Origin of the sequence: Clostridium prolinivorans, assembly GCF_004011155.1 — a bacterium.
Taxonomy (GTDB): domain Bacteria; phylum Bacillota; class Clostridia; order Clostridiales; family Clostridiaceae; genus Clostridium_AT; species Clostridium_AT prolinivorans.
This window is the reverse complement of the sequence record NZ_RJWG01000005.1, coordinates 1-57,671: the sequence shown is the minus strand read 5'-3', so window position 1 is coordinate 57,671 and position 57,671 is coordinate 1. Positions and strand designations below refer to the sequence as shown.

Here is a 57,671-nt window from a genome sequence, read left to right as displayed (position 1 = left end):
CCAATTCCGCCCAGTGTATTATCTTTTTCAGATTTTTTATCAAGAGCTTGTTTAATATTATTAAGTTCATCAGCACTAAGACCTTTTCCGTTATCTTCAAATGTAATTATTATAATATTATCTTTATCTAAATGGGATATGGAAATATTTAAACAGCCAGATTCTCCAAGTCCATGTTGTATAGCATTTTCTGCAATAGGCTGTAAAATCATCCGTGCTGTAGGTGTGTCAAGATAATCTCCTTCTTCTATGTTTACTTTTACTTGAAAGTCGTATCGCATTTTTTGTAATTTAAGATAAGATTTAAGTATTTTAATTTCTGTCCTTATAGTAGCTTGTTTATCTACTTTGTTTAGACTATAAGCTAAAATATAATTTAACTCTTTTGTAAAAATCTCAATTTCAGTTTGGCTTTGCATTTTTGCAAGCCAGTGAATAGAGTGAAGTGTATTCATTAAAAAATGTGGATTAATCTGATGATAAATTTTTTCAATTTCTAGTTGATGTTTTTCTTGTGCTACTTTTTCTACATCTAATAAGAGATTCTGTATTCTGTGTTTCATAATATCAAATTGCTTAAAAAGTTCATCATATTCCATTACACCAGTAGAAATAGAAACAGCTTTTAAATCACCTTTGCCCAATTTTTTCATTTCTTTTGAAAATATAAATAGTGGTGTATAAATAAGACGATATAAAGCAATAAATGAAAAACCAAATAAGAATAAGGATATAAATAATATTCCTATAACATTCCTAATCCATATATAAAATTCGTGATTGTAGTCTTTAGCAGGCAATAATAATACATTTGTATATCCAGTATTAGAAGGAACCCTTACACCTACATATTTTTCATATTTACCGAAGTAACCGTTTCCTATTTTGCTTTCATTATTTAATTGAAAAACTTTACCTAAAGTAAAATCGTTTGTACTGGAAAATTTTATTTTGTTATTATAATCTAATTGCAAAAGAATATAATTCATATTCTGTGATTTTGAAAGTGCATCTATAATTTCTTTTGATTCTATTTTAGATTCTATATAAATTATAAGTTCTTTTCCGTTAGACATATTAATTTTACGGGATATTGAAAGAACATCCCATGTAGAAAGTCCCATAGCAATAGATTTATGTATAGAATGATAATAAATGCTGCCATTTTGTTTTAAAACATTAATATTTTGAGGTAAAAAATTATCCTTAGAAGCAAAATTATAAAAATAAGTACAGTTATTTGATGGATCAAAATACGCTCTATAAACGATATCACTATTGGCAAAAGTAATTTTAACTAAACTATCTAAAATTTGCTGACTTATTAAGTATTTATCAAAAGTTGAGTCTTCTTGAAAATAATTTTCAAGTAATGAACCAACAGTACCTTCAGGAGACATTTGCTGTGAAATTTGTATCATATTAAGATAGCTTTCAGTCATTGTATAAGTAATTTGTTCTAAATCAGATACCATTGAAGATTTTAGTTTATTTTTTTCAATAGAATGAATTGTATAATAAGATGCTAAAGACAGTAATAATAAAATTATAGAAGTTTCAATAACTAAAATAAAAATCAGCCTTTGATGTAGGGTCTTAAACTTAAAATAATTAAAGGAAGATTTTATATTATAAAATTTCACGATATTTCCTCCATGTAATTTAAATATTATAAAAATAATATTATAGTATTATTAACTCACAATAAGCTTTAAATTAATTTCTACTATACAATTTATAGTGTTTTTAAATTTCTATTATATTATATATAATGGTCAATATTTAATAAAAGACATTTTGTGAGATAATCATATTATTTGATAAAATTAAGATAAACTATATATACATAAGATTAGTAAAACAAATTAAATAAGGTTAAAAATTAACCTTATTCAATTTGTTTTAAAAGTGTTTTCATAACTTTGCTTAATTTTGTTTTACCTAATTCTTCATGAGATATAGCAATAACTAATTTTATATCGTTATCTGATTTATCCCATTTGTAAGATTTAATATCTAATATAGCGTCTTTTGGTATAAATTCTTCTATATCTGAGGCTAATTCTTCTGCTAAATTAAGATATTCTAAAAAAAGGTCATCTTCGCTGATTTTGTCTTTAGAATTGTTTAATATATTCATATTTTCTGATATTATGCTATTTAATTTATCTATACTTATGCTAAGATTAAAAGCAAGCACATCGTCTCTCTTTGATCCTTTGCTCATATCTTTAATTACTTTAAATTCTGAGTTTTTTTCTATAATTTCTTTCATTTCTTTACTGTCAATAATTTGATTACCAAATAATACGTACATTTTTGTTTACCCCTTTTATAGAATTAAAATTAATAGAGTTTATATAAATTATTATAAATTATTATCTAGCATTATAAAACACTTTTCAAGAAGAAAGAATAAGTGATTTACTTTTTACTAATTTAAGTGGTTATGGATATGGAGATATAGGCAGAGATATTTTATATAACATAAAAAAGCACAGCAGATAAATATCTATTGTGCCTTTGCACTAAAAGTTAATTTTAATATAATTATAATATAGGTAGTCTGCCTAATTCTTTAGTACCCCATATATATTTAGAATATTCTCTAATAGTATTGTCGCTTGAAAAAATTCCAGAATGAGCTATATTAGTTATAGACATTTCCAGCCATTTAGATTTTTGAGTATATAATTCATTTGCTTTTTCGTGGGCTTTTGAATATGCATCAAAATCTTTAAGAACAAAGTATTCATCATTAAACATTAAAAGTGATTCATATATGTTTTTAAATTCAGAACGAGAAGGAGCCAAAGTGCCATCTATAAGTTGATTTAAAAGTTTATTTATTCTCATATCGTTGTTGTAAACATCCCAGGAAGAATATCCTCCGTATTTATTATAGCTTAATACTTCATTTGCTTTAAGCCCGAAAATTATAATATTATCTTCTCCTACAGCTTCTTTTATTTCGATGTTTGCTCCATCTAAGGTAGCAACGGTTATAGCTCCGTTCATCATAAATTTCATATTTCCTGTTCCTGAAGCTTCCTTTGTAGCTGTTGATATTTGTTCACTTATATCAGCACAAGGAATTATTTTTTCAGCTAAAGAAACACTATAATTTTCAAGAAATATTACTTTTAACTTTCCATTTATACTTGGGTCGTTATTAATTTTATCTGCTACACTGTTTATAAGTTTTATTGTTTGCTTTGCAAGATGATAGCTAGGAGAAGCTTTTGCTCCAAAGAAAAATGTTCTTGGAAATATATCTAAATTAGGATTTTCTTTAAGAGTATTATAAAGATACATTATATGAAGTATATTCAAAAGCTGCCTTTTATAAGCATGAAGTCTTTTTACCTGTACATCAAATATAGAGTTTGGATCTAAAATTATTCCATATTTATTTTTTACCATATTTGAAAAATCAATTTTATTATTTCTTTTAATGTCATCAATTTTGTCTTTAAAAGAACTATCATATTTAAAAGAATCTAGATGAATAAGCTCTTTAGGAGATTTAATCCAATTTGTTCCTATTGTTTCATTGATAAGGGAAGCAAGCCTTGGATTAGCTTTTAAAAGCCATCTTCTATGAGTTATTCCGTTAGTTTTATTGTTAAACTTTTCAGGATAAAAGTCATAAAAATTTGATAATTCTCTATGCTTTAATATTTCAGTGTGAAGTTTAGCAACACCATTGACAGAATGACTGCCTACTATAGCAAGATATGCCATATTAATAACTCCATTATTAATAATAGACATACTGTTTATTTTATTCCACTGATTAGGATATTTATAAGCTAATTCTTCACAAAATCTTCTATTTATTTCTTCTATAATCATATAAATTCTTGGCAGAAGTTCTCTAAACATATCTACAGGCCATTTTTCAAGTGCTTCTGCTAAAATAGTATGGTTAGTATAGGCCATAGTATTAGTTGTAATATACCAAGCATCTTCCCAAGATAAAAGTTCTTCATCTACCAGAATTCTCATAAGTTCGGCTACAGCCACAGAAGGATGAGTATCATTTATGTGAATTGCTATATATTTATGAAAGTCTTTTATTGGAAGCTTGCATTTTTTGTATCTTCTAACTATGCTCTGAAGCCCTGCACTTACAAAAAAGTATTCTTGTTTAAGTCTTAAAAGTCTTCCTTCTTTGTTACTGTCATCAGGGTATAAAACCTGAGATATAGATTCTACTGAGGCTCTATAAGCTTGTGCCCTTACATAATCACCTTGACTAAAAGTTGAAAAATCAAAATCTTGTTCTACTGGCTCTGCACTCCAAAGTCTTAAAGTATTTATAGTGTTATTATCGTAACCTATAATAGGAGTATCATATGGAATTGCACGTACTGTTTCATAATCTTTATGAATAAATGTAAGTCTTTGATTTTCATAAGTTGTTATAATTTTACCATAAAATTTAACATCTACAGCTTTATCTTCTTTTCTTATTTCCCAAACGTTACCTTCTCTAAGCCAATTATCTGGTATTTCAACTTGATATCCATTGACTATCTTTTGCTGAAAAAGACCATATTTATATCTAATTCCACATCCATGACCAGGTATTGAAAGAGAGGCCATAGAGTCTAAAAAACAGGCAGCAAGCCTTCCAAGACCTCCATTTCCAAGTCCTGCATCATTTTCTACTTCTTCAAGCTCAGATAAATCTATACCAAGTTCTTTAAGACCTTCAGCACATACATCTCTAATTCCAAGATTTAAAAGATTGCTTCCAAGAAGTCTTCCAATTAAAAATTCCATGGAAAAGTAATAAACTTGTTTTTCTTTATTTTCTTTATAGCATTTATTTGTATTTAGCCAATTTTTTGATACATAATCTCTTACTAAGCCGCCAAGTGCAAAATATTTATGAAGTTTTGAGGCATCATCTATTTCTTCTGCAAATGTATTTAATAGCTTTTCTTTATAGTCTGATTTAAATTTTTCTTTGCTTAAATTCATGCAAATTTACCTCCTCAAATATACAGTAGACAGCAAGGAAACTGCTGTCTACTTACAAATTTATAACATGGAAGAATAAAGTTTTTTATATTCTATGGCGGATTTTTTCCAGCTATTATCTTCTAACATAGCTTTTTTCACTAAATTATTCCAAGTTTTTTTATCATTATAAAAGCTTAATGCTCTTTTTATAGTATATAGCATGTCATGTGCGTTATAATTTTTAAATGAAAAACCATTACCTTCTTTAGTATATTCATCATAAGCTTTAACTGTGTCTTTTAGACCTCCAGTTTCACGAACTATAGGAATACTTCCATATCTTAAAGCTAAAAGCTGACCTATGCCGCAAGGCTCAAATAAAGATGGCATAAGGAACATATCTGAAGAAGCATAAATCTTTTTAGCTAATGTATTACTAAATGTTATGTTAGCAGATAATTTTGAAGGATAAATTCCAGAATAATATCTAAACATTTCTTCATATTTTCTGTCTCCAGTACCTAATACTACAAGCTGTAGATTTAAATTTAAAATCTCTTCAATAACATGAGATACAAGATCTAATCCCTTTTGAGAAGTAAGTCTTGTAACCATACCAATCATTGGTATAGACTCATCCTTTGAAATATTAAGTTCTTCTTGAAGCTTAACTTTATTTTTCAATTTAAGAGATATATTATTATAATCATAGTTATAGAAAAGTTCTTTATCTTTTTCAGGGTTAAATATTTCAGTATCAATTCCGTTTACTATACCACTTAAATCCTTACTCCTAATTTGCAGGAGACCATGAAGACCTTCGCCATAAAATGAAGTTTTTATTTCTTCGGCATAACTTTTACTTACAGTTGTTATTTTGTCTGAAAAATTTAAGCCCCCTTTCATAAATGAAACTCCATCATAGTATTTGAGCATATCTTCTCTAAAATAATCATCATCAAAACTTAATAAATCCCCTAAAATATCTTTTGAAAAAATACCCTGATATTTTAAATTATGGACAGTATATACGATTTTTATATCATTAAATCTAGGTTTATTTTTAAAATGTTCTCTCATAATAGGTGCAATCATTCCAGTATGCCAATCATTAAGATGAATTATATCAGGAGTAAAATCTATCATATAATTTACGGATTCTAAAACAGCTCTGTCAAAGAAGGCAAATCTTTCACTGTCATCATCATAACCATAAGGATTATCTCTTTTAAAATAATATTCATTGTCTATAAAATAAAATGGTATGCCGTCATATTCTAAGTATTGAAGACCACCATATTGATTTCTCCAACCTACAGGTACATTAAATGTAGCTAAAGTAAGCATGTTATTTTTTAATTCTTCTTTTATACCTAAATATTTAGGTATAATAACTCTTACATCTAATCCTAATTTTCTAAGAGCCTTTGGAAGAGCATAAGCAACATCCCCAAGTCCTCCTGTTTTTATAAAAGGATCTGCTTCTGAAGCAACAAATAATATTTTCATTACAATTGTCCTCCTTCTAAATTTTAATCAAATATTCCTTTTTTTTCTATAACAAGAGGAAAATCTAAATCACCTTTTAGTTCTTTGCCTTCCTCAATAATACAATTTTTATCAATTATAACATTAATTAATTTAGCTCCAGATTTAATTTCACAGTTTTGCATTATAATGCAGTTCTTTATTTCAGCATCTTTGTGTATTTTAACTCTTCTAAATATTATGCTGTTTTCTATATTTCCTTCGATAATGCATCCATTTGCAATTAAACAATTAGATACTTTTGAACCTTCAATATATTTTGTAGGAGGTTCATCCTGAGTTTTAGTATAAATAAGACCATTTCTAAAAAATAATTCACTGCTTATATTTAAGTCTAAAAGATTCATATTTGCGTTATAGTAAGAATTTATACAATTAATACAATCAAGATGACCTGTAAATTCATAGGCATTTACTTGTAAAAAATCAAGTTTTCTATATATAGCTTCTTTAAGGGAAGCATAATAACCAGTTTTTATACATTCAATGATTAAATTAATAAGTGTTTTCTTTTTCGTTATAAACATTTCCATAGATATGTTACATTCATTTTCAATACCTATATTTTTACCAACACTTAATACACTGTTATTTTTATCTATGTTAAGAGTGCTGCAATCAATAAAATTGACTCTTCCATCATTAATTTTCTTATATATTACAGTTATATCAGCATCAGAAGCTTCATGATATGCAGCAGCAGCTTTATAGTCTATATTACAAATCATATTAGAAGATGCTAAGATAGCATAATCTTCTTTACTTTTATAAAAATATTCTATATTGTTTTTTAATGTTTCTATTTCACTCATATGATTTTTTTGTTCAAAATTAAAAACAAACATTCCATTTAGTTTTCTATCTAGATCCCATGGCTTGCCAGAACCAAGATGATCCATAAGAGAACGGGTTTTTCCATCTGTAAATATTCCTATATTTGTAATTCCTGAATTTACCATATTAGATAATACGAAATCTATTATTCTATATCTTCCACCAAAAGGTATCGAGGCTAAAGGCCTATTTTTAGCAAGTCTGTGTATTCTTTTTTCATCTTCATTAAGCATTAATATTCCCATATAATTTTTAAGCATAGTACCCCTCCTTAATCAACTATTTGTCCTTCGCCAACAACTGTAATATTTGTGCCGTCACCAAGATTTATATTGTCTCCTATTATTACATCGCTTCCTATAATAGCTTTATTGATAGTAGAATTAGATTTAATTTTAGTATTTGACATTACAACAGAATCAACTATTTTACTTCCTTCTGAAACATGAACTCCAGGGAATAATATAGAATTTATAACATCTCCATAAACTTCGCAGCCATCAGATATGAGAGAGTTAATAACTTTCGAATTTTTACCAATATGCTGTGGAGGAAGAGTAGGACTTACAGTATATATCTTCCATGATTTATCATGAATATTAAGCTCATTGTTTTCATTTAATAAATCCATGTTTGCTTCCCATAGACTTTCTATTGTACCTACATCTTTCCAATATCCTTTAAAAGGATAGGCAAACATTCTTTTTCCTGCTTCAAGCATACTTGGAATTACATTTTTACCAAAGTCATTTTTAGAATTTTTATCATTTTCATCTTTTATAAGAAATTGTCTTAATACATCCCAATTAAATATATAAATTCCCATTGATGCAAGAGTGCTTTTTGGATTTTTAGGTTTTTCTTCAAATTCGTATATCTCATAGTTTTCTTTTGCATTCATTATTCCAAATCTGCTAGCTTCTTTTAAAGAAACATTAAGAACTGCTATTGTTGCATCTGCATTTTTTTCTTTATGAAATTCTAACATCTTTGAATAATCCATTTTATATATATGATCACCAGATAATATTAATACATATTCAGGATTGTATCTGTCTATATAGTTCATGTTTTGATATATGGCGTTTGCAGTACCTTTATACCAATCTGCGCCATTATCTCTCATATAAGGAGGTAATATACTTACTCCTCCTGTGTGCCTATCTAAATCCCAAGGAGTACCTATGCCAATATGGGTGTTTAAAATAAAAGGCTGATATTGTGTAAGAACCCCTACAGTATCTATACCTGAATTTGAGCAATTGCTAAGTGGAAAATCAATAATTCTATACTTCCCGCCAAAAGGTACAGCAGGTTTAGCTATTCCTTTTGTGAGTATCCCAAGTCTGGTGCCTTGTCCTCCCGCTAGTATCATTGCAATCATTTCTTTCTTTTGAATACTCATTTTTATCCCCCTTAAAGTTATAATTTTATTAAATCAAAATGCTATTTAATTTTAATAGCTTTTGATGGAAGCTTTATTTTATATTTATAATGTGGTTTTATAAAAATTGTAGCTAAAGGTGGTATAGTGATTTCTATATGATAAGGCTGATTGTGCCAATTTTCTATATGAGGTTTTATAACATCTTTATTTAAAACATTAGAACCACCAAAAGCTTCATTGTCACTATTAAATATTTCTTTATAATGAACAAAACTTGGTACACCTATTTTATAATTATGATATACAACTGGTGTAAAATTACAAATAACTATAATAAAATCTTTTTTTTCTTTACCTATACGCATAAAAGATATTATGCTTTGCTCAAAATTTTGATGATCTATCCATTGGAAACCTTCATAACTGTGATCTACTTCCCATAAAGCTTTTTCTTTTTTATAAAGAGAATTTATCTCTTTAAAATATAAATTAAGAGATTTATGCATTGGATAATCTAAAAGTGTCCAATCTAAGCTATGAGTATAACGCCATTCTAAAAATTGCCCTATTTCTGCTCCCATAAATAAAAGTTTTTTACCAGGATGAGACATCATATATCCATAGAAAAGTCTTAAATTTGCAAATTTCTGCCAATAATCTCCAGGCATTTTATCTAAAAGAGATTTTTTACCATGTACAACTTCATCATGAGAAAGAGGAAGTATAAAATTCTCTGAAAATGCATACATAAGCGAAAAAGTTATTAAATTATGGTGATATTTTCTGTAAATTGGATCCATTTGCATATATTTAAGCATGTCATTCATCCAACCCATATTCCATTTATAGTTAAAACCTACACCATTTAAATAAGTAGGTGCTGTTATGTATGGGAAACAACTGGAATCTTCAGCTATCATAAGTACATTAGGGAAATATCTAAATACAGTTTTATTTAATGTTTTTAGGAAATCAATAGCATCTAAATTTTCATTTCCACCAAATTTATTTTTTATAGACATTCCTTCTTTTTTACCATAGTTTAAGTAAAGCATATTAGCTACTGCATCTACTCTTATGCCGTCTATATGATATACATCAAACCAAAATAGAGCATTATTTATTAGAAAATGACGTACCTCTTTTTTGCTTAAATCAAAGTTAGCAGTTCCCCAATCAAAATTTTCAGCTAAAATAGGATTATCGTATTCATAAAGAGGTGTACCATCAAATCTATATAAACCATGAGAATCTTTACAAAAATGTCCAGGAACCCAGTCTATCAAAACACCTATATTGTTTTGATGAAATTTGTCTACAAAATACATAAAATCTTCTGGTGTACCGTATCTGCTTGTAACTGAATAATATCCTGTGCTTTGATATCCCCAGGAAGCATCAAGAGGATGTTCTGTAACAGGTAGTATTTCTATGTGTGTATAACCCATATCTATAACATATTCTACTAATTCGTCAGCTATGTCTTTATAATTTTTAAAATTATCTTCATCATCTTTATTTTCATCTCTTTTCCAAGAACCTAAATGCACCTCATATATATTTAAAGCTTTGTCATAAAGAGGGGTTGTACTTCTTTTAAATATAAATTCTTCGTCGTGCCAGGTATATTTATCAAGAGATACTATTTTTGAGGCTGTGTTTGGCCTAAGTTCAGAATAAAAAGCATAAGGGTCTGATTTTAAAAATTTTTTATTATCTAAAGTTATGATTTCGTATTTATATATGTCACCGCATTTTAAATTAGGTATAAATAAAGTCCAAATTCCAGAACTTTTTATTTTTTTCATTTTGTGTAACGAGCCTGTCCAATTATTAAAATCACCAACAACGCTTACATATTTTGCATTAGGAGCCCAAAGGGTAAATCTAACTCCAGAAATACCATTTATTGTTTTTAAATGGCTTCCAAAAATATTATAGGTTCTAAATTTTTTTATTTTATTTGAATTTAATATAACTTTTTTTGCATATTTAGGCTTATTCATAAGTTCACCCTTTCTTTATAATTATAAACAGAATAAAAATAGTAAATTTAAATAAAATTGTAAAAACATTACAATTTTATTCGTTTTAGTAAGCATTTGTCAAGTGTATTATAAAAAATTAAACCATTACAAAAATTTTAATATAGTGTTTTTTACTAAAAAAGGCAGAACAATAATTGTTCTGCCTAATTCAGCTGTCAAATAACCTAAGTCAAAACTCTATGGTTTTTTATTCCTTAACAACATATTACAGTTTTTTTTGTAAAACGTCAACAATATAATGCTTAATTAGCATATAATTTTAAATATTTGAAATTATTTTAATTATATCATTTACATACTATTATTAAAAATATTATAAATTAAAACTTTAATATAATCTGTATTTTTGCAATTTATTTATTAATTTTATTTATCATAAATATTTTTATTGAAATCCAATTAATAACTATAATTATCTCACCAAAAGTTTTTTGTTAAATATTGACCGCTATATATAGATATAATAGAAATTTAAAAGCACTATAAATTGTATAGTGCAAATTAATTTACAGCTTATTGTGGCTAAATTATAATTGATATTAAAACATTTAATTTTACTAATAATTTTACTAAAAAAGAATAAAATAATTTAGTGCAAGGTAAAATAATATCTATGATACAATAATTTAACAATTATATTTTAACTAGCTATTTACACTTTGGAAAGATATTGATAAAATATAATTAGTATTAATTGATATTAAATGTTAGGGAGGAAAAAATTATGAAAAAATATGTTTGTATAGCTTGTGGATATATATATGACCCAGAGCTAGGAGATCCAGATAATGGTGTAAATCCTGGAACTGCTTGGGAAGATGTACCAGAAGATTGGGTTTGTCCACTTTGTGGAGTTGGAAAAGATCAATTCGAAGAAGCTGAATAATATTAAAAATAATATATAAAATTTAAACAGGCAAGAGAATTTAGATAAGAGAATTAATGCATCCCCATTAAATAAACTTCAAAATATCTAGCTGATGAGTAGTTATATGTACTCATCAGCTAGTGTTTTTACTGCCAATTCCTATTTTTTTTATTAAAAGGAGCATTATTATTAGGGATTTTTTCTCTAATAATATTTTTATTATCAAGAATTCTTGCTCTTTGATGTTTAACTATTGTTCTATCTGTTAATATTCCAAGACCAAAACAAATAATACATATAAGTACGAATAGAACTGTTTTTTTTAACTTAGGGTTAATACTTTTTATTTTATTTTTTAAAGCAGTGTGTATTTTGGGTTTACTTTTGCTTGGCGAAGAAGCATTTGAAAAATTATTATTAATTTTACCTGGGTTTTTAGAAGATTCATTAAAATCTTTTGGTGCATCTATATTTAAAGAATTTGTATCATTAGTAAGAATAATATTTTTATCATCAGTATTTTCAAAAGTATTCTCAAACTGTTGTTTTTCATTTTCAAAATTCATATTTTATCATCTCCTAACTTTAAATATTTATTTTAGTTATATAGTAAACCTGTTATATTGCAGTAGCTTGGCAATATTATGAATAATTAATTAATAAATTAATGTTTAAATAAATTTATAACTTAGATTGGAAAATTTTTTAATTTCCATATTAGGTTAGACTTTATAATTTATATGATTATATAAACCATAAATTTTTATATATGAAAGAAGGTTTAAATATGAAGGCAGAAATATTAGCTGTTGGAACAGAAATATTGCTTGGAGATATAGTAAATACTAATACTCAGTATATAGCAAAAAGACTGTCAGATTTAGGTATAAATGTATATCATCAATCAGTAGTTGGGGACAATGAAGAAAGACTTTCAAAAGCTTATGAATTAGCTTTTGAAAGAGCAGATATGGTGATTACCACAGGGGGACTTGGACCAACTAAAGATGATTTGACAAAAGAAATAGGTGCTAAATATTTTGGTAAAGAATTAATTTTGCATGAAAAATCATTAAATCATATTAAAGAATTTTTAAGTAAATCAGGGAAAACTATGGTGCAAAATAATATAAAGCAAGCATATATACCAAAAGATTCAATAGTTCTACCTAATCCTAATGGAACTGCTCCAGGATGTATTATAGAGGAAAATAATAAAATACTTATAATGCTTCCTGGACCACCAAAAGAAATGATACCTATGTTTGAAAATTATGTAGTACCATATTTACAAAAATTTTCGGAGGGAGTTTTGCTCTCAAAGGTACTTAGAGTAGCGGGACTTGGTGAAAGTGCTATGGCAGAGATGGTAGATGATATAATAGAGAAAAGTAAAAATCCTACAGTAGCCCCATATGCAAAGGATTTTGAAGCAATACTTAGGATAACAGCAAAGGCAAAAACAGAAGAAGAAGCTTATGAATTAATAGCTCCTGTTGAAAAAGAGATAAGAGAAAGATTAAAAGATAATATATATGGTGAAGGTGAAACAACTTTAGAAAATGTTGTTGGGAAGATGCTTATTGAGAAAAACTTAACTATAGCTACAGCAGAATCTTGTACAGGAGGACTTTTGGCAGGAACTTTAATAAATTATCCAGGTATTTCTTCGGTATTTATAGAAGGAGCAATAACTTATAGTAATGAAGCTAAAATGAAAAGACTTAAAGTAAAAGAAGAAACTCTTGAAAAATATGGCGCAGTAAGTGAAGAAACAGCAAGGGAGATGGCTGAAGGGATAGCAAAAGCTGCAGGAACAAATATAGGGGTCTCTGTAACGGGTATAGCAGGTCCATCAGGAGGAACAGCAGAAAAGCCAGTAGGACTTGTGTATGTTGGTCTATATATCAATGGAAATATAAAAACAAAAAAATTAAACTTATCAGGAGATAGACAAAAGATAAGAAATAGCACAGTTATAAACACACTTGACTGGATAAGAAGAGAACTTTTAAATTAGAATAGCTTATAGTTTATATATTTATTTATAATTTAGTCTATATAATTATATATATATTTTTTACAAATCAATACAAAAAATTTCTGCCATTCTAGCTTGAGTATAGTTATTTATAAACTAAAAATTGAGTTATAATTTAAATTGTTATAAATAAAGAAAAATTTGATTAAAAATTCAACAGGATTACAGTATATATATGCAAATTTAGAAAAGATAGTGAAATGTTTCAATTTTTAGAAGGGAGGTGATTTTTATGCCATTTATTCAATTTGATGGGCCAGAGCTTACTAAAGACAAAAAAGCTGAACTTGTAGCTAAACTTACTAAAACTTCTTCAGAAGTATTAGGAATTCCAGAACAAGCATTTCAAATCTTAATAAGAGAAAATAGTATGGATAACATAGGAGCAGGAGGCAAATTGTTATCTGAAAGACATAAATAAATTTATAAATATAAACTAAAATAAAGCAATGTTTTTGTAATTTAAAAAAAGTCATGAATAAATAAGGAAAATCCTTATTTATTCATGACTTTTTTAATTTTATAACAAATTTTAATTTTAATTTTTTTATTATTTTAATTTTTTTATTTTTGTATACTATGTTGAATATTTTAAAATCCATATTAACATATGTCAAAACAAATCTACAAAAACAAAACAAAAATTTCACAAAAACAAATAAAAAGAGTTTTTGATAAAATAGATGAATTATAAAGAAAAACAGTTCTAATTTTAAAATTTAATCTATTTTAATGTTTGAAAATGATTACTAAAAGGATATATAATAAATATAACAAAAATAAAATACAAAAATATATATAAATTTTTCGGAATAACAATATTGAATTGGGGGCGAAAATATGGACTTGCTATGGGAAATAGTTCAAGATAAATATAATTCAAGAGAAAATAGAAAATATGAAACATTATTTACTTTAGCTAATGGATATAAAGGACTAAGAGGAGCATTGGAATTTTCTAAATTAGGAGAAAGAGGAAATTTTATTGCGGGAATATTTGATAAAAATACTGCTCAAGTTACTGAAATAGTAAATTGTCAAGACATATTAGGATTTAATTTATATATTGAAGAAGAACTTGTAGATTTAGATATATGTGAAATATTAAATTTTACAAGAAAACTTAATATGAAAGAAGGTATATTAAGTTTTCAATTTGAAATAAAAACTCCAAAGGGAAAAATAATAAAGGTAGCATCAGAAAGATTTGTAAGTAGAAATAATGTACATAGATGGGCAGCAAAATATTTAATTACACCAATTAATTTTAATGGGAAAATTTTGATTGAAAATATTATAGATGGGACAATTACAAATAATACATTAGATCCTATTAATACTACTAAACATTTTAATGTAGAAGAGTTAATAGATTTAAAACCAGGAATAGCTCTTATTACATCTACTATTGATAAAAAAATTAAAATCATGGAAGGTACTTCACTTATTGGGCTAAATGAAGAAGGGAATTTTTTAAAAGAGAGAAAATTCAATAAATTTGGAGAAAAGGTAAGGGAACTTTATCAAATTTTTGCTGTAAAGGATAATGAATATACGATTTATAAGCTTGGAGCTACTTATACTTCTAGAGATATAAATTGTTCTATAAAAGAAGCCTTTGAAAAAGAACTTAAAGATTTTATATATGATGGTTACGAAAAAGAAAAAGATGCACATATAAAAATTTGGGAAAAAATATGGACTAATATTGATATAAAAATTAAAGGTGATGATTTAGCACAACAGGGAATAAGATTTAACCTTTTTCATTTATCTTCATCAGCTTATGAAGGAGATGACAAAATAAGCATAGCTGCAAAAGGACTTCATGGAGAAGGATATAAAGGACATGTTTTCTGGGATACAGAAACTTTTATGCTTCCATTTTTTATATATACAAGTCCTGAAACAGCAAAAGCACTTTTAATGTATAGATACAATACTTTAGAAGGAGCTAGAAAGAATGCTATGCTTAATGGCTTTAAAGGAGCACAATTCCCTTGGGAATCAGCAGATGAAGGTGTTGAGGTTACTCCAAAGTGGGGAATAGATTATTTAGGGAATCCAGTTAGAATATGGACTGGAGATGAAGAATTTCATATAAATTCAGATATAACTTTTGCTATTTGGGAATATTATAGAGCTACCAATGATGAAGATTTTTTAAAAAATTATGGGCTTGAAATATTTCTAGACACTGCAAAATTTTGGCAAAGCAGAGTAGAATATAATAAACTTAAAGATAGATATGAAATAAACAATGTTATAGGCCCTGATGAATTTCATGAACATGTGAATAATAATGTTTATACAAATTATCTTGCTAAATGGAGTATTAAAAAATCTCTTGAATTAGTTGAATGGATAAAGAATAAAGATATGTCATTTTTTAATAATATTTGTATTAAACTTGGATTAAATAATGAAGATTTTAAAATATGGCAAGATATTCAAGAGAAAATGTATATTCCTAAAAGCAAGGATGGAAGAATTATAGAGCAGTTTGAAGGATATTTTGATTTGAAATATATAAAAATAACTGAATATGATGAAAATGGTATGCCAGTATGGCCTAAAGATGTAGAGTTAGATAAACTTGGAGAAACACAGCTTATAAAACAGCCAGATGTAATTATGCTTATGCTTATGCTCAGAGAAGAATTTGATGAAGATGTTAGAAGAGAAAATTATAAATACTACGAAGAAAGAACTATGCATAAGTCATCTCTAAGTCCATCTATGTATTCTATTATGGGACTTTCTGTAGGAGATAGCAATAATGCTTATAGATATTTTATTAAAGCTATTATGACAGATTTAAATGATAACCAAGGTAATACAGAACTTGGAATTCATGCGGCAAATACTGGAGGAGCTTGGCAAAGTGTAGTATTTGGATTTGGTGGATTAAGTGTAGATAAAGATCAAAGACTTAATTTTAATCCATGGATACCAAAACAGTGGAATGAGCTTTCATTTAATATAAATTGGAGAAAAAATATAATTAAAGTAACTATAAAAGAAGATGAAGTGTTATTTGAAGCATCAGAGCCTGTAGAAATATTGGTATATAATAAGTGCTGCAAATTAGAAAAAGATAAAGTACTTTCAGTAAAAAGATAATTGATATTTTATTAATTTGTGCTTATAGATATAATTAATTTAATTAGTTATATAAATTGGGGGTATTCATATGGAAAATAAGCAAGTTACAATAAGAGATGTTGCGAAAAAAGCTGGAGTATCTGTAGGCACAGTTTCAAGAGCTTTTAATAATTACAGCGACATTAGTGAAAAGACAAGAAAAAATATTTTAGAAATAGCAGAGCAGTTAGGATACAAGCCTAATGTAATAAATAAAACTCAAAATAATGGGAAAAATTACAGGCTTGGTATGCTTATAGAAGATTATGATAATGATGCTATTTTAAATCCAATAGTTTTTGAAACTTTAATGGCTTTTAAAAATTCTGCTTCAAAGCAGGGATATGAAACTATTATACTTTCAACTACAACAGATATGCAGAAAAATAAAAATTTATCTACTCTTTTTAATGAAAAAAATTTAGATGGTGCATTTATAATGGGAATTAAACTAAGCGATGATTATTACAAAGAGCTTACTAATATAGAATATCCATGTGTAATGTTTGATGTAAGCATAAAAAATCCTAAAACAACTTGTGTAGGAGTTGATAGTACTAAAGGGGCTTTTATGGCGGTAGAACATCTTATAAATCTTGGACATAAAAAAATAGCTTTTATAAATGGACACAAAGATGCTTTTGTAAGCTTTGAAAGATTAGATGGTTATTATTTAGCATTAAATAGATATAGTATTCCTATAGATGAAGATTTAATAGTATATTCAGACTTTACAAGTAAAGGAGGAGGTTTGGCTGCAGAAAAACTTATAAACTCTAATAAAGAATTTACAGCTGTATTTTGTGCTAGTGATCTTATGGCAGTTGGAGCTATTGAAATGTTTGATAATTTTGGACTAAAAGTTCCAGAAGATATATCTATAGTTGGCTTTGATGATATTACAATAGCCCAATATATGAGTCCTAAACTTACAACTATAAGGCAGGATAGATACAAAATAGGAGAAAGTGCGGCAACAGCTCTTATAAATCTTATAAATGGTCAAAGCTTTGATAGAATAGTGGTGATGCCAGAACTTGTAATAAGAGAATCTACTAAAGAATTGATTTAAAAACTACAATTGATAAACAATTTTCATAATATAAGGCTTTATAAAAGATGCAGATTTTTTTATAAAGTCAATGATTAATAAAGAAAACGTTTATCAAATTGTAGGTTTAAATAAATATCCAATATTATTATAATACAGGGGGAATGAAAATGAAAAGAAAAAAATTATCAGCTTTATTATTAAGTGCTTTAATTAGTACAAGTATATTTGCAGGATGTACAAAAAATAATACTAACTCAACTAACCAAAATTCAGATGATAAAGATGTAAAAATTGTAAGGTTAGGATGTTGGGGATCAAATGATGCAGAAACTAAGATGTTAGACGATCAAATTCAAGCTTTTCAAAATAAATATCCAAATATAGTAATTAAAAAAGAAGTTATAACTGGTGATTATTTACAAGCTATTCAAAGTAAAATAGCCTCAAAAACAGCTCCGGATATATATTATCTTGATGTATCTCTTGCTTCAAAGTTTATGAAAGAAGGAATTATAGATCCAATTGATGAATATTTAGATAAAGAAGATATGAAAGACTTCTTTCCTAACCTTTTAGAAGGTTATCAAATGAATGGAAAAACATACGGTATACCAAAAGATTACAATCCTTTAGTTCTTTATTATAATAAAGACATGTTTGAAAAAGCAGGAATTAATCCACCTACAACATGGGAAGAATTAAAAATTGCTGCAGAAAAAACAACTAAAGATGGAGTTTACGGTTTATGTATTGAAAATGACCCTCAAAGATTTGGAGCATTTATACTTCAAAATGGAGGAAAAATTAACGATGGGGATAAACCTGCTTTTAATAGTAAAGAAGCAGTAGAAGCATTAGATTTTTATTATTCTTTCATAAAAAATAAGACAGGTGCTACATTCAAAGATATGGGAACTGACTGGGCAGGTGCAGCTTTTGCACAAAAGAAAACAGCTATGATTATGGCTGGAGGATGGGTAATACCTTATATGGCTCAAAATGCTCCAGATGTTAAATATGGCATGGTTACGCTTCCTAAAGGAAAGCAAAATGGGAATTTAATGTTTACAGTTGCTTATGTTCTTAATAAAGACTCAAAAGTTAAAAAAGAAGCTATGGAAGCTGCTAAATTTTTAACAGGCAAAGAAGGATTAAAAATAGTTGCAGAAAGCGGTCTTGCAATACCTTCAAGAAAATCTATGGCAGATGTTTATATTTCTAAATTCCCAGAAAGAAAAGCCCTAATAGATGCTACTGAAGGAGCAACGGTTGCAAATTATGGATTAAATGGAAGCAAAATTTTAGATGCTTTATCTAAAGCAGGTGAAAAAATTCAGTTTGGTAAAGCAGATGCTGCAACAGCTTTAAAAGAAGCAGAAGAAGCAGTTAAATAATTATAATTACAGGGGGCCTTCACGCCCCTTTTAAAAAATAGGGGATGGAGGGACTTTTATGGAATCTAATGTGAAAGATAGCGTAATTTTAAAAAATAGAAAAACTAATAAAAAAAGCAGTATGAAAACTTTAGCTAAAAAAGAGAAAATAGAAGGACTGCTTTTTATGGCTCCTTTTATTATATTAGTATCTATATTTTTTATAGGTCCACTTTTTGTAGCTTTTATGTTAAGTTTTAAGGAGTATTCATTTTTAGATGCTAATTCTATGTTTCAAGCAAAATGGGTAGGACTAAATAATTATATTTCAGTATTAAAAAATGAAACATTTTTAAAAGCTTTAAAAAACACAACAAAATATACTCTTGGTGTAGTTCCTATCCAGCTTATTATAGCACTTTTACTTGCTATTGTAGTTAATGGTAAAATAAAAGGCAAATCTTTTTTTAGAACTGTTTATTATATACCAACTCAAACTTCTGCTGTAGCTGTATCAGTAATATTTTTATTTCTTTTTAAACAAGATGGTGTTATAAATAAAATTACATCAATATTTGGAATAAAGTCATATAATTTTTTATCTGAACCTAAATTTGCACTACCAGTTATTATGGCTATGGCAGTTTGGTCTTCAGTTGGGCTTTATATGGTAATATTTTTAGCAGGGCTTCAAGACATACCAGATTCTTTATATGAAGCTGCTGATATGGATGGTGCTAATAGCTGGCAGTTATTTAGATATATAACTTTACCTATGCTTAAGCCAACTGTATTTTTTAACTTAGTAGTTTCAATGATAGGATGTTTTCAGGTATATGACCAAGCATATGTTGTATCACAAGGGACAGGAGGCCCTTTGGATTCTACTATGACCGTAGTACTTTATTTAACAAGAACAGGTTTTAGAGAATTTAAAATGGGAGAGGCTTGTGCTGTTGCTTTTATATTATTTTTAATTATTTTTGCACTAACAGTTATACAAAGAAAACTGTTTGGTGAAGAAACATCAATGTAAGGAGGATATAGTATATGGAAAATACAAAAAAAATTAAAAAAATTTCAATAGTTAAAATTATATTTTATGCCATTGCTATATTCTATGCTTTTATTTGCTTAGCACCTTTTATATGGACTTTAATAACATCTTTTAAACCAGCTTCAGAAACAGCCAAAATGAGCGTAGATTTTTCTAAACTTACATTTGAAAATTATACCTATATATGGTCTAAGTTTCCTTTTTTAAGATGGTTTTTAAATAGTGTTATAGTTGCTTTTATTGTTACAGCAGGTAATATGATAATAAATTCTATGGCAGGATATGCTCTTGCCAGGATGGAGTTCCCAGGTAAAAAAATTATTTTCTATGTAATTTTGGCTATGATGATGGTTCCAGGTCAGGTAGTAATGGTACCTACTTATATGCTTTTGTCAAAACTTGGATGGGTAGATTCTTATCAAGGGTTAACTATACCATTTTTATATAGTCTTTTTAATATATTTTTAATGAGACAGTTTTTTCTTAATATACCTAAATCTCTTGAAGAAGCAGCATTAATAGATGGAATGGGAAGATTTAAAATATTTTGGAAAATAGCTATGCCTCTTGCTAAACCAGCTTTGTCAACACAATTTATATTAACTTTTGCAGGAAACTGGAATAGTTTTATGTGGCCTAGCCTTTTAGCTTCAACTTCAGAACATTATACTCTCCCTGTAGGGCTTAATTCTTTCTATGGACAGTATTATTCTTTATGGAATCAGGTAACAGCTGGAGTTATGATACTTACTATACCAACAATAATATTTTTCTTAATATTTCAGAAAAATTTTGTAAAAGGAATTGCTACTTCAGGAATGAAAGAATAGAAGAATATTTAGAAAATATTTATTAAAGCACAAAAATTAGTGTTGATTTCTTTTTAAGATAAAATTAAAAAACACTTAATTTTGTGCTTATTTATTGTTTATTCATTTTAGATAAAAATTTGTTCATACATTGTTAATTGTTTATTTTTGGAAATTATTATTGACAATCATTTACTTTTTCTATATACTTTGACTGTCAAAGTATTTATTTTGATAGTCAAACATTTTAATATTGAAATTAGGGGTTGATAAAAAGCACAATTATATGAAAGTGCCTTAAATAAATGGAGAGTGTGTATTTTATGGACAAGACAATAAATGTTTTAAATGAACTTTTAGTAGATATTTTTAATAATATTTTAATAATTGAACAAAGAGCTTTAAGTGGAGAAGAATTTAAGGATTTATCAATTACAGAAATACATACAATAGAAGCAATTGGAATTAATGAAGCAAGAACAATGTCTGAAGTTGCTAAAGATTTAAAAATAACTGTAGGAACTTTAACTACAGCTATAAGTAATCTTGTAAAAAAAGGTTATGTTGAAAGAAAGAGATTAGAGGAAGATAAAAGAGTTGTTTTAATACAACTAACTAAAAAAGGTAAATTAGTTTATAGGATACATGATAAATTTCATAAAGATATGATTAAAGCAATTATAAAAGGATTAAGTCAAGAACAGGAACAAATTTTAGTATATTCATTAAAAAATCTAAATGATTTTTTTAAATCTAAATACAATATTGAAATTAATGGAAAAAATCGACTAAATTTAAAATTAAAAGTGTAAATAATACTTAATAAATGATATACTTGTTTATGTGCAAGTATTATAATAAAATTTATAAATAAATTTAAATTTAATCTGTTTAGTTTGAAAGGATGAATATAATGAAAGAAGTTAAAATTACTGGAGTGGGTAAATACGTTCCAGATCATATTATGACTAATGATGATTTATCAAAATTTGTAGATACAAGTGATGAGTGGATAAGTACAAGAACAGGAATTAAAGAAAGAAGACTTTCTTCTGGAGAAAACACATCTGATTTAGCATCTAAAGCAGCATTAAAAGCGTTAGATAATGCTAAAATTTCACCAGAAGAAATAGACTTAATTGTAGTTGCTACTTCTTCCCCTGATGCTTTAAGTCCATCTACGGCAGTTTTTGTTCAAAAGAATATTGGAGCTTTTAATGCTGCTTGCTTTGATATATCTGCAGCTTGTTCAGGTTTTATATATGCCTTAAATATAGGTTCACAATTTATAAAGACAGGACAAAGTAAGAAAGCACTTATTATAGGTGCAGAAGTACTTTCCAAAGTTACTGATTGGGAAGATAGAAATACTTGTGTGCTTTTTGGTGATGGATCAGGAGCAGTAGTTCTTGAGCCAAGTGAAGAAAAAGGAATTTCATCAATTTTTTGTGGTGCTGATGGAAGAAAAAGTGAATTTTTAGGTATAGGAGAAGGAGCCATTCCAGTAAAAAATCCTTTAGTTAATTCCAAAGAAAGTATTAAAGATATAAAAATAACTATGGATGGCAGAGAAGTATTTAAATTTGCTACAAACATAATTTTAGAAGCAGTGGATAAAGTGCTTAAAGATTCAGGCAATAGCTTAGATGATATTAAATATATAGTTCCTCATCAGGCTAATTATAGAATAATAGAACTTGCAGCTAAAAAACTTGGAGTTTCAAAGGATAAATTCTTTTTAAATTTACAGCATTATGGTAACACTTCAGCTGCAAGTATACCTATAGCATTAGAAGAAATGGCTGAAAAAGAGCTTATTAAAAAAGGTGATAAATTAATTTTAGTAGCTTTTGGAGCAGGATTTACATGGGCAGCTTGTTTAATAGAGTGGTAAAATTGTATATGTAGTCAAATTAGTAAGACTTATAAATAGTATAAGTTAAATGTTCTAAAGAAAAAATAAAAGATAAATTTATTTAAATTTTAAATTAGGAGGAATATTATGTTTAAGTCTGCTTTATGCGATATGATAGGGATAAAATATCCAATTATTCAAGGTGGTATGGCTTGGATAGCTGACAGTTCTTTAGCTTCAGCTGTTTCTAATGCAGGAGGATTAGGCCTTATTGCGGGAGCTAATGCACCAGTTGATTATATAAGACAAGAAATAAGAAAAACAAAGGAACTTACTGATAAACCTTTTGGCGTAAATATAATGCTTATGAGCGAAAATGCAGAAGCTTTAGCAAAGCTTGTATGTGAAGAAGGAGTAAAAGTTGTAACTACAGGAGCAGGAAACCCTGGAAAGTATATAGATATGTGGAAATCTCATGGGATTACTGTAATACCAGTAGTGCCTTCTGTAGCGTTAGCTAAAAGAATGGAAAGAGCAGGAGTAGATGCGGTAGTTGCTGAAGGCTGTGAATCAGGAGGACACGTTGGAGAACTTACTACTATGGCATTAGTTCCTCAAGTTGTAGATGCAGTAAATATACCTGTAATTGCAGCAGGAGGAATTGGTGATGGAAGAGGTGTAGCTGCAGCATTTATGCTTGGTGCAGAAGGGGTTCAGGTAGGAACTAGATTTTTAGTTGCAGAGGAATGTACAGTGCATGAAAATTATAAGCAAAAAGTTTTAGCTGCTAAAGATATAGACACTGTAGTTACAGGAAGACCTACAGGACACCCTGTAAGAGTTATAAGAAATAAACTTGCAAGACAATTTCAACTTCTTGAGAAAAATGGAGCACCACTTGAAGAATATGATGCTTTAGGTAAAGGATGCCTTCCTAGAGCAGTTCGTGATGGTGATGTAGATTTTGGTTCTGTAATGGCTGGACAAATAGCAGGTCTTATAAATAAAAAACAAACTTGCAAAGAAATTATTGAAGAGATGTTTACAGAAGCAGAGGCTGTAATAAAAAAATTTACGGTATAGGAGACAGTAATTATGGGTAAAGTTGCATTTGTATTTGCCGGTCAAGGCTCTCAATATGTTGGCATGGGAAAGGAACTTGCAGATAATATAAAGGTTTGTTATGATATTTTTGATGAAGCTGATAAAGCTTTAGGCTTTGAAATAAGTAAAATATGTTTTGAAGGACCAAAAGATGCTTTAGATATAACTGAAAATACTCAACCTGCAATTCTTACAGTAAGCATAGCTTGTTTAAAAGCTTTAGAAGAAAAGGGTATAGTCCCAGATGTTACTGCAGGTTTAAGTCTTGGAGAATATTCAGCTTTAGTATGCAGCGGTGTTTTAAACTTTTCTGATGCTGTCAGATTGGTTAAAAAAAGAGGTAAATTTATGCAGGAAGCTGTACCTATAGGTGTAGGTACTATGGCTGCTATTTTAGGATTAGATGCTGAAGATGTAAGAAAAATATGTGCTGAGGCAGGAGATAAAGGTATAGTTGAACCAGCAAATTTTAACTGTCCAGGACAAATAGTTATAGGCGGGGAAATTGCTGCAGTTGAAGCTGCAAGTAAAATAGCTAAAGAAAGAGGAGCAAAAGTTATTCCTCTCTCAGTTAGTGCACCTTTTCATACATCTATGCTTGAAAGTGCAGCTGAAAAGCTTAAAGAAGAATTAAAAAATGTTGAACTTAATAATATAAATATCCCATATATAACCAATGTTACGGCTCAATATGTAGAAGAAACTTCTGAAATTAAAGGACTTTTAGAAAAACAGGTAAAAAGCTCAGTTTTATGGGAAAACTCTATAAGAAGAATGCTTGAAGATGGAGTTGATACTTTTGTAGAGCTTGGACCTGGAAAAGTTTTAAGTGGATTTATTAAAAAAATTAATAGAAAAGTTAAGGTTTTAAATGTTGAAGATTTAAAGTCTTTAGAAAAAACTTTAGAAATATTAAATAGTCAGGAGAGATAATAATGTTAACTGGTAAAGTAGCTGTAGTTACAGGAGCTGGTAGAGGCATAGGGAAAGCCATTGCATTAAAGCTTTCTAGACTAGGAGCTTCTGTAGTTATAAACTATAGAAGCAGTGAAAAGGAAGCTAAAGAACTTATTGATGAAATAATAAGTTTTGGTGGAAAAGCTGAGGCAATTAAAGGCGATGTAAGTAAAATAGAAGATGCAGAAAAAGTTATAAAATTTGCAGTAGAAAAATTTGGAAGATTAGATATTCTAGTTAATAATGCTGGAATAACTAGAGACACTCTTCTTCTTAGAATGAAAGAAGAGGATTTTGACAAGGTTATAGAAGTAAATTTAAAAGGTGTATTTAATTGTACAAAACATGCAAGTTCTATAATGCTTAAACAAAAAAGCGGGAAAATAATAAATATTTCTTCAGTTATAGGGCTTATAGGTAATGCAGGTCAGGCTAATTATGCTGCTGCAAAGGCTGGAATTATAGGTTTTACAAAGTCTGTAGCTAAAGAATTAGGAGCAAGAGGAATTACAGTAAATGCTGTTGCACCAGGTTTTATAACTACAGATATGACAGAGGTATTATCTGACAAAATTAAAGAAAAACTTTTAGAAAATGTACCACTAAAAAGACTTGGAAGTCCTGAAGATGTAGCAAACTTAGTAGCATTTTTATCTTCAGATAGTTCAAATTATATAACAGGTCAAGTTATAAATGTAGACGGCGGAATGGTAATGTAAAAATATTTTTATGTATTTTATTTATTAATATTTATTATTCTATTTTAAATTTAAATAAGAGGTGAAAATATGAAAAATAGAGTTGTGGTTACTGGGATGGGTGCTATAACTCCACTAGGAAATGATGTTAGTTCCTTTTGGAAAGGCATAAAAGAAGGTAAGAATGGAATAGATTTTATAACTCTTTTTGATGCAGAAAGAAGTAAAGTTAAAATAGCTGCTGAAGTTAAAGATTTTAAACCAGAAAATTATATCGATAAAAAAGAAGCTAGAAGAATGGATAGATACGGTCAGCTTGCTATGGCTGCAGCAAAAGAAGCTGTAGAAGATTCAGGCTTAGATTTAGAAAGCATTAATAAAGAAAGATTTGGAGTTTTAATTGGTTCAGGTATAGGGGGCCTTTCAACTATAGAAAAAGAAGTTAAAAATATTTTAGAAAAAGGGCCTAATAGAGTTTCACCATTTTTTATTCCTATGGCAATAAGTAACATGGCAGCTGGAAATGTAGCAATAAAATATGGAGCTAAGGGAGTATGTACTTCTGTAGTTACAGCTTGTGCTACAGGTACAAATGCTATAGGAGATGCTATGAAAATCATTCAGCAGGGTATTGCTGATGTAATGATTGCAGGAGGCTCAGAAGGATCTATTACAGAATTAGCTGTTGCTGGGTTTGCTAATATGACTGCTTTAACTACAAGCAATGATCCTAATAATGCTTCAATACCTTTTGATGCAAAAAGAAGTGGTTTTGTTATAGGAGAAGGTGCAGGAATACTTATTTTAGAAAGCTTAGAACATGCACAAAAAAGAGGAGCAAGAATTTATGCTGAGCTTGTAGGTTATGGTTCTACTTGTGATGCTTATAATATGGTACAGCCAGCTCCAGAAGGAGAAGGCGGAGCAAGAGCTATGAAGCTTGCTATAGAAGATGCTGGAATAAAACCAGAAGAAATTTCTTATATAAATGCACATGGAACAAGTACTTATTATAATGATAAATATGAAACTATGGCTATAAAGTCAGTATTAAAAGAAGCAGCTTATAAAGTACCAGTAAGCTCAACAAAATCTATGACAGGTCATCTTTTAGGAGCTGCAGGAGCTATTGAAGCTATAGTATGTGTTAAAGCACTTGAAGAAGGATTTATTCCTCCAACTATTAATTATAAAGATCCAGATCCTGATTGTGATTTAGATTATGTTCCAAATGAAGGAAGAAAAGCAGAACTTACTTATGCTATGTCTAATTCATTAGGTTTTGGTGGACACAACGCAACAATAGTTTTCAAAAAAAGCTGCTAAATAAGGAGAGATTATTATGGATTATAAAGTTATTGAAGAACTTATAAAAACAGTAAGTGATTCAAAGCTGACTTCTTTAGAAGTAGAATTAAATGGAATTAAAATAAAAATGGAAAAAAAGAATGAGCAGGTATTTGTTGATAGAGCACCTGAAGTTCTTAGAACTATTGCATATGAAGAAAAAGAACCTGCTTTAAAAGAAGTAAATAATGTTAAAGAAGAATTTTTGGAAGATAAAAAAGAAGAAGGATTTATTGTAACTTCTCCAATTGTTGGTACTTTCTACGCTTCATCTGGGCCTGGAGCAGAACCTTTTGTTAAGGTAGGCTCAAAGGTAAAAAAAGGCGATACTTTATGTATAATTGAGGCTATGAAATTAATGAATGAAATAGAGAGTGAAGTTGACGGTACTGTTACAGAAATATTAGTTGAAAATGAGCAAATGGTAGAATATGGTCAGCCTTTATTTCGAATTATTTAATTTGGAGGACAAAAAATGTTAGGAATAAAAGAAATTAAGGAAATTTTACCTCATAGGTATCCTTTCCTTCTTGTAGATAAAATAGAAAGTTTAGAGCCGGGAGTAAAAGCTGTCGGTTATAAAAATGTAACTATGAATGAATATTTTTTTCAAGGACATTTTCCTGAAGAACCTGTAATGCCTGGTGTTTTAATAATTGAAGCTTTAGCTCAAACTGGAGCAGTAGCTCTTTTGAGCCTAGAAGAATTTAAAGGTAAAATAGGATATTTTACTGGAATAGATAAAGCTAAGTTTAGAAGAAAAGTAGTACCAGGGGATACTTTAAGACTTGAAGTTGAAATTATAAAAAGAAGAGGACCTGTAGGTATTGGTAAGGCCGTTGCTTATGTTGAAGATAAAAAAGCAGCTGAAGCTGAACTTTCATTTATAATTCAGTAAACTACCCCGCGTTCTTTAGAGCTTATGGAGGGAAAATAAATATGTTTAAAAAAATACTTATTGCAAATAGAGGAGAAATAGCAGTTAGAATTATTCGTGCATGTAGAGAAATGGGAATAGAAACCGTAGCTGTTTATTCTGAAGCTGATAGATATGCTCTTCATACTGAAATGGCTGATGAGGCTATATGTATAGGACCAGCCAGAGCAAGAGACAGCTATTTAAACATGCAAAATATAATAAGTGCTACAGTACTTTCTGGTGCTGAAGCTATACACCCAGGATTTGGTTTTCTTTCGGAAAACAGTGAATTTGCAGAGATGTGTAAAGAATGTAATATTACATTTATTGGACCTGATGCCGAAAGTATAGAAAAGATGGGTAATAAATCTAAAGCTAGAGAAATAATGATGCAAGCTAATGTTCCTGTAGTACCTGGATCTGACGGTTCAGTAGATACAATTGAAGAAGGGTTAGCTATTGCTGAAAAAATAGGCTATCCAGTTATGATTAAAGCATCAGCTGGAGGCGGTGGAAGAGGCATAAGGGTAGTTAAAAATAAAGAAGAATTTGCCAAGGCTTTTGAAACTGCAAAGACAGAGGCTAAAAATGCTTTTGGAGATGACACAATGTATGTAGAAAAATTTGTGGAAAATCCAAGGCACATTGAATTTCAAATCTTAGCTGATAATTATGGTAATACTATCTATTTAGGGGAAAGAGACTGCTCAATTCAAAGAAGAAATCAAAAAGTTTTAGAAGAAGCACCTTCACCTATAATGACTGAAAAGTTAAGACGTGAAATGGGTGAGGTGGCAGTTCGTGCAGCAAAGGCAGTAGGATATAAAAATGCTGGTACTATAGAATTTCTTGTAGATAAATATGGAAACTATTATTTTATGGAAATGAATACACGTATTCAAGTAGAGCATCCTATAACAGAAATGGTAACAGGAATTGATTTAGTGAAAGAGCAGATTAAAATTGCATCAGGTGAGGAACTTAACATAAAACAAGAAGATATTAAAATAACAGGGCATGCTATTGAATGCCGTATTAATGCAGAAAATCCACAAAAAGGCTTTAGGCCTTCTCCAGGCAAAATAGAAAGAATGCATATTCCAGGAGGGCTTGGAGTTAGGCTTGATAGTGCAGTTTATCAAGGTTATGTTATTCCATCAGCTTATGATTCTATGATAGGTAAGCTTATTGTACATGGTAAAACACGAGAAGAAGCTATAAACAGAATGAAAAGAGCTCTTGGAGAATTTGTTATAGAAGGAATAGATACTAATATAGATTTCCAATTTACAATATTAAGCAACCCAAAATTTGTAAGTGGAGATTTTGATACTAGTTTTATAGCTAAGGAGTTAAAAATTAAATCTTAATTTGGAAGTTGGTGAAAAACTATGTTCAATGGACTTTTCAAAAAAACTAAATATATAACTGTAAGCCAAACTTCTGTAGAAAATAATGGAGAAAAATCTGGAGACTTAAAAGAAACAGAAGAACAAAAGCCTATTATTCCCAATGGTATGTGGATAAAGTGTGATTCCTGCGGGAAAGCTATATATAAAAAAGAGTTAGAAAAGCATATGCAGGTTTGTATGTATTGTGGCAAACATTTTAGAATGTCTGCTTTAGATAGAATTGAATTAATTGCTGATGAAGGTACATTCGTAGAGTTTGATAAGTCTATGACCAGCGTAAATCCTTTAGATTTTCCTGGTTATGAAGAAAAAATATCAAAGCTTAAAGAAGAAACGGGCTTAAATGAAGCAGTTATAACAGGTAAATGCAAAATAAATGGTGAAGAATGTGTAATTGGAGTTATGGATAGCCGTTTTATGATGGGAAGTATGGGTTCTGTTGTTGGAGAAAAAATTACTAGAGCAATTGAAAAAGCAACTTCACAAAGGCTTCCAGTAATTATATTTACTACATCAGGTGGAGCAAGAATGCAAGAAGGTATGTTTTCATTAATGCAAATGGCAAAAGTAAGTGCAGCACTTGCTAAACATAATAAAGAAGGACTTTTATATATACCTGTTCTTACAGATCCTACTACAGGTGGAGTTACAGCTAGTTTTGCTATGCTTGGAGATATTATTTTGGCTGAACCTGGTGCTCTTATAGGTTTTGCAGGCAAAAGGGTTATTGAACAGACTATAAAACAAAGTTTACCTGAAGGCTTTCAGACTGCAGAGTTTCTATTAGAACATGGTTTTATAGATGCTGTTGTACCAAGAGAAAAGTTAAAGGAAACTCTTTCAGAGCTTTTAAGCTTGCACAGAGTCTAAGGTGGTGAAATATAGCTATGTTAGAATATGAAAAAAAGATAGAAGAGCTTACTAAAAAGATAGAAGACTTAAAAAATTTTTCAAAGGAACAAGGAGTAGATTTATCATCTGAAATAGAAAAGATGGAAACTAAACTTGAAGAAATGAAAAAAGAAGCTTATAAAAGTTTGACTCCTTGGGAAAAAGTAACTTTGGCAAAGCTTGTAGAAAGACCATCAGCATTAGATTATATAGAAAAGATTTTTGATGAATTCATAGAACTTCATGGAGATAGATATTTTGCTGATGATCCTTCTATAGTAGGAGGAATAGGAAGATTAAATGGAAAGCCTGTAACTATTATAGCTCAGCAAAAGGGAAGAGATACTAAAGAATATATAAAAAGAAATTTTGGTATGCCAAATCCAGAAGGTTACAGGAAAGCTTTAAGGCTTATGAAACAGGCAGAAAAATTTAAAAGACCAGTAATTTGTTTTGTAGATACTCCTGGAGCTTATCCAGGAATAGGTGCTGAGGAAAGAGGACAAGGAGAAGCTATAGCAAAAAATTTAATGGAAATGGCACTGCTTAAAACTCCTATAATATCTATGGTTATAGGAGAAGGAGGAAGCGGAGGAGCTTTAGCTATAGCTGTAGCAGATGAAGTTTGGATGCTTGAAAATTCTATTTATTCTGTACTTTCTCCAGAAGGTTTTGCAAGTATACTTTGGAAAGATAGTTCCAGAGCTAAAGAAGCAGCAGAAGTAATGAAAATAACATCAGAAGATTTAAAAAAATTTGGAATTATAGATAGAATTATAAAAGAACCTTTAGGTGGAGCACATAAAAATCCAGAAGAAACAGCGCAAAATATAAAAAAAGCATTAGATGAAGTGCTTCCTAAGTTATGTCAATTAAGTATAGATGAGCTTTTAAATAAAAGATATGAAAAATTTAGGAATTTTGGAGAATATAAAGAATAAAAAATAAAAATCTGCGGTGAAATATTTAATATAATAAGAGATGTACTTATAAAACTATTAAAAAGTAGTTTTATAAGTACATCTTATTTAGATTTTATTTAGAGGTAACTTCAAGCCAAGCGTCATTATATAGCTCTCTTGCATCTTTAAGATCTATAAAAACTTCTGATTTATTTAGTATCTCTTTTGGAGGATAAATAGATTTATCATTTCTAATCTTCTCATCAAGAAGACTTAATGTTGCTTTATTTGGAGTAGCATACCCTATATATTCAACATTTTTTTTATTTACATTTTCATCAAGAAGATAATCTAAAAATTTTAAAGTTTCCTCTACATGTTTTGCATTTTTAGGGATTGCCCAAACATCAAACCAAAGATTTGTCCCTTCTTTTGGTATCACATATTCAAATCTATCAGGTTTTTCCTGTTTTAATACAGCAGCGTCTCCAGAGTATATAACAGCTATACTTTTTTCACCGCTTCTTAAAGAATCTTTAACTTGATCTCCTATATAAACAGGGTTTACTTCGTTACGCTGCTTAATAAGTTCTTCAGTAGCTTTTTTTATTTCCTCAGGATTTGTAGAATTTAAAGAGTAACCTAGTCTTTTTAAGGATATTCCTATAGAATTTCTCATATCATCAGACATAAAAATATCATCTTTATATTTTGGATTCCAAAGAGTATTCCAACTATCTATGGAATCTGATATTTTAGTTTTATCATAAATTATACCTATGGTTCCCCACATATAAGGAATAGAATATTCATTTTGAGGATCATAAGATAAATTTTTATAGCTATCATCTATATTTTTATAATTTGAAAGTTTACTGTAATCTATTTTTTGAACAAGACCTTCATTTATCATTCTTTCAAGCATATAATCAGAAGGACATATAAGATCATAATTCGTTGTTCCAGCTTTTATTTTTTCGTACATTTCTTCATTGGTTGCATAAGTTTCGTAATTAACTTTTATACCTGTTTTGGCTGTAAAATCTTTTAAAATCTCTTCGTCTATATATTCGCCCCAATTAAATACATTAATAGTTGGGGATGCATTTTTTTTAGTATTGCAGCCTTGAAATAATGATGTAGAAAGTATAAAAGCAGCAGCTAAAGATATTAATTTTATTTTTTTATTCATTTACATTTCTCCTTTCAGATTTTATTAAGTCTTTTCCATTTGCAAGAAATAGTAATATAAATATTGCTACAAACATTAAAGTGGATAATGCATTTATTTCAGGACTAATTCCTCTTCTTGCCATTGAATAAATTTCAATTGATAGATTTGTAATACCAGAACCTGTATTAAAAAAGCTTATCACAAAATCATCAATAGACATTGTGAAAGATATTAAAAAACCTGCAAATATTCCAGGAGCTATTTGTGGAAGTATTACTCTTTTTAAAGTATAAAAAGGTGTTGCTCCTAAATCCTGAGCTGCTTTTACTAAATCTTTAGGCATCTGTTTTAGTTTTGGAAGAACAGAAACTATAACATAAGGAGTAGAAAAAACTATATGAGATATAATAAGAGTTTTAAATCCAAAAGTTACTTTAAAAAATATAAATAGTGTCATTAAAGAAATAGCGGTTACTATATCTGGATTTAGTACAGGCAGATAATTTACATTAAGTATAAGCTTTTTTCCCCATCCGCTCATTTTATCAATTCCTATAGCACTTATAGTTCCAAGAATTGTAGAAAATATAGAAGATATAAGGGCTACTATAACTGTATATGATAAAGCTTTTAAAATTCTGACATTATTAAAAAGAGATACATACCATTTAAGAGAAAATCCTTCCCAACTTGAAGAATTTTTTGCGGAATTAAAAGAAAAAATTATTAAAAAAATTATAGGAGCATATAAAAATATATAAGCTGCGGATAAATATATACGTTTAATCCATTTGCCTACCAAAATAATCCACCGCCTTCTTTTTCATCTTTGTCTTCATATTTTGAAAGAATAGCCATAGATATTAGTATTATTATCATCATAAGTATAGATATAGCGGATCCAAAATACCAATCTCCAATTGTTGTAAACTGAAGTTCAATTAAATTACCTATAAGCATAAATTGACCGCCGCCTAGTAGTTTTGATATTACAAAGGTTGAAACTGCAGGCATAAAAACCATAGTTATACCAGACATAACTCCAGGTATACTTAAAGGAAAAATAATTCTTTTAAAAATTATATATTTATTAGCACCTAAATCAGAGGCAGCCTTTATAATATTTTCATCAATCTTAATAAGTACAGTATATATAGGTATAATCATAAAAGGAAGAAAATTATAAACCATACCTAATATAACGGCGGAATCCGTATACAATATATTTATAGCAGGAATACCTATTGCTTTTAAAATAGTATTTATAATACCATTTTTACCTATTATAGACATCCAAGCATAAGTTCTTAAAAGAAAATTCATCCACATAGGAATAATTAAAAGAAGTACAAGTATATTTCTTGTTTTTAAATTTGATTTAGAAAGAAAATACGCAATAGGGTAACCAAATATAAGGCATAATATTGTAGATATAAAAGCTAATTTTAGTGAGTTAAAAAATACTTTCATGTATCTTGGATCAAAAAGCTTTTTGTAATTTTCTAATGTAAAATTCCCGCTTTTGTTTGTAAAGCTGAAATATACTACAAGAAAAATTGGAACAACAATAAAAATAAGGCTCCATACAATATAAGGGTATTGATATATAGAACGTTTTTTTGTCATTATGCAATACTTACCTTTTTCATAATATGAATATCATCAGGGTATATATCCATACCTATTTTTTCAAACATCTTAACATTTTTAGTGCTATGTATGAGCCATTTTTTATTTGTTGTTTCAACTTCAATTTCATAATGAACTCCTTTAAAAATAACAGAAGTAACTGTTCCATTAAGCATACCTTTTCCATATTCTACAATTTTAATATCTTCAGGTCTTATAATAACATCTATATTTTCATCTTTTAAAAAGCCTTTATCTACACATTTAAATTCTTTTCCTTCAAAGCTTACTTTAAAATCTTCGTGAATTACTCCATCTAAAATGTTGCTTTCACCTATAAATTTAGCAACAAATTTATTTTTAGGTTCATTATATATATCTTCTGGAGTTCCTATTTGCTGAATTTTGCCTTCATTCATAACTACAATAGTATCAGACATTGTTAAAGCTTCTTCTTGATCATGAGTAACAAATACGAAAGTTATACCTAAAGTTTTTTGAATTCTTTTTAGTTCAATCTGCATTTCTTTTCTAAGCTTTAAATCTAAAGCTCCAAGAGGTTCATCTAAAAGCAAAACTTTTGGTTCATTAACTAAAGCTCTGGCTATAGCTACTCTTTGCTGCTGACCACCACTTAAAGAATTTATAGATCTTTTTTCATAGCCTTCAAGATCTACCAGTTTAAGCATTTTAGAAACTTTCTCTTTTATATTCTTTTCAGGAAGTTTTTTTATTCTAAGCCCAAAGGCTATATTTTCAAATACATTCATATGAGGGAAAAGTGCATATTTTTGAAATACAGTATTTATCTGCCTTTTATGAGGAGGTACGTTATTTATAACTGTATTTTCAAATATAATACTCCCTTCATTTACATCTTCAAAACCAGCTATGATATTTAATGTTGTAGTTTTTCCACAGCCGCTTGGACCAAGTAAAGTTATAAATTCATTTCTTTTTATATATAAGTTTAGATTCTTGATTACAGTATTATCTCCATATTTCTTTGTTATGTTTTTTAAGTCTATAATTATATCATTATTTACATTTTGCAAATTTCAACACCTCTTTTATAAACTTTAAAAAGATGGAGGAGAACTTATCCATATAATTTTAGCTAAACTTGTGCCATTATTTGAAATATAATGATTAAAGTTAGGTTTAAAATAAAAACTTTCTCCTTTTTTAACTTTATATTTTTTCTTACCTAAATGCAGTGTTATTGATCCTGATAATACGTAACCAAATTCTTCGCCTTCATGGGGTTCTTCTTCAACATATCTTCCATGAGGTTCTAATATTAACATAATTGGTTCCATAGAATTTTTTTGAGCGTTAGATACGAGCCACATTAAAGTATATTTTAATTTTTCATCAGATTTTTCAAACATATCATCTTTTGTAAAAACAACTTTTTCTTCGGGGTCTTCTCTAAAAAATTCATTTAAATTTGTACCAAGTGCATCTAATATATCAGTTAAAGTTGCTATAGAAGGAGAGGTTAAGTCTCTTTCTAATTGAGATATAAAACCTTTAGATAATTCACACCTGTTTGCTAATTCTTCTTGAGTAAGTTGTTTTTCAATTCTTAATCTTTTGATTTTTTCTCCGATTTGCATACTTCACCTTCTAAAATTATATTAAATTTAAAATTTAATAGTACTAAATTATAATTTGTATAAACACAAAGTTTAAGAATACTAAACTTACAATATACAATTATACAAAAAAATAATAATAAATCAATATAAAATAGAAAAATACTTAAAAAATTTGTATTATTTTTAGATAATATGTATTATATAAAGTAAGAGTAGCTTATAAACTTATAAATAAAACATTTGCTCTATATTTTTAATTATTTTATAATATATAATGACTATTCCGCAAAAAGTATTTTTATTAAAAATTAGCCACTATATATAGGTATAATAGTAAAAATTAAACTCTATAAATTATATAATGGAAGTTAATTTACAGCTTATTGTGGTTTAATATATAATATATAAAATATTAATTTACATGGGAGTGATAAAAATATTTACAGATGTAATTTGGGATTTTGATGGTACTTTGTTTGATACATATCCTTCTATGGTCAGTGCTTTTAAAAGAGCATTAAAAGATTATGGAATAGATGAAAAAGAAGAAAATATACTTCAATATATGAAAATTTCTCAATCTGAAGCTAGGAAACATTATATGAGTATATATGGATTAGATGAAAAATTTGTTGAAAAGTTTAATGCATATGAAAAAAGCACTTCACCTGAAAGTGTAAAGCCTTTTCCATATGCAAAAGAAATTTGTGAGTATATAAAAAATAGAGGAAAAAGAAATTTTATTTTAACACATAGAGGGAATAGCACTTTAAAATATTTAAAAGCTTACGGTATGGAAAATTATTTTGAAGAGATAATTACAAAGCACAGTGGTTTTAAAAGGAAACCAGATCCAGAGGGGTATATATATTTATTAAAAAAATATAATATAGATAAATCAAATGCTCTTATTGTAGGAGATAGAGATTTTGAAATTTTAGCAGGTAAGGCAGCTAATATAAAAGTATGTCTTTACAATACTAATAATATAGATTATAAAGAAAAACCAGAATATATTATAAATTCATTGAATGAATTAAAAAATATTGTATTTTAATAAGTATAATTTATTAGAGTTACTTTTATAAGAATTACAAAAAGCCCGAAAAACTTATATGTTTGAAAGTTTTTCGGGCTATATATTATATTTTATAAAAGATTTTTCTTTATACCTCTTTTTAGAGTATTTTCATAATCTATAAATGAATAAACATCTTCCTCAAATAGAGTACTAAATTTATTTAATTCTTCAAGAGACAAATCTTCTATTGAAGTATCATTTTCTTCACAATATAGTACTATAGAACCTATTATGGCATGAGCATCTCTAAATGGCATACCTTTATTAACCAAATAATCTGCTGCTTCAGTAGCATTTAAAAAGCCTTTTTTTACAGCTTTTTTCATATTCTCTTCCTTAACTTTTAATGTAGATAGCATTCCAGACATAACTTTAATACAGCTTTTTACAGTATCTAATGCATCAAAGAACTGCTCTTTATCTTCCTGCATATCTTTATTGTAAGCTAGAGGAATTCCTTTCATTATTGTAAGAAGAGACATAAGCGAGCCGTAAACTCTTCCTGTTTTACCTCTTATAAGCTCAGCTGCATCGGGATTTTTCTTTTGAGGCATAATACTGCTGCCTGTTGCAAATTTATCATCAATGCTTATAAAATCAAATTCCTTAGTACTCCATAAAATAAGTTCTTCGCTTAGTCTGCTAAGATGCATCATTAAAATTGAAAAATCAGAGCAAAGTTCTATTAAATAATCTCTGTCACTTACGCCGTCTAAATAATTATCTACAGGTTTTTTAAAACCTAACTCTTTAGCTGTAAATTCTCTATCTGTATTGTAAGTTGTACCAGCTAAAGCACAACAGCCTAATGGACTTTCATCTAAAATATCAATAGAATTTAAAATTCTTTTTTTATCCCTTAAAAACATATTATAATAGGCTAAAAGATGGTGCTTAAATGTAACTACTTGTGCTCTTTGAAGATGTGTATAACCAGGCATAATAACAGCATTTTTTTCAGCAATATTTAAAATTACATTTTGAAGTTCTTCTAAAAGATTTACTACTTCATAAGATGCAGATTTTGCATAAAGCCTCATATCTAAAGCAACTTGATCATTTCTGCTTCTTGCAGTATGAAGTTTTTTACCAGTTTCTCCTATTTCTAAAATAAGATTAGTTTCTATAAAGCTGTGTATATCTTCATAATCTCCTTCTAATTTAAGAGTTCCGTTTTCTATTTTATTTAAAATACTTTCAAGCCCTTTAAGAATAAGATCACCTTCAGAAGCTGTTAATATATTACATTTTACAAGCATCTTTACATGAGCTTTACTTCCTATAATATCTTCTTTATATAATCTTTTATCAAAACTTAATGAACTATTAAAATCTTCCATTAATTTGCTTTCACTTGCCTTAAACCTTCCACCCCATAGCTTCATATACTTAAAAACCACCTTTACTTTTTATTTATGATTATATTAAGTTAATTATTTAAATAAAATATTATATTTATACAAATAAAAATTAATTGTTATGCAAATATTTAATAATAAAATTTTTAGATAAAACTAAATTATATAAGGATTATATAGAAAAAATATATATTGCATGTTAAAAATAATTATACATAAATATTTATAAATATGCAATAATTATTTTGCAGTAAATTTTTAAAATTCATTGCTTTAACATTTTTATCTGCTACATTTAATTTTACAATTAATCTCAAAATTTATTTTTTTATATTAAATTTTACTATAATTAATAAATTTAACTATATAAATATTTAAAGGTATAAAAATAATATTAATAACATTAATGGAATATTTTCCAAAATTCTAAGAAAAACTAAGATATACATAAGATTAAGTAAAAAAATTTAAATTAAACGAATTAATTGATAAAATTCAGGGAATTTTAATTGTTGAATTTAAGGTATAAGAGTATTAGTATTAAATTAAAGTCAAAGAAAGTCAAAGTCAGAAGGAGGATTTTCGTGGCTAGATTATCAGATATTATAGAGCAATTTATAAAGGATTTAGTTGAAAATAATGATGAAGGTGAACTTCAAATACAAAGAAATGAACTTGCAAGCTATTTTAGTTGTGCTCCTTCTCAAATAAATTATGTTTTAACCACAAGATTTACTATAGATAAAGGCTATTGCGTTGAAAGCAAAAGAGGTGGCGGCGGATGTATATTAATAAAGAAAATAGAATTTACACACAATAATGTACTATTAAAGGCTATTAATGAAAAAATAGGAAATAGTTTGACATATGATAGTGGAGTTCAAATTATAAATACTCTTTTAGATAGTAAAATTATTACAAAAAGAGAAGCTTCTATAATGAAAATAGTTATAAATGATAGAGTTTTAGGAGCTATAGAAAATAAAAATAAATTAAGAGCAGATTTATTAAGAGCAATGATAATGAACATACTATAATAATATTTAAAAAATTGAGGTGAATAATATGTTGTGTGAGAATTGCCACAAAAATGAAGCTAATGTGCATTTTACTCAAATAATTAATGGGGAAAAACAGGAGTTAAATTTATGTGAAAGTTGTGCTAATAAGATTCAAGGTATTTCTATGGAAAATGATTTTATATTTGGACCTTCTTTTTCATTTCAAAATATATTAAGCGGACTTATGGATTATATGTCTCCAGCGGTTCAAATAAATAAAGTTTCAGAGGTTTCTTGTAAAAATTGCGGAACAACTTTTAAAGATTTTAAAAAAAATGGACTTCTTGGATGCAGTGAATGTTATGAAACTTTTGCTCAAGGTTTATCTCCTGTAATTAAAAGAGTTCAAGGAAATATAGAACATACAGGGAAAATACCTAAAAAATTGGGTAAAGGTATTATAGAGAAAAGAAGAATTATAAAACTTAAAGAAGAATTACAAAAGGCTATTGCAAATGAAGAATATGAAAAAGCTGCAGAAATAAGAGATATGATTAAATCTCTTCAAAAGAATGAAGAGTAAAGGGGGAATTTTTTGTGCAAAATTGGTTAGAGCCTCAAGGTAACAATATAGTTTTAAGTAGTAGAATAAGGCTTGCAAGAAATATAAAAAATATTCCTTTTCCAGATAAGTTAGATACAGAAAATGGTAAGAAGATAGTAAAAAAAGTTGAAGAGGCTTTCTACAAATCTTCTTATGCTCAAAAAAATTATAAAAGTAAGTATTTATGGGAAAATGACGATATTGTTAATGCATCATATTTTGAAAAACATTTAATAAGTAATAAACTTTTATCTAATTATAAAAAGTCTGCTTTTATAGTAGATGATAAAGAAACTGTAAGTATTATGATAAATGAAGAGGATCATATAAGACTTCAGTGTATAACTTCTGGATTTAATTTAGAAGAAGCTTATGATACTGCTGATAAATTAGATAATCTATTAGAAGAAAGCTTAGATTTTGCTTTCGATGAAAAACTTGGGTATATAACAGCTTGCCCAACTAATATTGGAACTGGTCTTAGAGCGTCTGTTATGCTTCATTTACCAGCATTAGCTATGAATAATGCTATAGGAAGTATTTTAAATGCTGTTACTCAAGTTGGCATGACTGTTAGAGGATTATTCGGAGAAGGATCAAAAGCTGAAGGGAATTTATATCAAATATCTAATCAAATAACTTTAGGATTAAGTGAAGAAGAAATAATAGACAATTTAAAAGCTGTAGTAAGTCAAATAATTGAAAAAGAACAATTTTATAGATCTCATCTTATGAAAACTCATAAGCTTGAGTTAGAAGATAAAATATATAGATCTCTTGGAATTTTAAAATCAGCAGTATTAATAGATTCAAAAGAATGTTTAAATCTTTTATCTAGTGTAAGAATGGGAGTAGAAATGGGTATAATTAAAGATGTAGAAAGTGGAGTTTTAAATTCCCTTTTGGTAGAAGTACAGCCTGCAACTTTGCAGCTTATATCAAATATGAATCTTTCTGATAAAGAAAGAGATTATAGAAGAGCTAAGCTTATAAGACAGAGGCTTGGAGGAAATAATATAGAATAATAGATTTTAGGTGGTGATTTTTATGATGTTTTCAAGATTTACAGAAAGAGCTCAAAAAGTTATTATGTACGCTCAAGAGGAAGCACAAAATTTTAGACATGGTTATGTAGGTACAGAACATATACTTCTTGGAATTTTAAGAGAAGAAAATGGAATAGCAGGAAGACTTTTAAATGAGTCTGGTATAACAGTAGAAAAGGTTAGAAGTTTAGTAGAAGAATATGAAGGGAAAGGTGAAGCAGATTTATTTAAAAACGAAATTCCTTTAACACCAAGAACCAAAAGACTTTTAGAATTAAGCCTTTTAGAGTCTAGAAATTTAGGGCATAATTATATAAGTCCAGAGCATATGCTTTTGGCTCTTATAAGAGAATCAGAAGGTGTAGCTTTTACTATACTTAGCAGTTTAGGTGCTAACTTTGAAGCATTAAGAAAAGAACTTATAAATAGTCTTTCAGGAGGTATGGGAGAGCAAGAAGGTGAGCCTAATATTGGGGTTTCAGGTTCTTCTAATAGATCACGTGGTACATCTACTCCTACTTTGGATCAATTTGGGAGAGATTTAACTGCTATGGCTGCTGAAGGAAAGCTAGATCCTGTTATAGGAAGAGATAAAGAAACTCAAAGAGTTCTTGAAATATTAAGCAGAAGAATTAAAAATAATCCTTGCTTAATTGGTGATCCTGGTGTTGGTAAAACAGCAGTTGTAGAAGGTTTAGCACAAAGAATTGTATCAGGCAATATTCCTGAAATATTAAAAAATAAAAGAGTAGTAACATTAGATCTTTCATCTATGGTAGCAGGTTCTAAATATAGGGGAGAATTTGAAGATAGATTAAAAAAAGTAATGGAAGAAATAAGAAAAGTTCAAAATGTAATACTATTTATTGATGAAATTCACACAATTATAGGAGCTGGAGGAGCTGAAGGAGCTATTGATGCTTCCAATATATTAAAGCCGGCATTAGCTAGAGGAGAAATTCAATGCATAGGTGCTACAACTATTGATGAATATAGAAAATATATAGAAAAAGATTCAGCTTTAGAGAGAAGATTTCAACCAGTAACAGTTGGAGAGCCTACAAAAGAAGAAGCACTTCAAATATTGAGAGGTTTAAGAGATAAATATGAAGCTCATCACAGAGTTAAAATCACAGATGAAGCTATAGAGGCAGCTGTTAATTTATCAGATAGATATATTACAGATAGATATCTTCCAGATAAGGCAATAGACCTTATAGATGAAGCTGCAGCTAAAGTTAGAATTGCAAACTTAACTGCACCACCAGATTTAAAGAAACTTGAAGAAGAAATAGAAAAGACAACAAAGGAAAAAGAAGATGCTATTAGAGTTCAGGATTTTGAAAAAGCTGCACAACTTCGTGATAAAGAAAAAGAATTAAAAGATAAGCTTGAAAGTGAAAAAAATAATTGGAAAGCACAAAATGAAGGCTCTACTCACAATATAGTGGGAGAAAAAGAAATTGCATCTGTAGTTTCAAGATGGACTAATGTTCCTGTAGAAAAGCTTACTGAAAAAGAATCTGAAAGACTTTTAAAGCTTGAAGAAATACTTCATAGCAGAGTTATAGGTCAAGATGAGGCTGTAAAATCTATTGCAAGAGCAGTAAGACGTTCCAGAGTTGGTCTTAAAGATCCAAAAAGGCCAATAGGTTCATTTATATTTTTAGGACCTACTGGAGTAGGTAAGACAGAACTTTCTAAGGCACTTGCTGAAGCTATGTTTGGTGATGAAAATAGTATGATTAGAATAGATATGTCTGAATACATGGAAAAGCATACAGTATCTAGACTTATAGGTTCACCTCCAGGATATGTAGGATATGATGAAGGAGGACAGCTTACTGAAAAAGTAAGAAGAAATCCATATTCAGTAGTGCTTTTTGATGAAATTGAAAAAGCTCATCCAGAAGTATTTAATATACTTCTCCAAATTTTAGAAGATGGTAGACTTACCGATGGAAAAGGTAAAACTGTAGATTTTAAAAATACTATAATAATAATGACTTCAAATGTAGGAGCAAGTACAATTAAAAAACAAAAAAGCTTAGGATTTTCTGCACCTAATACTAAAGAGGCAGAAAATGAATATGAAAAAATGAAAGAAAATGTTATGGATGAACTTAAGCGTTCTTTCAGACCAGAGTTTTTAAATAGAATTGATGATATTATAGTATTCCATCCTCTTAATGAAGATAACTTAAAGCAAATAGTTAAACTTATGCTTAAAAATGTTTCAGATAGAATTAAAGAGCAAGGAATAGAACTTGTTTTTGATGATAGTGCAGAAACTTATCTTACTAAGGAAGGTTATGATATAACTTATGGTGCAAGACCTCTTAGAAGAGCTATAACTAAAGCTGTAGAAGATAAATTATCAGAAGAAATATTAAAAGGAAATATATCTTCAGGTCAAAAGGTTAAAGTTACAGCAGAAGATAATGAGCTCAAATTTATTAGAATTTAAATCATTTTTAATATAAATTATTTTTAATATAATAAGTAAGAAAGGACTGAAGCAAAATAAATAATTCATAAATATATTTTGCTTCAGTCCTTTCATTATAAGGGAGATGAGTGTGGTGAAAAATAAAAAACATTTATTAGGTTTATTATTAATTATAGTATTTTCATTAACAGGTTGCTTTAAAAGTAAAAGTCCTAATGTTGTTTTTGATGAATTTAGTAAATTTCTTGCTCAAAAGGATTACTCATCAATGTATAATATGTTATCTAGTGAATCTAAAAAAAATATAGATGAGAAATATTTTACTGAAAGATATAAAAATATATACGATGCAGCACATGTAAGTAAGATAATTATAAGTCCAAGCTATCCTGAAAAGTTTGAAAAAGATAAAGATAATAAAGTTAAATTTCCAGTAAAAATATCATTACAAACCCCTATAGGTAATAAAGATTTTACATATGAAGTAAGTCTTATAAACGAAAAGCAGGGGAAAAGCAAAGATTGGTATGTAGTTTGGGATGAAAGCATGATTTTACCTAATCTTACTAAAGGAGATAGTATTTCTTATGTAAAAAGTATTGGTAAGCGAGGCGAAATAAAAGATAGAAATGGGAAAGGTTTGGCAGTAAATAGAAAGGCTGTTGATATTTATATTGTTCCTGAAAAAATTCAAAGTGATAAAGAAAATATCATAAATCAGCTTTCAAGTATATTAAAAGTTACTAAAGAAGAAATTGAAAATGTTTTAAATCAGCCTTACGTTAAGTCTCATCCAGATCAAAGAGCATTTGTAATGAGGCTTTCTAGAGAAGATGATATAGATAAAGCCAAAAAGGCTATAGAACTTCCTGGAGTTTTTACTTCAACTGCCTCTGAAGATATTACTATAAGATATTATCCTGAAAAAGAAGCTGCAGCACAGCTTATAGGATATGTAGATAATATTACTGCAGAAGAACTTAAAAAATATAAAGATCAAGGTTATGATAGTAGTGATATTATAGGAAAAACAGGACTTGAATCAATTTATGAAAAAAGACTTAGGGGAGAAGCTGGTGGTGCTATTTATATAAATGATGATAAAGGTGTACAAAAGGAAGTTGTACTTGAAAAAGAAAAAAAAGATGGAGAGGATATTACTATTTCTATAGATATAAATTTGCAGAAAAATATTTATAATGAAATTAAAGGCGATAGTGGAACAGGAGTAGCAGTAAATCCTAAAACAGGAGAAGTTTTAGCATTGGTAAGCACTCCTTCCTACGATCCTAATTTAATTGTAAGTGAAATAAGTAATAGAAATTATATAGCTTTAGAAAAAAATGAAAGCAAGCCTCTTTTAAGTAAATTTAGTAATGCTACTGTTCCAGGTTCTACTTTTAAACCAATTACTGCAGCAATAGGGCTCAAAACTAACAAACTAGATCCTTCTAAAAAGATTACAATTCAAGGAGAAAAATGGCAAAAAGATTCTTCTTGGGGAAATTATTTTGTAACAAGGGTACATAGTGAATATACATCTTTAAATTTAATGGAAGCTCTTATATATTCAGATAATATATATTTTGCTAAAACAGCTTTAGATATAGGGAAAGATAATTTTATAAATGGAGCTAAAGATTTTGGAATTGGGGAAAAGATAGAATTTCCATTTCCTATGGTTTCATCGCAAATAGGAGATATAAATGATAAAGATGGAATTAAACTTGCAGATAGCGGTTATGGACAAGGTGATGTGCTTATGAATCCACTTCAGCTTGCACTTATTTATGGATCTTTTGTAAATAACGGTAATATACTAAAACCTATATTGGAGATGAAAGATAAAACAGATAATCCTAAAATTTGGAAAGAAAATGTTATATCAAAGGAAATTGCAGATATTATAAATAAAGATTTAATTCAAGTAATAGAAAATCCAAATGGGACAGGACATGATGCCAAAATATCAGGTATAACTTTAGCAGGAAAAACTGGTACTGCAGAGTTAAAACAAAATCAAGGGAAAACTGGAAAAGAAAATGGATGGTTTATTTCTTATAACACAGAAAACCCAAGCATTATGACTGTTATGATGATTGAAAATGTAGAAAATAAGGGTGGAAGTTCTTATGTAGTTCCTAAAGTAAAGAATGTTATGGAAAAATACTTAAAACACTAAAAAGCTTATAAAAAATAGCTGAAACATTAAAAAGCAGTTTAACTTAATTTAAACTGCTTTTTATATAGAAAAAATTTAAACTGGTATAGACATCTATAGGTATATAGGTTATAATATATAATAAATAGAATTTATTATATAAATAAAGAGTGGTGTTTAAGTATGAGTGTAGATAAAAATAGTCCAATTCCTGTGTACTATCAATTAAAAGAAGATATTAAACAAAAAATAAATAAAGGAGTTTGGAAAGCTGGAGAATGTATTGCCAGCGAAAGAGAGCTTTCTATAGAACACAATGTAAGCAGAATGACTGTAAGACAGGCACTTGGAGAACTTGTACAAGAAGGCGTTCTTTATAGAGAAAAAGGCAAAGGAACTTTTGTTTGTGAACCTAAGGTTAAGCAAAGAGATATAATGAGCTTTTCAGAGATGGTTGAAAAAATAGGCCTTAAACTTAAAACAGAAATTTTAACATTTGAAAAAGTGCATACTTTAGAAAATCTTAAAAATTTACTTCCATATGATGAAGTTTATAAATTAGATAGATTAAGAATTGTAGAAGGAGAGGTAATTGCTAAAGAACTTGTATATATTCCGTTACAATATCTAGAAGGTGTAGAAAGAAAAAAGCTTGAGTATTCTTTATATAACATATTAGAAGAAAAAGGAATATTTATAGATCATTCTGAAGCTTCTATACAAGCTATACTTATAGATGATAATTATAAAAAGCTATTTAGAATTGAAAAAGATGTTCCTCTTTTAAAATCTTTTAGTAAAAATATAACTAATAATGGTAAATTAATTTTTATTGAAGAATCTATTTATAGATCAGATAAATATATATTAGAAGTTAATATGCTTAGGAAAGAGGGTAAAATAAAATGAAAGTTATAGTAGCAGATAATTACAATGAAATGAGTAAAATTGCAGCTAATGAAATAGCTAAACTTTTATATGTAAAACCTAATGCAGTTCTTGGTCTTGCAACAGGGAGTACACCAGAAGGAGTTTATAAAGAATTAGTAAAATTAAATAAAGAACATAAAGTAGATTTTTCACAGGTAACTTCTTTTAATTTAGATGAATATAGAGGATTAAAAGGCGACCATCCTCAAAGCTATAGATATTTTATGGATATAAATTTATTTAATCATGTAAATATAGATAAAAATAAAACTCATATTCCAAATGGTGTAGCAGAAGATATAGAAAAAGAATGCAGAGAATATGATGAAGCTATAGAAAAAGCAGGTGGAATTGATCTTCAGCTTTTAGGTATAGGTACAAATGGGCATATTGGATTTAATGAGCCTTCAGATTATTTAAATTTAAACACTCATTTAACTGATCTTACTAAAGAAACTATAAAAGCAAATTCAAGATTTTTTGAAAATATAGAAGAAGTACCAACTCAGGCTATAACTATGGGACTCGGGAGTATAATGAAAGCTAAAAAAATAATTCTTTTAGCAAGCGGAAAAAAGAAAGCTGAAATAATAGCTAAATTAGTAGAGGATAAAATAAGTACAAAAGTTCCAGCATCTATTTTACAAGTTCATCCAGATGTACTTGTAATAGTAGATAAGGAAGCAGCCTCACTTTTAAAACACAATTCAAACAATGAAATAAAATATGTATAACAAAAGAAAATTTGTTGGATAAAACTGTAGTTAAATATTATTACAAAAATATTATTACAATGAAATAATATATATAACAAAAAATCTGCAAAATAATTAAATTTTGCAGATTTTTTTATTAAAATTTGATTAATAATTTTAATAATTATAAAAATATATTATAACTAAATTTTTAAAAGTTTAGAATTTGAAAAATTTTATTATCAATTGAAAGCATTACTTTAAAAGAGTATAATAATAGAATCTTATAAACTAAGGGTGATAGAATTATGGCTAAATCAAAAACGGTATTTATTTGCCAAAAGTGCGGTTATGAAAATCCTAAATGGATGGGGAAGTGTCCAGAATGTGGATCGTGGAATAGTATGACAGAAGAGCAAAAAAGTCCAGCTCAAGACTTTACAAGGGCAGTTACTATAAGTACTGGTAACAAGCCTCAAAGTATTATAAATATAAAATCTGGAGAATACGAAAGATTTGATACAGGTATATCAGAACTTAATAGAGTTTTAGGAGGGGGACTTGTAAAAGGCTCTTTAGTACTCATTTCCGGGGATCCAGGTATTGGGAAGTCAACATTACTTCTTCAAACTGCAAATAATATTGCAAAAAGATATGGTAAGGTGCTTTATGTATCTGGAGAAGAGTCAGAAGAACAGATAAAAATGAGAGGAGATAGACTAGAAGCTATTTCTTCAGAGCTTTATATATTATCTGAAACTAATATAGATATTATTGAGCAGCATATAGAAGATGTTCACCCTATATTTGTAATAGTAGATTCTATTCAAACTTTGTATAAAAATAACTTAACTTCTGCTCCAGGAAGTGTTTCTCAGGTTAGAGAATGTTCTAGTGATTTAATGCGTATTGGGAAAACTAGAAATATACCTTTTTTTATTGTTGCTCATGTAACTAAAGCAGGAGAATTAGCAGGACCAAGGGTTTTAGAACATATGGTAGATGCTGTGCTTACTTTTGAAGGAGAAAGAACAGAAGACTTTAGAATATTAAGAACAGTAAAAAACCGTTTTGGAACTACAAGTGAAATAGGTGTATTTGAAATGTCTAGTACTGGACTTAAAGAAATAACAGATCCATCAAGAGTATTTCTAGAAGAAAATAGCTCTACAAAAGAAGGAGCAGTTGTTATAGGTGTTATGGAAGGCACAAGGCCTATACTAGTAGAAATACAGGCACTTGTAAGCGAGACTAAAGCTGTTATACCAAGAAGAACTTCAGTAGGAATAGACAATTCTAGATTAAATTTAATTTTAGCAGTACTTGAAAAAAAACTTAAAATCCCCTTTTATAATTGCGATGTATATGTTAATGTAGTAGGTGGTTTAAATATTTATGGAACTTATGGAGATTTAGGTTTGGCTTTAGCTCTTATATCGAGTTTAAAAGGTAAAGAATTAAATTTAGAAAAAGGGTTAATTATAGGAGAAGTGGGGCTTACTGGAGAAGTAAGACCAGTTTCTTATTGTGATAGATTGGTAAATGAAGGAATTAAAATGGGCTTTAAAAATATAGTTATACCATATAGAAATAGAGAAAAAGCACAATCAAAGGATGCAGATGTTATATTGATTTCCTCTCTTAAGGAAGCCATAAAAAAGGTTTTTAAATAAATTTAATTTAAAAGTAAATTTATTTAATATAAATAGATTTGAGACTAATATAAAAAATAAAAATAAGAACTTTAGTTACTCAAATATAAATTAATTAAATAAAGTATATAAATAGGGTGATTAATTATGAGAATTGAAAAAGATAAAGAACTTTTAAATATACTTAAAATTATGGCTCCAGGTACACCTTTAAGAGAAGGACTTGAAAATGTGCTTAGGGCTAAAACAGGTGGACTTATAGTTTTAGGAGATAGTGAGCAGGTTTTAGATATAGTAGATGGAGGTTTTTATATAAACTCTGAATATACTCCAACTTATGTATATGAGCTTGCTAAAATGGATGGAGCTATAGTAATAAGCAGTGATTTTAAAAAAATATTATATGCTAATACTCAGCTTGTACCAGATTCAAGCATACCTACATTTGAAACAGGTACCAGGCATAGGACTGCAGATAGGGTTGCAAAACAAACAGGTGCTATAGTTATTGCTATATCTCAAAGAAGAAATATTATAACTATATACAAGGATAATTTTAAATATATTTTAAAAGACACAAGTGTAATACTTAGTAAAGCCAATCAAGCTATACAAACTTTAGAAAAATATGTTGTTGTACTTGATAGAGTTATAAGTAATTTAAATATGCTAGAATTTCAGGATATAGCTACACTTTTTGATGTTATAACAGTTATTCAAAGAACAGAAATGGTTATGAGAATTGTAGGAGAAATAGAAAGGTACATATGTGAGCTTGGCAACGAAGGCAGGCTTGTTTCTATGCAGCTAAATGAACTTGTAAAATCTGTTGAACAAGATGAAATATATTTAATAAGAGATTATTGTCAAAATGGGTTAGATTACAATGATATTTATAAACAGATTCAAAGTATATCACAAGAAGAACTTTTAGATTTAGATTATTTATCTAAAATACTTGGATATACAGGAGTACCTTTAGTAGATACATTTATTTCTCCAAGAGGATTTAGAATGTTAAGTAAAATACCTAGAATACCTTCAGGAGTTATAGAAAATTTAATCAAAAGATTTAAAGAGCTTAAAGGAGTTATGGAAGCTTCTTATGAGCAGCTTGATAAAGTAGAAGGAATAGGAGAAGCTAGGGCAAAAGCTATTAAAAATGGGTTAAGAAGACTTAGAGAGCAGATAATGATTGATAAGCCTATATAAGTTAGAACTTAAAGAAATTTAATAAAATTAAACTTAAAAAGCAGCACAAAAGTTAGTGCCGCTTTTATTTTATTTCAACAAATTAAATTATATTAGATTTTAAATTTTTTAGATTTCAAAAATTTCCTGTAATACTTTTATTTTAAAGAAAACTTACCTAAAGTTTCTATTCTATCATATTCTTTTAAAAGTATGTCATACATATTTAAATCAAGAAGATTACATAAAGAAGCAATATAAAATAAATGATTTCCTATTTCTTTTTCTAATACATCTCTACAGTTATCGCAAGGTACTCCTTTAATATGAGTTTCAAATTGATCTTTTAAATCTTCAATACTTATATTGTCATCTAAATCTTCAATTTTTTGCTTTTTAGCCTCTATAGACATACAGCCACAATTTGTAACAGCTTTAGCAACAGCTCTATTAATTCTGCTGTCTGATTCTTGAAGTTTAGTCATTATATCTAAAACACTTCTATGTCTTAACAAAGATTCGCTTACGCAGTTTTGAAAATCGTCGAAGATAACATCTTTCATTGGGTCTCAACTCCTTAAATAAGTTTAATATCTTCTATAAAATACTTGAAAAATAAAAATATTAAAAAAATAATTTTGATTTTTATTCTCTGCTTATAAAACAACAAAATATACAAAAAATTTGTTCTGAAAATTATTTTTCCATTATCTTAATGTAATTATAAAATTTTTCAGATAATTTTGTCAACAAACCATAGGACAAATTTTTATGTACATTTATATAATAAATCAAGAACACTTATAAAGATAGGGGGAAAAAAGATGTTAACTAATGGTGATAAAATATTTGTACCTAATTATGGCGCTGGAATAATAAAAAATATTGAATTAAAAAATATATATGATATTGTATGTGAATTTGTTTATATAGAATTAGTTATAAACGAAATAAGTTTGTCTATACCTATAAATAGAATAAAAAATTACAAAATAAGAGAAATTGTAACAAAAGAACAGTTATATAACTGCATTAATATAATTAAAGAGGAACCTAAGAAAATAGAAAAAAAATGGAGCAAAAGATATAGAAATAATAATGATAAAATATCTACTGGAATTTTAGAGAAAGAATGTGAAGTTTTAAGGGATTTATATTATCTAAAAAGTAAGGGCATTATGCCTTTAGGAGAAGAAAAAATATTAAATAAAGCTGAAGAACTAGTTGGAAGTGAAATAATGCTTGTTTTAGATATAAGCTTAAATGAAGCATTAAAAATTATAAGAAATTTAAAATAATATAATAAATTATTATTAAATAAGGCCTCTAATTATTGAAAAAAATATTTTTATAATATATATTAGATATAAACAGATTTAAATTTGAAAAATTTGCTAATAATGTAAAGGGAGGTGATTTTATTGCTTAAAAAGATTTTTAGAGGTCTTTTTACTGCAACCGGATTAATAATTGGTTTTTTTATTGGAAAATTTCTTTTAAAACCTAATTATTTCCACAGTTTAAACTATTTCAATAGTAATATTATTTTAAAAGTAATATTTTTAATTTTATGTACATTAATTTTTGGATTTATTTTATTTTTAATTTCTCCTTGGATTAACAAGTTTATATTTGCTGCAATTGATTATATGGAAAAGAGCATTCAAAAAATTCCTGTAAATGAAATTATTTTTGCTACAACAGGAGGTATTGTAGGACTTATTATTGCATCATTATTTGGAATACTACTTGCACAAATATCATTTTTTTGGACAATTATATCTGTACTTATAGCTGTGGCTTTAGCATCTATAGGAGCTGATATAGCTGTAAGGAAAAGAGAAGAACTTATAAATTTCTTTTCAAATATAAAAAAAGGAAGTGTTTCAAAGGAAAAAAAATCTAAAGGACCCCAAAAGGGAGATGCAAAAATTTTAGACACTTCTGTTATAATAGATGGAAGAATATTTGATATATGTCAAACTGGTTTTATAGAGGGGTCTCTTATTATACCTAATTTTGTACTTGAAGAATTAAGACATATTGCAGATTCTTCAGATGCTTTAAAAAGAAACAGGGGAAGAAGAGGTCTAGATATATTAAATAAAATTCAAAAAGAACTTAATATAGATGTTCAAATATATGAAAAAGATTTTCCGGATATAGCAGAAGTTGATAGTAAATTATTAAAACTTGCACAGGTTTTAAACGGAAAAGTTATAACAAATGACTATAATTTAAATAAGGTTGCAGAATTTCAAGGTGTTTCAGTTCTTAATATAAATGAATTAGCAAATGCAGTTAAGCCTGTAGTTTTACCAGGCGAAGAGATGAAAATTCAAATAATTAAAGATGGTAAAGAATCAGGACAAGGGGTAGCTTATCTTGATGATGGTACTATGATAGTAGTTGAAGGCGGAAGAAAGTATATTGGAGAAACAAAAGATGTAGTAGTAACTTCTGTACTTCAAACTGCTGCAGGAAGAATGATTTTTGCAAGACGTAAAGAAGAAATGGAAGCTTAAGTAAAGGTTAAGGTGTATTTTATGGATAAAGTTTGTGCAATTATAGTTGCTGCTGGTAAAGGTAAAAGAATGGGTACTAATATAAATAAGCAATTTTTAAAATTAAAAGATAAACCTATACTTTATTATACACTTATGGCTTTTCAAAATTGCAATCTAATAGACAGTATAATTCTTGTTACATCAGAAAAAGAAGCAGAGTATTGTAAAAATGAAATAATAAAAAAATATAACATTAATAAAGTTTCAGCTGTAGTTTACGGTGGAGAAGAAAGACAGCATTCAGTGTATAATGGATTAAAAGCTGCATCAGAGTATGATATAGTATTAATTCATGATGGAGCAAGACCTTTTGTAGATAATAAAAATATTTTAGAAGGTATAAAATATGCTGAAAAATTTGGAGCGGCTGCTTGTGGAGTTAAGGTTAAAGATACAATAAAAATTATAGATGAAAATAATTTTTCTAAAGAAACTTTAGATAGAGATAAACTTTTTGCTGTTCAGACACCTCAATGTTTTAAATATGATATTATATTTAATTGCCATAAAAAAGCAGCTGAATATAATATTAAATTTACTGATGATACAAGCATTGCTGAGTATTTTGGAAACAAAGTATATTTTTATGAAGGAAGTTATAATAATATCAAAATAACTACACCTGAAGACTTAATTATTGGAGAAAAAATATTAGAGTATAGACATACAACATGAAAACTAAATATAATTAAGTAAAATAATAATCCAAGTATATAATATATTTTGTTTATAACAAAGAAGATTATTTTATCATGAAGCTATATTAAATTTTTAAGTTTTATATCTATATAAAAAATATATAGTATTAAATATAAATTCTCGCCTTTTGGTGAGTATTTTTTTTATGATATAATTTTTAGGGGGAAGTATTATAAAATTAATTGATTTTACGATAAAGATTATTATAAACTATGACTAAAATTAACTTTAAAGTAGCAAATATATATTAATTTGTAGTATTATATATAGGATAAAAATAAAAGTATGGTAGAATATTAGTTATAAAGGAGTTGAAAAATATGAAAATATATAATACCCTTTCAAAAACAAAAGAAGAATTTGTTCCAATTGTGCCTAATGAAGTAAGTATGTATGTGTGCGGACCTACTGTGTATAATTTTTTTCATATAGGTAATGCAAGAACATTTATAGTATTCGATTCATTTAGAAGATACTTAGAATATAAAGGATATAATGTAAAATTTGTTCAAAATTTTACAGATATAGATGACAAAATGATAAATAGAGCTAATGCTGAAAATATAACAGTTAAAGAGCTTGGAGATAAATTTATAAAAGAATATTATAAAGATGCAGATGCATTAAATATAAAAAGAGCAACTGTTAATCCAAGGGCTACTGAATTTATTTCTGAAATAATTAATTTTGTAAAAGATTTAATAGATAAAGGATATGCTTATGAAGTTGACGGAGATGTATATTTTAGTACAAAGAAATTCAAAGACTATGGTAAACTTTCAGGACAGGATTTAGAACAACTTCAAGCTGGAGCGAGAATAAGCATTGATGAAAGAAAAAAAGATCCAATGGATTTTGCGGTATGGAAAAAACAAAAATTAGGAGAACCTGCTTGGGAAAGTCCTTGGGGAATGGGAAGACCAGGCTGGCATATAGAATGCTCATGCATGGCATATAAACTATTAGGAGAAACAATAGATATACATGCTGGGGGAGAAGATTTAGCCTTTCCACATCATGAAAATGAAATTGCACAAAGTGAGGCTAGAAATGGAAAACCATTTGCAAACTATTGGATGCACTCTGCTTTTATAAATGTTGATAATAAAAAAATGTCTAAATCATTAAATAATTTCTTTACTGCAAGAGAAGTTTTAGAAAAATATGATGCAGATGTTATTAGATTATTTATGCTTTCAGCACATTATAGAACTCCTCTTAATTTTAGTGAAGAACTTTTAGAAGCTTCTAAAGCTTCTTTAGAAAGATTATATAACGCTATAGCTAACCTTGAAAGTCTTTTAGAAGAAGTAAAAATAGATAAAATGAATGAAGATGAAAAAAATTATTTAGAAAAATTAAATGGCTATAGAGATAAATATATAGAAAAGATGGATGATGATTTTAATACTGCAGATGCTATTTCAGTTATATTTGATTTAGTAAGAGATATTAATACTAACGTAACATTAACTTCTTCAAAAGAACTTGTAAAATTGTCATTAGATCTTATAAGAGAACTTGGTAAACCTCTTGGTATACTCCAAAAATCTACCAAAGGAAATTTAGAAAAAGAAATAGAAGAACTTATAGCTAAAAGACAGCAGGCTAGAAAAGATAAAAATTGGGCTTTAGCAGATAAAATAAGAGATGAGCTTAAAGCTAAAGGAATTATTCTTGAAGATACTCCACAAGGAGTAAGATGGAAGAAGGTATAATATTTAATGGATTTTGATTTATTCAAGAAAAAATTTACAACAAAAGAAGCAGCGCAGCTAAATCCTTTAGTACTTGCTTTTGTAGGAGATGCTGTATATGAAGTTTTTATAAGGACATATCTTATAGATAAAAATAGAGATATGTCTGTACATAAACTTCATAAAGAAGCCATTTCTTTTGTAAAAGCTCACTCTCAAAGTGAGTTTATGAAAAAATTAGAAAATGAACTTTCAAAAGAGGAAATAATAATATTTAAAAGGGGAAGAAATTCAAAATCAGCAACTGTACCTAAAAACGCTGACGTGCAGGAGTATAGAATAGCTACAGGTTTTGAAAGTCTATTAGGTTTTTTATACTTAACAGAGCAAAATGAAAGGCTTAATTATATATTAAATACTGTTATAAAATTAAGATGTGAAGATCAAAGGAAGGGATAAAATGAAAAAAGAAAAAACTAAAGATGAATTAAAAGAAAAGTATGAAAATGTTCGGGCGGCTAAAAATGATAATTTATATAAAAAAAATATTGAAAATGCACCAGTTAGAGAAGATATTATTGAAGGTAGAAATGCAGTTATTGAAGCTTTAAGATCTGATAGAACAATAGAACAGATTATGATTGCAAAAGGCGATTCTCAAGGTTCTATAAATGTTGTAATAGCACTAGCTAAAGATAAGGGCATTGTTATAAAAGAAGTAGATAGAAAAAAATTAGATAGCATGTCTGCCTCGAAAGCACATCAAGGAGTTATAGCTTTAGTTACTCCTTATAAATATTTTGAAGTAGAAGATATACTAAAATATGCAGAAGAAAAAAAAGAAAATCCATTTATAATTATTTTAGATGAAATTGAAGATCCTCATAATTTTGGTGCAATAATAAGAAGTGCTGAAGTTTGTGGAGCTCATGGAATTATTATACCAAAAAGAAGAAATGTAGGTATAACTTCAACAGTATATAAGTCTTCTGCAGGAGCAGTAGAACATATGAAAATAGCAAAAGTTACAAATATTAATTCGGTAATAGATGAACTTAAAGGAAAAAATATTTGGATTTATGGAGCAGATATGGCAGGAGAGAGTTATTGCTTTGATGTAGATTTAAAAGGCTCAATAGCACTTGTTATAGGCAGCGAAGGTAAAGGAATTTCAAAACTTACTAAAAGTAAATGTGACATGCTTGTAAAAATACCTATGGTAGGTAAAATTAATTCATTAAATGCTTCTGTTGCTGGTGGAATAATGATGTATGAAGTTTTGAAACAAAGGATTAAAAGGGATTAAAATTGAGAAACGTTTTTGTTGATGGATATAATGTTATAAATAGTTGGCCCGAACTTAAAAAAATTAAAGAATATAGTTTAGAAGCAGCTAGAGTAAAACTTATAGATTACATTCAAAATTATGCTACCTTTAAGGGATATAAAGTTTATATTGTGTTTGATGCTCATATGGTCAGTGGAAGTCTTCAAAAAAAAGAAAAAATTACAGATAATCTCATAATTGTATATACAAAAGAAGGAGAAACTGCTGATAGTTATATTGAAAAAACTGTAAATAAAATTGGCAGAAATACAGAGGTTTGTGTAGTAACTTCTGATTCTTTAGAACAACAGGTTACATTTCAAAGAGGAGCTATAAGAATGTCATCTTTGGAATTTTACTTTGAAGTAAAAGAAGCTGAAAATAAGATTAGAAGTAAATCAGAAAAAAAGTATTCAGAGAAAAGACATTTAATAGAAGATAGAATTCAAAAAGATATTTTGGAAAAACTTGAAAAAATACGAAGAAGCAAGTAAAACCTCTTGACGAAAAAAATAGTTTAAATGTATAATTAATCTTAGGGCATGGCATACTTGGGGGGATTATATTGTATAAAAACGTTATATTTTCTACAAAAAATTTTTCTGACTTTGAAAACAAACTAGATGAGGAAATAGCAATTGAAGCAAAAAATGGTAATACTGTAGCTCAAGAATACCTCATTAATAAATATGAAAATTTTGTTAAAGCAAAAGCAAAATCTTACTTTTTAATTGGAGCTGACAAGGAAGATATATATCAAGAAGGTATGATAGGCCTTTATAAAGCTATACGAGATTTTAAAAATGATAAAATGACTTCCTTTAAAGCTTTTGCAGAACTTTGTATCACAAGACAAATTATTACAGCCATTAAAACTGCAACTAGGCAAAAGCATATTCCGCTTAACACATATATATCTTTAAATAAGCCTATATATGATGAAGAGTCGGACAGGACTTTGCTTGATATATTATCAATGGCTAAGGTAACAGATCCTGAAGAAATTGTAATAAGCCAAGAAGAATTAAAACATATAAAAGTAGAAATTGGAGAAGTTTTGTCCGATTTGGAATTGGAAGTTTTATCTTCTTATCTTGATGGAAAGTCTTATCAAGAAATTGCATGTGATTTAAATAAACATGCAAAATCTATAGATAATGCACTTCAAAGAGTAAAAAGAAAACTTGAAAAAAGTCTATATGGTAAGTAAAAAAATACCTATTGACATATAAAAATCTTTATATTAAAATTAGTAATTGGTATGTGATATACATATAATTTAATTAATGAGCGGGTGTAGCTCAATGGCAGAGCCCTAGCTTCCCAAGCTAGTTACGGGGGTTCGATTCCCCTCACCCGCTCCAAAAATTTAATTTATTAAAAAGTTTGAATTGCCCATATAGCTCAGTAGGTAGAGCGTCACCTTGGTAAGGTGGAGGTCACCGGTTCAATCCCGGTTATGGGCTCCATAAAAATATATTTTTTATGTTATTTAATTTAATAACACACCAGGGTAAGTGTATTTGAAATAAAGGAGGAAATAAAAATGTCAAAGGCAAAATTTGAAAGAAGCAAGCCACATGTAAATAT

Annotated in this window: 52 protein-coding genes, 2 tRNA genes and 1 pseudogene (1 of these 55 running past the window's edge); 40 read left to right on the top strand and 15 right to left on the bottom strand. The window is 28.2% G+C overall.

All coding sequences use genetic code 11. The annotated features are described in order from the left end of the window. Together EGD97_RS06475 and EGD97_RS06470 are read right to left on the bottom strand one after the other, a co-directional pair. Positions 1–1,643: the 5' portion of a sensor histidine kinase gene (locus EGD97_RS06475; RefSeq protein WP_127836835.1), read on the bottom strand. 124 nt of this gene lie to the left of the window's left edge; only the first 1,643 of its 1,767 coding nucleotides appear in the window; its start codon is at positions 1,641–1,643; the stop codon falls past the left edge of the window. A gap of 245 nt (positions 1,644–1,888) precedes the next feature. Continuing rightward, complete coding sequence (locus EGD97_RS06470; RefSeq protein ID WP_078681796.1) at positions 1,889–2,317, bottom strand: hypothetical protein; 429 nt, start codon at positions 2,315–2,317, stop codon at positions 1,889–1,891. 83 nt (positions 2,318–2,400) lie between these two features. On the opposite strand from EGD97_RS06470, the pseudogene EGD97_RS06465 reads away from it, so the two are divergent. Then, positions 2,401–2,481 (top strand): annotated as a pseudogene (locus EGD97_RS06465) (methionine gamma-lyase family protein); the annotation flags it as partial. Between the two features lie 69 nt (positions 2,482–2,550). Here the strand turns inward: EGD97_RS06465 and EGD97_RS06460 are convergent. Genes EGD97_RS06460 through glgB form a run of 5 tightly spaced genes read right to left on the bottom strand, consistent with a single transcriptional unit; the run spans position 2,551 to position 10,746 of the window. Further along, entirely contained in the window at positions 2,551–4,989 is a 2,439-nt protein-coding gene (locus tag EGD97_RS06460) for a glycogen/starch/alpha-glucan phosphorylase (RefSeq protein ID WP_078681795.1), read from the bottom strand. Between the two features lie 60 nt (positions 4,990–5,049). Next, positions 5,050–6,480 carry a glycogen synthase GlgA gene (gene glgA / locus EGD97_RS06455; protein WP_078681794.1) on the bottom strand — a complete coding sequence of 477 codons (1,431 nt, stop codon included), beginning with the start codon at positions 6,478–6,480 and terminating at the stop codon, positions 5,050–5,052. Between the two features lie 23 nt (positions 6,481–6,503). After that, the gene (glgD, locus tag EGD97_RS06450; RefSeq protein ID WP_127836834.1) at positions 6,504–7,613 is read right to left on the bottom strand and encodes a glucose-1-phosphate adenylyltransferase subunit GlgD; all 1,110 of its coding nucleotides are present in this window, start codon (positions 7,611–7,613) and stop codon (positions 6,504–6,506) included. An 11-nt stretch (positions 7,614–7,624) separates the two neighbouring features. After that, complete coding sequence (locus tag EGD97_RS06445) at positions 7,625–8,752, bottom strand: glucose-1-phosphate adenylyltransferase (RefSeq protein ID WP_078681981.1); 1,128 nt, start codon at positions 8,750–8,752, stop codon at positions 7,625–7,627. A 47-nt stretch (positions 8,753–8,799) separates the two neighbouring features. Beyond that, positions 8,800–10,746: a 1,4-alpha-glucan branching protein GlgB gene (gene glgB, locus EGD97_RS06440; protein WP_078681792.1), complete on the bottom strand. Its 1,947-nt coding sequence runs from the start codon at positions 10,744–10,746 to the stop codon at positions 8,800–8,802. 766 nt (positions 10,747–11,512) lie between these two features. Here glgB and rd point away from each other — a divergent pair. Next, on the top strand, positions 11,513–11,674 hold the full coding sequence (gene rd, locus EGD97_RS06435; RefSeq protein ID WP_078681791.1) for a rubredoxin: 162 nt from the start codon (positions 11,513–11,515) through the stop codon (positions 11,672–11,674). Between the two features lie 128 nt (positions 11,675–11,802). On the opposite strand, the gene EGD97_RS06430 is transcribed toward rd, so the two are convergent. Further along, complete coding sequence (locus tag EGD97_RS06430) at positions 11,803–12,222, bottom strand: hypothetical protein (RefSeq protein WP_078681790.1); 420 nt, start codon at positions 12,220–12,222, stop codon at positions 11,803–11,805. Between the two features lie 221 nt (positions 12,223–12,443). Between EGD97_RS06430 and EGD97_RS06425 the strand changes: the two genes are divergently transcribed. From EGD97_RS06425 to EGD97_RS06340, 18 genes are all read left to right on the top strand, one after another. Continuing rightward, positions 12,444–13,676, top strand: a complete 1,233-nt coding sequence (locus tag EGD97_RS06425; RefSeq protein ID WP_078681789.1) for a competence/damage-inducible protein A — start codon at positions 12,444–12,446, stop codon at positions 13,674–13,676. Positions 13,677–13,929: 253 nt separating this feature from the next. Then, entirely contained in the window at positions 13,930–14,118 is a 189-nt protein-coding gene (dmpI, locus tag EGD97_RS06420) for a 4-oxalocrotonate tautomerase DmpI (protein WP_078681788.1), read from the top strand. A gap of 419 nt (positions 14,119–14,537) precedes the next feature. Further along, entirely contained in the window at positions 14,538–16,820 is a 2,283-nt protein-coding gene (locus EGD97_RS06415; protein WP_078681787.1) for a glycoside hydrolase family 65 protein, read from the top strand. Between the two features lie 70 nt (positions 16,821–16,890). Beyond that, positions 16,891–17,913, top strand: coding sequence for a LacI family DNA-binding transcriptional regulator (locus tag EGD97_RS06410; RefSeq protein ID WP_078681786.1), 1,023 nt, complete (start codon positions 16,891–16,893; stop codon positions 17,911–17,913). Positions 17,914–18,062: 149 nt separating this feature from the next. After that, on the top strand, positions 18,063–19,289 hold the full coding sequence (locus EGD97_RS06405; RefSeq protein WP_078681785.1) for an ABC transporter substrate-binding protein: 1,227 nt from the start codon (positions 18,063–18,065) through the stop codon (positions 19,287–19,289). A 58-nt stretch (positions 19,290–19,347) separates the two neighbouring features. Further along, positions 19,348–20,304 (top strand): carbohydrate ABC transporter permease, encoded by a 957-nt coding sequence (locus EGD97_RS06400; RefSeq protein ID WP_205693959.1) that lies wholly within the window; start codon positions 19,348–19,350, stop codon positions 20,302–20,304. A gap of 14 nt (positions 20,305–20,318) precedes the next feature. After that, the gene (locus EGD97_RS06395; protein WP_205693957.1) at positions 20,319–21,155 is read left to right on the top strand and encodes a carbohydrate ABC transporter permease; all 837 of its coding nucleotides are present in this window, start codon (positions 20,319–20,321) and stop codon (positions 21,153–21,155) included. Between the two features lie 302 nt (positions 21,156–21,457). Then, positions 21,458–21,946 carry a MarR family winged helix-turn-helix transcriptional regulator gene (locus EGD97_RS06390; protein WP_078681784.1) on the top strand — a complete coding sequence of 163 codons (489 nt, stop codon included), beginning with the start codon at positions 21,458–21,460 and terminating at the stop codon, positions 21,944–21,946. Positions 21,947–22,047: 101 nt separating this feature from the next. After that, entirely contained in the window at positions 22,048–23,028 is a 981-nt protein-coding gene (locus EGD97_RS06385; protein ID WP_078681783.1) for a beta-ketoacyl-ACP synthase III, read from the top strand. 108 nt (positions 23,029–23,136) lie between these two features. Next, positions 23,137–24,072 (top strand): enoyl-[acyl-carrier-protein] reductase FabK, encoded by a 936-nt coding sequence (fabK, locus tag EGD97_RS06380; protein ID WP_078681782.1) that lies wholly within the window; start codon positions 23,137–23,139, stop codon positions 24,070–24,072. Between the two features lie 12 nt (positions 24,073–24,084). After that, positions 24,085–25,026 carry an ACP S-malonyltransferase gene (fabD, locus tag EGD97_RS06375; RefSeq protein ID WP_078681781.1) on the top strand — a complete coding sequence of 314 codons (942 nt, stop codon included), beginning with the start codon at positions 24,085–24,087 and terminating at the stop codon, positions 25,024–25,026. Between the two features lie 2 nt (positions 25,027–25,028). Further along, positions 25,029–25,769: a 3-oxoacyl-[acyl-carrier-protein] reductase gene (gene fabG / locus EGD97_RS06370; protein WP_078681780.1), complete on the top strand. Its 741-nt coding sequence runs from the start codon at positions 25,029–25,031 to the stop codon at positions 25,767–25,769. Positions 25,770–25,838: 69 nt separating this feature from the next. Further along, positions 25,839–27,074 (top strand): beta-ketoacyl-ACP synthase II, encoded by a 1,236-nt coding sequence (gene fabF / locus EGD97_RS06365; RefSeq protein ID WP_078681779.1) that lies wholly within the window; start codon positions 25,839–25,841, stop codon positions 27,072–27,074. Positions 27,075–27,090: 16 nt separating this feature from the next. Continuing rightward, entirely contained in the window at positions 27,091–27,555 is a 465-nt protein-coding gene (accB, locus tag EGD97_RS06360) for an acetyl-CoA carboxylase biotin carboxyl carrier protein (RefSeq protein WP_078681778.1), read from the top strand. A gap of 15 nt (positions 27,556–27,570) precedes the next feature. Beyond that, positions 27,571–27,993 (top strand): 3-hydroxyacyl-ACP dehydratase FabZ, encoded by a 423-nt coding sequence (gene fabZ / locus EGD97_RS06355; protein WP_078681777.1) that lies wholly within the window; start codon positions 27,571–27,573, stop codon positions 27,991–27,993. 41 nt (positions 27,994–28,034) lie between these two features. Beyond that, positions 28,035–29,384: an acetyl-CoA carboxylase biotin carboxylase subunit gene (locus tag EGD97_RS06350; RefSeq protein ID WP_127836832.1), complete on the top strand. Its 1,350-nt coding sequence runs from the start codon at positions 28,035–28,037 to the stop codon at positions 29,382–29,384. A gap of 21 nt (positions 29,385–29,405) precedes the next feature. Beyond that, positions 29,406–30,296, top strand: coding sequence for an acetyl-CoA carboxylase, carboxyltransferase subunit beta (gene accD / locus EGD97_RS06345; protein ID WP_127836831.1), 891 nt, complete (start codon positions 29,406–29,408; stop codon positions 30,294–30,296). 17 nt (positions 30,297–30,313) lie between these two features. Beyond that, positions 30,314–31,258 (top strand): acetyl-CoA carboxylase carboxyltransferase subunit alpha, encoded by a 945-nt coding sequence (locus tag EGD97_RS06340; RefSeq protein ID WP_078681774.1) that lies wholly within the window; start codon positions 30,314–30,316, stop codon positions 31,256–31,258. Positions 31,259–31,352: 94 nt separating this feature from the next. Here EGD97_RS06340 and EGD97_RS06335 read toward each other — a convergent pair whose 3' ends face one another. The 5 genes from EGD97_RS06335 to EGD97_RS06315 are packed head-to-tail and all read right to left on the bottom strand — an operon-like array spanning position 31,353 to position 35,641. Then, on the bottom strand, positions 31,353–32,411 hold the full coding sequence (locus tag EGD97_RS06335) for an ABC transporter substrate-binding protein (protein ID WP_078681773.1): 1,059 nt from the start codon (positions 32,409–32,411) through the stop codon (positions 31,353–31,355). Continuing rightward, on the bottom strand, positions 32,404–33,195 hold the full coding sequence (locus EGD97_RS06330; protein WP_127836830.1) for an ABC transporter permease: 792 nt from the start codon (positions 33,193–33,195) through the stop codon (positions 32,404–32,406). Before EGD97_RS06330 ends, EGD97_RS06335 begins: the two co-directional genes overlap by 8 nt. Next, the gene (locus EGD97_RS06325) at positions 33,189–34,019 is read right to left on the bottom strand and encodes an ABC transporter permease (protein ID WP_078681771.1); all 831 of its coding nucleotides are present in this window, start codon (positions 34,017–34,019) and stop codon (positions 33,189–33,191) included. Before EGD97_RS06325 ends, EGD97_RS06330 begins: the two co-directional genes overlap by 7 nt. Next, positions 34,019–35,077: a spermidine/putrescine ABC transporter ATP-binding protein gene (gene potA, locus EGD97_RS06320; RefSeq protein ID WP_127836828.1), complete on the bottom strand. Its 1,059-nt coding sequence runs from the start codon at positions 35,075–35,077 to the stop codon at positions 34,019–34,021. Before potA ends, EGD97_RS06325 begins: the two co-directional genes overlap by 1 nt. A 24-nt stretch (positions 35,078–35,101) precedes the next feature. Further along, on the bottom strand, positions 35,102–35,641 hold the full coding sequence (locus EGD97_RS06315; protein WP_078681769.1) for a helix-turn-helix domain-containing protein: 540 nt from the start codon (positions 35,639–35,641) through the stop codon (positions 35,102–35,104). A 409-nt stretch (positions 35,642–36,050) separates the two neighbouring features. On the opposite strand from EGD97_RS06315, the gene EGD97_RS06310 reads away from it, so the two are divergent. Then, on the top strand, positions 36,051–36,680 hold the full coding sequence (locus tag EGD97_RS06310) for an HAD-IA family hydrolase (RefSeq protein ID WP_228201976.1): 630 nt from the start codon (positions 36,051–36,053) through the stop codon (positions 36,678–36,680). Positions 36,681–36,772: 92 nt separating this feature from the next. Here EGD97_RS06310 and argH read toward each other — a convergent pair whose 3' ends face one another. Next, entirely contained in the window at positions 36,773–38,089 is a 1,317-nt protein-coding gene (argH, locus tag EGD97_RS06305) for an argininosuccinate lyase (protein WP_078681767.1), read from the bottom strand. Between the two features lie 557 nt (positions 38,090–38,646). Here argH and EGD97_RS06300 point away from each other — a divergent pair. The 9 genes from EGD97_RS06300 (at position 38,647) to disA (ending at position 49,812) form a co-directional block, all read left to right on the top strand. After that, positions 38,647–39,099 (top strand): CtsR family transcriptional regulator, encoded by a 453-nt coding sequence (locus tag EGD97_RS06300; RefSeq protein ID WP_078681766.1) that lies wholly within the window; start codon positions 38,647–38,649, stop codon positions 39,097–39,099. Positions 39,100–39,127: 28 nt separating this feature from the next. Next, the gene (locus tag EGD97_RS06295; protein WP_078681765.1) at positions 39,128–39,646 is read left to right on the top strand and encodes a UvrB/UvrC motif-containing protein; all 519 of its coding nucleotides are present in this window, start codon (positions 39,128–39,130) and stop codon (positions 39,644–39,646) included. A gap of 14 nt (positions 39,647–39,660) precedes the next feature. Continuing rightward, positions 39,661–40,692 (top strand): protein arginine kinase, encoded by a 1,032-nt coding sequence (locus EGD97_RS06290; protein ID WP_078681764.1) that lies wholly within the window; start codon positions 39,661–39,663, stop codon positions 40,690–40,692. Positions 40,693–40,714: 22 nt separating this feature from the next. Continuing rightward, entirely contained in the window at positions 40,715–43,180 is a 2,466-nt protein-coding gene (locus EGD97_RS06285) for an ATP-dependent Clp protease ATP-binding subunit (protein WP_078681763.1), read from the top strand. A 115-nt stretch (positions 43,181–43,295) separates the two neighbouring features. Beyond that, a complete protein-coding gene (locus EGD97_RS06280; RefSeq protein ID WP_164850167.1) occupies positions 43,296–45,344 on the top strand; it encodes a penicillin-binding transpeptidase domain-containing protein in 2,049 nt (682 codons plus the stop codon). Between the two features lie 162 nt (positions 45,345–45,506). Continuing rightward, positions 45,507–46,232, top strand: coding sequence for a GntR family transcriptional regulator (locus tag EGD97_RS06275; RefSeq protein ID WP_078681761.1), 726 nt, complete (start codon positions 45,507–45,509; stop codon positions 46,230–46,232). After that, positions 46,229–46,987: a glucosamine-6-phosphate deaminase gene (nagB, locus tag EGD97_RS06270; RefSeq protein ID WP_078681760.1), complete on the top strand. Its 759-nt coding sequence runs from the start codon at positions 46,229–46,231 to the stop codon at positions 46,985–46,987. The genes EGD97_RS06275 and nagB overlap by 4 nt, the downstream gene beginning before the upstream one ends. 269 nt (positions 46,988–47,256) lie before the next feature. Next, complete coding sequence (radA, locus tag EGD97_RS06265) at positions 47,257–48,621, top strand: DNA repair protein RadA (RefSeq protein WP_127836826.1); 1,365 nt, start codon at positions 47,257–47,259, stop codon at positions 48,619–48,621. A gap of 126 nt (positions 48,622–48,747) precedes the next feature. Beyond that, positions 48,748–49,812 (top strand): DNA integrity scanning diadenylate cyclase DisA, encoded by a 1,065-nt coding sequence (gene disA, locus EGD97_RS06260; RefSeq protein ID WP_078681758.1) that lies wholly within the window; start codon positions 48,748–48,750, stop codon positions 49,810–49,812. Between the two features lie 137 nt (positions 49,813–49,949). Here the strand turns inward: disA and EGD97_RS06255 are convergent, their stop codons facing one another. Beyond that, complete coding sequence (locus tag EGD97_RS06255; protein ID WP_127836825.1) at positions 49,950–50,354, bottom strand: nucleoside triphosphate pyrophosphohydrolase family protein; 405 nt, start codon at positions 50,352–50,354, stop codon at positions 49,950–49,952. Between the two features lie 261 nt (positions 50,355–50,615). Between EGD97_RS06255 and EGD97_RS06250 the strand changes: the two genes are divergently transcribed. The 10 genes from EGD97_RS06250 to EGD97_RS06205 all read left to right on the top strand — a co-directional run bounded on the left by EGD97_RS06250 (position 50,616) and on the right by EGD97_RS06205 (position 57,550). Then, complete coding sequence (locus EGD97_RS06250; protein WP_127836824.1) at positions 50,616–51,089, top strand: CarD family transcriptional regulator; 474 nt, start codon at positions 50,616–50,618, stop codon at positions 51,087–51,089. A 123-nt stretch (positions 51,090–51,212) separates the two neighbouring features. Then, positions 51,213–52,316, top strand: coding sequence for a PIN/TRAM domain-containing protein (locus EGD97_RS06245; protein ID WP_078681755.1), 1,104 nt, complete (start codon positions 51,213–51,215; stop codon positions 52,314–52,316). 21 nt (positions 52,317–52,337) lie between these two features. Continuing rightward, on the top strand, positions 52,338–53,033 hold the full coding sequence (gene ispD, locus EGD97_RS06240) for a 2-C-methyl-D-erythritol 4-phosphate cytidylyltransferase (RefSeq protein WP_078681754.1): 696 nt from the start codon (positions 52,338–52,340) through the stop codon (positions 53,031–53,033). 344 nt (positions 53,034–53,377) lie between these two features. Continuing rightward, a complete protein-coding gene (gene cysS / locus EGD97_RS06235) occupies positions 53,378–54,775 on the top strand; it encodes a cysteine--tRNA ligase (protein ID WP_127836823.1) in 1,398 nt (465 codons plus the stop codon). Between the two features lie 6 nt (positions 54,776–54,781). Then, entirely contained in the window at positions 54,782–55,213 is a 432-nt protein-coding gene (locus EGD97_RS06230; protein WP_078681752.1) for a Mini-ribonuclease 3, read from the top strand. A 1-nt stretch (position 55,214) separates the two neighbouring features. After that, positions 55,215–56,060: a 23S rRNA (guanosine(2251)-2'-O)-methyltransferase RlmB gene (gene rlmB, locus EGD97_RS06225; protein WP_127836822.1), complete on the top strand. Its 846-nt coding sequence runs from the start codon at positions 55,215–55,217 to the stop codon at positions 56,058–56,060. A 2-nt stretch (positions 56,061–56,062) separates the two neighbouring features. Beyond that, positions 56,063–56,575: an NYN domain-containing protein gene (locus EGD97_RS06220; protein ID WP_127836821.1), complete on the top strand. Its 513-nt coding sequence runs from the start codon at positions 56,063–56,065 to the stop codon at positions 56,573–56,575. Positions 56,576–56,646: 71 nt separating this feature from the next. Continuing rightward, the gene (gene sigH / locus EGD97_RS06215; RefSeq protein ID WP_078681749.1) at positions 56,647–57,291 is read left to right on the top strand and encodes an RNA polymerase sporulation sigma factor SigH; all 645 of its coding nucleotides are present in this window, start codon (positions 56,647–56,649) and stop codon (positions 57,289–57,291) included. An 80-nt stretch (positions 57,292–57,371) separates the two neighbouring features. Continuing rightward, positions 57,372–57,445 (top strand) — tRNA-Gly (locus tag EGD97_RS06210). A 29-nt stretch (positions 57,446–57,474) separates the two neighbouring features. Continuing rightward, positions 57,475–57,550: transfer RNA gene (locus tag EGD97_RS06205), tRNA-Thr, on the top strand. Positions 57,551–57,671 lie beyond the last annotated feature (121 nt).

Bases quoted from the DNA above. Each gene is read 5' to 3' on its own strand.
- accD (WP_127836831.1), top strand. From the start codon at position 29,406: ATGTTCAATGGACTTTTCAAAAAAACTAAATATATAACTGTAAGCCAA.
- EGD97_RS06230 (WP_078681752.1), top strand. From the start codon at position 54,782: ATGGATTTTGATTTATTCAAGAAAAAATTTACAACAAAAGAAGCAGCG.
- EGD97_RS06430 (WP_078681790.1), bottom strand. From the start codon at position 12,222: ATGAATTTTGAAAATGAAAAACAACAGTTTGAGAATACTTTTGAAAAT.
- cysS (WP_127836823.1), top strand. From the start codon at position 53,378: ATGAAAATATATAATACCCTTTCAAAAACAAAAGAAGAATTTGTTCCA.
- EGD97_RS06350 (WP_127836832.1), top strand. From the start codon at position 28,035: ATGTTTAAAAAAATACTTATTGCAAATAGAGGAGAAATAGCAGTTAGA.
- argH (WP_078681767.1), bottom strand. From the start codon at position 38,089: ATGAAGCTATGGGGTGGAAGGTTTAAGGCAAGTGAAAGCAAATTAATG.
- EGD97_RS06325 (WP_078681771.1), bottom strand. From the start codon at position 34,019: ATGACAAAAAAACGTTCTATATATCAATACCCTTATATTGTATGGAGC.
- ispD (WP_078681754.1), top strand. From the start codon at position 52,338: ATGGATAAAGTTTGTGCAATTATAGTTGCTGCTGGTAAAGGTAAAAGA.
- EGD97_RS06415 (WP_078681787.1), top strand. From the start codon at position 14,538: ATGGACTTGCTATGGGAAATAGTTCAAGATAAATATAATTCAAGAGAA.
- EGD97_RS06460 (WP_078681795.1), bottom strand. From the start codon at position 4,989: ATGAATTTAAGCAAAGAAAAATTTAAATCAGACTATAAAGAAAAGCTA.
- EGD97_RS06285 (WP_078681763.1), top strand. From the start codon at position 40,715: ATGATGTTTTCAAGATTTACAGAAAGAGCTCAAAAAGTTATTATGTAC.
- EGD97_RS06425 (WP_078681789.1), top strand. From the start codon at position 12,444: ATGAAGGCAGAAATATTAGCTGTTGGAACAGAAATATTGCTTGGAGAT.
- EGD97_RS06400 (WP_205693959.1), top strand. From the start codon at position 19,348: ATGGAATCTAATGTGAAAGATAGCGTAATTTTAAAAAATAGAAAAACT.
- fabG (WP_078681780.1), top strand. From the start codon at position 25,029: ATGTTAACTGGTAAAGTAGCTGTAGTTACAGGAGCTGGTAGAGGCATA.
- EGD97_RS06390 (WP_078681784.1), top strand. From the start codon at position 21,458: ATGGACAAGACAATAAATGTTTTAAATGAACTTTTAGTAGATATTTTT.
- EGD97_RS06470 (WP_078681796.1), bottom strand. From the start codon at position 2,317: ATGTACGTATTATTTGGTAATCAAATTATTGACAGTAAAGAAATGAAA.
- EGD97_RS06315 (WP_078681769.1), bottom strand. From the start codon at position 35,641: ATGCAAATCGGAGAAAAAATCAAAAGATTAAGAATTGAAAAACAACTT.
- EGD97_RS06250 (WP_127836824.1), top strand. From the start codon at position 50,616: ATGTTAACTAATGGTGATAAAATATTTGTACCTAATTATGGCGCTGGA.
- EGD97_RS06385 (WP_078681783.1), top strand. From the start codon at position 22,048: ATGAAAGAAGTTAAAATTACTGGAGTGGGTAAATACGTTCCAGATCAT.
- EGD97_RS06395 (WP_205693957.1), top strand. From the start codon at position 20,319: ATGGAAAATACAAAAAAAATTAAAAAAATTTCAATAGTTAAAATTATA.
- glgA (WP_078681794.1), bottom strand. From the start codon at position 6,480: ATGAAAATATTATTTGTTGCTTCAGAAGCAGATCCTTTTATAAAAACA.
- rlmB (WP_127836822.1), top strand. From the start codon at position 55,215: ATGAAAAAAGAAAAAACTAAAGATGAATTAAAAGAAAAGTATGAAAAT.
- fabD (WP_078681781.1), top strand. From the start codon at position 24,085: ATGGGTAAAGTTGCATTTGTATTTGCCGGTCAAGGCTCTCAATATGTT.
- EGD97_RS06335 (WP_078681773.1), bottom strand. From the start codon at position 32,411: ATGAATAAAAAAATAAAATTAATATCTTTAGCTGCTGCTTTTATACTT.
- nagB (WP_078681760.1), top strand. From the start codon at position 46,229: ATGAAAGTTATAGTAGCAGATAATTACAATGAAATGAGTAAAATTGCA.
- EGD97_RS06255 (WP_127836825.1), bottom strand. From the start codon at position 50,354: ATGAAAGATGTTATCTTCGACGATTTTCAAAACTGCGTAAGCGAATCT.
- disA (WP_078681758.1), top strand. From the start codon at position 48,748: ATGAGAATTGAAAAAGATAAAGAACTTTTAAATATACTTAAAATTATG.
- glgD (WP_127836834.1), bottom strand. From the start codon at position 7,613: ATGCTTAAAAATTATATGGGAATATTAATGCTTAATGAAGATGAAAAA.
- fabK (WP_078681782.1), top strand. From the start codon at position 23,137: ATGTTTAAGTCTGCTTTATGCGATATGATAGGGATAAAATATCCAATT.
- EGD97_RS06275 (WP_078681761.1), top strand. From the start codon at position 45,507: ATGAGTGTAGATAAAAATAGTCCAATTCCTGTGTACTATCAATTAAAA.
- fabF (WP_078681779.1), top strand. From the start codon at position 25,839: ATGAAAAATAGAGTTGTGGTTACTGGGATGGGTGCTATAACTCCACTA.
- dmpI (WP_078681788.1), top strand. From the start codon at position 13,930: ATGCCATTTATTCAATTTGATGGGCCAGAGCTTACTAAAGACAAAAAA.
- radA (WP_127836826.1), top strand. From the start codon at position 47,257: ATGGCTAAATCAAAAACGGTATTTATTTGCCAAAAGTGCGGTTATGAA.
- EGD97_RS06410 (WP_078681786.1), top strand. From the start codon at position 16,891: ATGGAAAATAAGCAAGTTACAATAAGAGATGTTGCGAAAAAAGCTGGA.
- accB (WP_078681778.1), top strand. From the start codon at position 27,091: ATGGATTATAAAGTTATTGAAGAACTTATAAAAACAGTAAGTGATTCA.
- rd (WP_078681791.1), top strand. From the start codon at position 11,513: ATGAAAAAATATGTTTGTATAGCTTGTGGATATATATATGACCCAGAG.
- EGD97_RS06340 (WP_078681774.1), top strand. From the start codon at position 30,314: ATGTTAGAATATGAAAAAAAGATAGAAGAGCTTACTAAAAAGATAGAA.
- glgB (WP_078681792.1), bottom strand. From the start codon at position 10,746: ATGAATAAGCCTAAATATGCAAAAAAAGTTATATTAAATTCAAATAAA.
- EGD97_RS06405 (WP_078681785.1), top strand. From the start codon at position 18,063: ATGAAAAGAAAAAAATTATCAGCTTTATTATTAAGTGCTTTAATTAGT.
- EGD97_RS06295 (WP_078681765.1), top strand. From the start codon at position 39,128: ATGTTGTGTGAGAATTGCCACAAAAATGAAGCTAATGTGCATTTTACT.
- fabZ (WP_078681777.1), top strand. From the start codon at position 27,571: ATGTTAGGAATAAAAGAAATTAAGGAAATTTTACCTCATAGGTATCCT.